The sequence below is a fragment of the Pseudomonas sp. MM211 genome (assembly GCF_020386635.1).
In the GTDB taxonomy this organism is placed as follows: domain Bacteria; phylum Pseudomonadota; class Gammaproteobacteria; order Pseudomonadales; family Pseudomonadaceae; genus Aquipseudomonas.
In genome coordinates this window covers 1,267,166-1,323,138 of record NZ_CP081942.1, presented here as the reverse complement: position 1 = coordinate 1,323,138, position 55,973 = coordinate 1,267,166, and the positions used below count along the sequence as shown (strand labels likewise).

Below are 55,973 nucleotides of genomic sequence, written 5' to 3'. Positions count from 1 at the left end.
CCTCACCCGAGGACAAAAGGAAGCGATAAAGCGGCAAGCAATAGCGGAGGGTTTGATACCAGATGTGCCTTTCAAACCTGGCACCAAGTTTCCAGATTTCGAGAAAGCAGGATTGGTCAGCCGGGTCGAACACCTCCCTGAGCATTTGTGGAAAACGGGCGACAAAGCGCAGTTCAAATGGCTGGATAGCCAGATACCCGGAGGTCGCCCTAGCGGGTTCACATGGCACCACTCAGAGCTGCCGGGTAGAATGGAACTTGTTCCGTTTGGGCCGCATAACATCATTACTCACTCTGGCGGTCGGTCTACAGGCATGTGGGCGGCAGGCAAGAGATGAACCAGGAGTTTGTTATGGAATTAAAAATAGTAGGCCAGATTTCAGCGCCCCCTATTGAAGCGACCACTTCACTCGAGCGTTACTGCAGAGTAAAACTGCCTCAGGATTTTATTGAGTTCCTCCAATACGGCAATGGTGGAATCCCCGAAAAAAATCTATTTATGCATGAGGGTACGGACAGACTGATTGAACGCTTTCTACCCGTTATGCTAGACCCTAACTCAGAGGATATAGGTGAGTACGACATATCGGTAGTGATGACAGCGTTGGACTCCCGACTCGGCGATGATCCTGACGAGATCGGCTGCAAGCTCATTCCTTTCGCAGCGCTTTTTTCTGGTGACTTTCTCTGCTTAGATTTTCGGAAAAACGCTGAATGCCCTGAGGTAGTACTTTGGGATCACAACCAATCCGATGATTTCGCTCCGCATACGGAGCCAGTTGCACCCTCCTTCGCCGACTTTAAGACCCAGCTATTCACTTGAAAACCGAAAAAGACTCGGGCATATACAACTACTATCAGTAGACTAAATAGCGTCTACAAGAACTCAAACCCGCCCCCCGAATACCTCATCACTGAGGCGAAGTACAACTCATCGCAGCTCAGCAAGAGATTGGCCGATGGCACCAATCAGATGGATGATGCCTGGGTCATGAAGCGCCTCGATAGGCCAAGACTTATCGACAGTTCTGGCAATGTGGTCAGGGGTAACGCCGAAAAGGTTCCGGGATTTTGAGACAGAGGGGCAGATCAATGCCGCGCGATACGCTAAAGAGCAAAGAGTTCTTCGACAAATGGATTTCGTATGACCTGGAGAGAATGCAACAGAAGCAGAACCGTCTCGACTCTGGAGGCATACCGCTGCCCTACGGCAAGGTGACCGCCGCTGCGGATCTCTGCAATAAGGCGCTTGAAGTCATCGTCATGAGCTATTCGCGTGGCGACCGGGTTGCCGATTTTAGCGGCCATGTAGTCAGACTGCTCGCTGAGCGTGAGCAACTCAAAGCGCTGTGCGACGCCCTGCCTAAGGACGAGCAAAAAAAACGCATCCAATATGAGCGACTGAGTTTCGACAACTACCTGGATTTCTTCTGGTGGCTCTCTCTGGCCGTCTGTCTCGGTATGGACGAAGCACACCTTGAGCGCGTAATCGCGCTGATCAACAACGCAGGCCAGGACGCGCTACTGGATCGTATCGCCGTGAAACTCGGCGCTCATCAGCGTGCCGTATCCAACGAATTGGTGTTCCCCAAGCAATATGCGCTGTTGCTGCAAGCACTGGATGCGCCTTCGCAAGAGCAATCCAATCTGGTCAAGAAATTCCTCGACGGCTGGTACAAAGGCAACAAGAACCTTGCAGCGTGGTACGACAACCATAAGGGCGAAGACACCGGCTACGTTGGTTATTGGTGTTTCGAAGCCGCACTGGTGGTGAAGCTATTTGGAATAGACGATTCGTCTTTCAGAACGCATGCGCACTATCCGGCTGACTTAGTTCACAACACCTGATTTCTATAGCATCGCTTCACCCGCAATCGCCTGCACCGATATGGGATGTGAATCAGTGATTCGTATCGGTCAGGCTCCTAATCAGGCACAGGTCTGCTTCGCCACCATCGGCAATCAGACCTAGTCTTCGCTCGACGTCAAACGTCGGCTACCTGCACAAGGGCGTCTAGGGCGATGCCGGTTCCCACGTGGTAGCCGGCACCTCGCTCGGCAGCGGCTACGTCAAGTTCCTCAGCGGCCAGAACGACGTCAAGGTCAACGGTAGTCCCGTGGTGCGCTAGGACAGCACCACCTGCCTGGTCAGTTGCAATGGCGCAGGTGTCGGTGGTGCATTGGGCAAGGTCGTCACCACCCAGCGCGGCGCAGATACCCAGCCGAAAAAACCGCCGAGGAGGCCAACTCGGAACTGCAGGCGCTGCTCGACGCAGAAGCCCACGAGCGCTCGCGGTGGGAGAAGACCAAAGACTTCGGTTCCGGCGCCTGGAGCAGCACCAAACGCATCGCCGAGGCCAGCACTGACGACCCGCTGGATACCGGCGTTGGCATACTCAAGGGCATCGGCAACCTGCCTACCGATCTCTGGAACCTCGGCGTGATGGCCAGCAAATACAGCTCGGCGGCGGGCATCCCCCCAATCGCGCTGCGCGCCCAGGCCATGGAAAAGGCCGCCCTTGCCGCCCACCAGGCCGGCGACCTGACCAAGGCCAACGAACTGGCCAGCCAGGCCAGCAAGATGATGAACGCGGGCTACGCCGGGGATTTGTTCGAGCTGACCAGCGATGCACAGACCGGTGGCTCTGTACTGTCGATGTTCATACCCGGCAGCGTGGTGGTGAAGGGGGCGAGTAGAGCGGGCAAGGCAGCACGTGGAGTGCGAGTTCTGGATGAGGCGGCCGACGCCGAGAAAGCCGCATATGTAGGCAAGAGTTCGGGCCCTGGGGTGCACGTCAAGGCGGCAACAGGCGAGAAGGCGGCACATGAGGCCATGGTAGGTAAAGGATACGAGCCTCTGGGTAAAACGGACGGCAATTACAAGCCCGGGCAGAACGGCATTGATGGTGTCTACAAGAATTCAAACCCGCCTCCCGAGTACATCATCACCGAGGCGAAGTACGGCTCATCGCAGCTCAACAAGAGATTGGCCGATGGCACAAATCAGATAGATGATGCCTGGGTAAGAAACCGATTGGATGCACAAGTTGGTAAAAGGCAGGCTGATGCCATTCGCGCGTCCATGCGCCGCGGAGATGTTCAAAAGTGGGTACTTCGTGTTGGCGAGGATGGCAAGGTAAACGCCAAGCTGGTTGACAGTGCAGGTAACGTAATCAGAGGCAATGCTGGGAAAGTTCCGAATTTTTAAAGGAAATAATTGATGACTCGTGACAACGTGAAAACGACGGCGTATTTCGATGAATGGATTGATTACGATCAAGATGTAATCCAACAAATACGCGACGAACTAGAGTCCAACTCCTTGGCGCCATATGGCAGGGTTCAGGCGGCATATGACCTTGCCAAGAAAATTCTTGATCGCATCATAATGCGCTACTCAAGAGGGGATAGCCTTACCGGTTTTCGCGATGACCTCAAAAGCCTGTTGGCTGTCCGTGAGCAACTGAAGTTATTGTGCGATGCATTGCCATCGGACGAGCAAAAGAACCGTTTCCAATATGAGCGACTGAGTTTCGACAACTATCTGGATTTCTTCTGGTGGCTCTCTCTGGCCGTCTGTCTCGATATGGACGAAGCACACCTTGAGCGCGTAATCGCGCTGATCAACAACGCAGGCCAGGACGCGCTACTGGATCGTATCGCTGTGAAACTCGGCGCTCACCAGCGTGCCGTATCCAACGAATTGGTGTTCCCCAAGCAATATGCGCTGTTGATGCAAGCACTGGATGCGCCTTCGCAAGAGCAATCCAATCTGGTCAAGAAATTCCTCGACGGCTGGTACAAAGGCAACAAGAACCTTGCCGCGTGGTACGACAACCATAAAGGCGAAGACACCGGCTACGTTGGTTATTGGTGCTTTGAAGCAGCACTGGTAGTGAAGCTATTTAGAATAGACGATTCGTCTTTCAGAACGCATGCGCACTATCCGGCTGACTTAGTTCACAACACCTGATTTCTATAGCATCGCTTCACCCGCAATCGCCTGCACCGATATGGGATGTGAATCAGTGATTCGTATCGGTCAGGCTGCTAATCAGGCACAGGTCGCAACTTCGCCAGTATCGACAATAAGACCAAGTCCTCACCGGACGTGAAAGCCCAAGGCGTGCCGGTGTATCGAGTCGGCGACCTGCACAAGGGCGTTCAGGGCGATGCCGGTTCCCACGTGGTGGCCGGTACTTCGCTCGGCGGCACTACGTCCAAGCACACGATCATAAACCCTACAGGTCAATGAAATGACACCCGAAATTCAACAGCTGCAGCAAACCATCGCACAAGGTGTGTACGAAGTGCTGCCAGAGGACGGTTGGACAGACGCTACCTATTCGTTCCAGGCCATTACCCGTTTTTTTTCGGAGACCGGCCACTATCTGCTCAATGACGTAAAAACAGTGTCGTTCGTCGCGGAAGATGAAGTAAGCGATGCGTTTCGCGAGCTACGTACCAAAATGGCAGCCCTCCATGAAAACGGGCATGCCTGGTACACCGCTACGTTCACACTTACCCCTGACGGCAACTTCAAATTCGATTTCATCTACGACGAACTACCTGCGTTCGAGATAATTCCATCTCCGGACAAATGGGCTGACGAATTCCGTACCTACCCACGACCGGAGCTGCAGGATCTTGTTCCACAGCAGCCGAAGCTCTAGGGTTGAAGCGACATAAAGTGGTCACAAACCAAAACGGACTTCATGACGTGACTCGCACAGTCGTCTTACTGGTGCAGGAAGCCTCCGATAAATCCCATTAATGGATAGTAATTGCTGACATGACTCGCTTTCAGCGTATCCAGGCCAGCGTTCCCGCAGGCGTCGAGCTCCCCGATGCGCTGCGCCGAATCTGCGACTATCTGGATGAAACCGATTACCCCATCAGCGGCTGCATGCGCCTCAGGCCCGACGACTACGGTGGCCTGCTCGCCTGGTTCGATGGCGACGCAGCCATGGCTGCCCACTTCGCCTGCTTCGGCGCCGGCCCGGATGGTTCGATGATCGCCTTCTGGCTGCTCGGCGGCACCGACGCGCGGCAGGCACCGGTGGTTCATCTGGATTCGGAAGCTTGTGACAATCGAGTGCTGGCGAAGAACTTCCAGGACTTCCTGCTCCTGTTCGGCATCGGCTACGACGAGCTGGGCTTCGCCGACCTGAACCAGCCACCCGATGATCCAGGCTCGGCAGAAAATCTGCGGGCCTGGCTGCACGTCGAGTTCGGCCTGACCTGTCCGGCAACGGGTGCCAGCATCGTCGAAGAGGCCAACCGGGCATGCCCCGACATTCAGCATGCCATCGATGCGTGGCTCAGGAATCGGTACGGCGAATAGACTTGAGCGGTGCATGCCGTCTATGAATCTGTACGCCCATTTACAAGCGGTACATGACCAGAGCAGTTTTCTGGTGTTTGTCAGGGCTCTGCTGGCAGACCGGCGCGCCGCCATTGAAATGGAGCAAGCAAGCAGAGAAAGTGACTGGGCCAACAGCAGTCTTGCAGACTTTCTAGAGCGCGCACTGGCATGGGTCGAAGATAGCGAGTTCGGTGATCGCCAGGACTTGGCTGGAGCGAACCCGTGGCAGTGGCGATCACCCTGATCGACACGTCTTTCATTGCTCACCATCGTGGCTTGGCGCGGCCCTTGACGACCCGGCAGGCTCCTCACGCCAGCCGCCGCCCAGCGCCCGTGCCAGATTGACGCTTGCCTGCAGGTGCAGCATGCGCAGTCGTGCCGCTTCATCTTCCGCGCTGTAGAGGCTGCGCTGCGTATCGAGCAGCGTGAGCAGGGTTTCGGCGCCGGCACGGTAGCGGGACTCGGCCAGGCGGAAGGCACGCTCGGCCTGCCGCAGTACCTCGTCCTGGGCCTGCTGCTGCGCAGCGCTGCCGCTCAACCCATTGAGCGCCACCTCGACCTCGGCGAAGGCGGTGATCAGCGCACCGCGATAATCGGCCAGCAGCTCCTCACGCTGCGCCATGGCCAGATCACGGTCGGCGCGCAGGCTGCCACCGTCGAAGATCGGCGCGGTCAGCGCACTGCCGAGGGAGTACAGCGGATTGGCGAATACCCGTGAGGCGCTGTCGGCACTGCCGCCGAGCGTGGCGCTAAGGCTGAGGCGCGGCAGGAGAGCGGCGCGAGCGGCCTGCAGATTGGCATTCGCAGCCGCCAGGTTGGCTTCGGCACGGGCCAGATCCGGGCGCGCCAACAGCAGCTCGCTGGGGATGCCTGCGCCGATATCGGGCATGGGCAGTTCGAACAAACGCGCCTGGCTGGCCGGCAACTGATCCACGCGCGCACCGAGCAATACGGCCAGGGTTGCCAGGCTGTCCTCACGTTGCTGGGTGACGGCTGCCAGCTCACGCCGCTGCAGGGCCACCACGCCACGTTGCTGGGCCAGCGCCAGCGACGTGGCCGCACCGGCGCTCTGCCGCGCCTCGACCGTACCCAGCACGCGCTCGGCGTTTTCCAGATTGAGGCGAGCGATGCGCTGGCGCTCCTGCAAGCCAACAGCGTCCAGCCAGGCCGATGCCACTGCGGCGCTCAGGGAGACCTGCAGGGCATCGCGGTCGAACTGGCTGGCATCGCGCGCAAAAGCGGCACTGTCGCGACTGGCGCGCAGGCGCCCCCAAAGGTCGACTTCATAACTGGCGGCGACATTGCCGCGGTAGGCATTGCCATCGACATCCGCGTTACCGCCCAGGCGTGCCTGGCGCTCGGCGGCAAGATTGCCATCAAGGCGCGGCGACAGTTCGGCACCCGCGCGGCGTGCGGTTGCATCGGCCTGGCGCAGGCGCGCCACGGCGGCGGCCAGACTCTGATTGTCGCGCAGGGCCTGCGTCATGAAGGCGTCGAGCTCGCTGCTGGCAAAGGCCCGCCACCACTGCTCACGAGGCGCCGGGGCAGGTTCGGCAGCGGCGTTACGCCAGTGTTCGGGAGCGGTGGGCAGGTCTGCCGGCGCATCGGCTGTCTGGGTACAACCGCCCAGTAGCAGCGCGGCCAGCAGGCCGGAGACCAGATAAGGCGTCATCGATAATCCTGTCATTGCACGGCCAACGCGACGACCGGGTCGAGCTGCGCCGCGGTCTTGGCGGGCAGGTAGCCGAACACCAGGCCGGTACCTACCGAGCAGGCGAATGCCAGCAGCATGGCCGACAGCGAGAACACCAGCGGCACGTTCCAGGCGATCAGCAGCGCACCGAACAGCAACCCGGTGACCACCCCGACACTGCCACCGACCAGCGTCACCAGCACCGACTCGGTGAGAAACTGGCGCAGGATGTCGCGCTGCCGGGCGCCGGTGGCCATGCGAATGCCGATCTCGCGGGTGCGCTCGCGTACCGTCATGAGCATCACGTTCATCACGCCGATACCGCCGACCAGCAGAGATACGGCGGCGATCAGGCCAAGCATCAGGGTCATGCTCTGCCGCGTCTTGGCCTCGGCCTGCAGCTTGGCGGCGGAGTTGTAGACGCGAAAATCCTGACGACCATGGCGCTGCAGCATCAGCTCTTCGAGCGCGGCCTGGGCTTGGGCGACCAGGTCGCTGCGCTTCACTTCGATGGCCCCGTAGCTCTCGTCACGCAGCTTGGGAAACACCCGCACCACACCCGTGCTGTGCGGCACCAGCACCTGCTCGTCGGGGTAGTTGCCACCCGCTTCACTGCCCTTCTCGCTCATCACCCCGATGACCTCGAAGGGTGAACTGTTGATCAGGATGATCGTGCCGAGCGGATCGCTGCCATCCGGGAACACGCTGGTGTAGACCTCATGACCAAGCACCGCCACGGGCGCGATCTCGCGGTTCTCCGCGGCGCTGAAGAAGCGCCCGCGCGCCACCGGCCAGCGGTGAATGTGCGGCAGGTTCTCGCCGACGCCGAGCACTTCGGTCTGCAGCGCCTGCTGGCCGTGGCGGATCAGTGCCGGATCACGCAGCACCGGCATCACCCGGGCCACCTCGCGCAGCTTGCCAATCGCCTCGAAATCGCTCTCGGTGAGCACCCCGATTGGGCCGCCGGTACGCGGCACGTCGCTGGACACGTACATCATGTTGGCGCCCATCACGCCCATTTCGGCGACCACTTTCTGCCGGGCACCTTCACCGACGGCAAGCATGACGATCACCGAGGCCACGCCAATGACGATGCCCAGCAAGGTCAGCGCGGTACGGAAACGGTGGATCAACAACACGCGCCAGGCGCCACGCATCATCTCGCCCAGCTCGCTGAAGAAGGAGGCGCCGCTGTCGCGCCCGGCCTGGCGCATGTCCGGGGCAGGCAGCGCGTTGCTCGGTAGCGTGGCGCCGCTGTCGCTGATGATTTCCCCATCGCGGATCTCGATCACCCGCCGCGCCTGTGCAGCGACGTCACGGTCGTGGGTGATCAGAATGATGGTGTGCCCGGCGTCTGCCAGCTCGTGCAGCAGCGCCATCACCTCCTCGCCGCTGCGGCTGTCCAGCGCGCCGGTGGGTTCGTCGGCAAGGATGATGCGCCCGCCATTCATCAGCGCCCGGGCAATCGATACGCGTTGCTGCTGGCCGCCGGACAATTGGCCTGGCCGGTGCTCCAGGCGCTCGTCCAGCCCCAGCCGACGCAATAGCGCAGATGCCCGCTCACGGCGCTGCTCGGCGGGCATGCCGGCGTAGATGGCCGGCACTTCGACGTTCTCCCGCGCTGACTCGGTGGCGATCAGGTGATAGCCCTGGAACACGAAGCCGAACGCCTCGCGCCGCAGCCAGGCCAGTTGATCGACATCAAAGGCCGCCACGTCCTCGCCGGCGAAGCGGTAAGTACCGGCACTGGGGCGATCCAGGCAGCCGAGCATGTTCATCAGCGTCGATTTGCCGGAGCCGGACGTGCCGACGATGGCGACGAACTCACCCGCCTGGATCGACAGGCTGATGCCACGCAGCACATCGACGGCTGGCGCGCCGTTCTCACCCCCGTAGGTGCGCCTGATGCCCTGCAGTTCGATCAGCGCTGCTGTTGTTGGAGCTACCACTGGAACCTCGACATGCCCGAATCGGCCGGCGCATCGCCCGTCACCAGGCGCTCGCCTTCCTGCAGACCCTCGAGGATTTCCGCCACCTGGCGATCTCGCGCACCGACTTTCACTGCACGCTGTTGCGCCTGGTTCCCGGCAAGAACACGCACCTGATAATTACCCGGTTTGCCCTGCAAGGCATCCAGCGGAGCGGTCAGCACACCCTTCGCCGAGGCGGTGACGAACACCACCTGGGCGGTCATCTGCGGCATCAGCTCGCCGTCGTTGTTATCCACTTCGAACAGCACGGTGTACTGCACCACCTTTTCCGGTTCGGCGGCACTACTGCTCGCCTCACCCTGCCCGGTGGTGGTCACCGGTGGCGCGGGCAATACCTGGCGTACCGTACTGCGCCAACGCCGCTCGTCACCGCCGAGGGTAGTGAAGTACAGCGGCAGGCCTGCCTTGACCCGGCGGATATCGGCCTCTGAGACGCGCGTCCAGCCGGTCATGCTGCGCAGATCGGCGATACGCATGACCGTGGGCGTCTGATAGGTGGCGTTGAGGGTCTGCCCTTCTTTCACGTCGACGCCCAGCACCGAGCCGGCGATGGGTGCGTAGATGCGTGTGTAGCTCAGTTGTGCCTCGTTGCGTTTGAGCAGTGCCTGGCTTTCGGCGATCTTCGCGCGCAGGTTGTCGAGCCGCGCCCTGGCCGATTTGTAGCCCGCGGCGGCGGCCTGCACGTCCTCTTCGCGGGTGGCGTCGAGCCTGGCCAGGTGGGTTTGCCGCTCGTGCTGCTGACGCGCCAGCAGCAACTGCGCCTGCTGTTCTTCCAGTTGCGCGCGCAAACCCTGCAGAGCCGCGCGGTCGGCCTCCACGGTGGCCTCATGCAGGCTGGCGTCGATTTCGGCGAGCAACTGGCCCTTTTCCACCTGATCACCGGGTTCCACATGCAAGCGCATGATCTGCCCGGAAACCTGGGCGCCGACATCCACCGAGTAGCGTGGCTGCAGGGTGCCGATGGCGACCACCGTAGCTTCCACATCGCCACGGCCAACCACAGCGGTTTCATAGGCTGGCGTCGGCTCGCCGTTGAACCAGGCCAAAGCGATGACCGGCACGAGCGCGACCGCGGCGAGCAGCCAGCGCCGGCGAATGGGGAAAGGGGAAAACGTCATGACGGGCCCGACCTCTGCCTGAGCATCCAATAACCATCCCCGACGTCAGCCGAACCTGCGCTCGCACTCAGGCAAACGAAGGCAGCGCGACACGCCAGGGTGAGGTGCAAGGTGAAAGACGCAATGCGCCTGTGCAGGCGCCTTGCAACTCATGGAGAGCGGGAAAATATCCGGCTCTTACCACCCAAGACGGATGAGCCCATGAAAACCCGGCGCCTTCAGCCCGAACAAATGAAACAAAATGTTTCACAACTGTAACAGCACCGACAGTGGGAGGTTTCGGATCAGGGAAATACAAGCCCAGGCTAGTGCGAATATCTCATGGCTGGAGAACCGTAGAGCGATCACAGCAACGCACACTGCGCCGGTATATCCTGCTGGCCCTCAAAGACGTGCCGCGAAAGGAATCCCCATGCACAGCAACCCTTACGCCATTACCCAGGTTGAATCCGGCCTGTCGGGCGAAGCCAGGCAGTCGTCGGGGCTGCCCATGCGCCTGTTGCTCACGGCGATGCTCTGCTGCGCAGCGGGCCTGACGATCCACTGGATCATCATGTGGCTGACCTTGGGGCCCGAATACCTGCAAGCCTATCTGAACGATCTGTGGCCGCTTGCGACCTCCTGGCTCACTGCGCTGGCGGTCGATGGCTGCAGTGCGCTGCTGCTGACCCGCTACTACCTGCAGCGTCACAACCTGGTGACCGTCACCCGCCCCGGGCGGCTTATTGCGCTCTTCGTAGGCTTCTACTTTGTTGCCTTCACTCTGGTTAGTCTGTTCTTCAGACTGCTGTGGATTCAGTTGATTACATGGATCTACGAAAGCGACTTTGGGATATCTCCCAGACTGCTCGTGCAGCCGGTGAACCTCCTTTTGTTCGTGTTGGCGGTGCTACTGCCGCTGTGGCTCAGCCTGCACCTGATGCGGCGCACGGCCCAGGTTGAAAGCGGGCTCGGTCGGGTCGGCCGTGGCGAGACTGCGCTGGCCTTCGGTCTGCTGTTCTGCGTGATCTATATGAAACTGCTCACGCTGCTGCCGATCGGCGTCATCAATCCCTACGGCATGGAGTGGCTGCAGGCTGTCGGCAGTGCTTCCGGGCTCATGTACGGGCTGATCGCCCTGCTCGCCGCCCGCGGGGCGCTACCGCCGCAGTTGCCGCAGCTGGCTGTCGGTCGTCTGCTGGCAAGCGTGCTGGTGTGCATGGGTATCTGGTTGGTCGTGGCGACCGTGCTTTGCGTCGTGCTGCTGGTGGTTTTGTATTCCGGTTCGGAGTTCATGGCCATGGCGCTGGTAGTGCTGTTCGGGCTCCTGCTAATGGCGCTGCTCTGGCCACTGACGCGCCTGAGCCTGCGCTGGGTCTATCGCCCGGCGCCGGCCTGAGTTGCTTGAGCGGCTTGCAGTGCGGGACAATCCGCGCCGATTCAGGCCAGCGGATATCCACAGCATGCAGCAGCGCACCGTTCTCTTCGACCTCGACGGCACCCTGACCGACCCGCGCGAGGGCATCACCCGTTCGGTGCAGTACGCCCTGGCGCAGCTGGATATCCATGAGCCCGATCTGCAGGCCCTGGAGCACTTCATCGGCCCGCCGCTGCTGCAGTGCTTCATGCACACCTACAGCCTCAGCGAGGCACGCGCCTGGGATGCGGTGAACCACTACCGGGTGCGGTTTCGCGACGTCGGGCTGTACGAAAATCAGGTGTTCGACGGCGTGGTCGAGCTACTGCAACTGCTGCGCGAGCAAGGGCGCACGCTGTATATCGCCACCAGCAAACCCACAGTGTTCGCCACGGAGATCGCCCGCCACTTCGATTTCGGTCGCTACTTCAAGACGATCTATGGCAGTGAGCTGGATGGCACACGTACCAACAAGGTGGAACTGATCGCCCACCTGCTTGAGCAGGAAGGCCTCGATCCTGCCGATACGCTGATGATCGGCGACCGCAAGCACGACCTGATCGGCGCTCACAGCAACGGCCTCGATGCCGTGGCGGTAGGTTATGGCTTCGGCAGCCTGGAAGAGTTGAGCGGCGAACGGCCGGCCCATCACTTCCAGACGCTGGCGCAGTTGCACCAGGCCTTCGCTGGCTGAGGGCTACATCATCCTCGAACCGGTGAGGTCATTGCGCTGATAGATCACCTTGCGAGTGCCGTTGTCGCACGTGCCGATCACCATGCTGTCGTCCTCGACCTCTTCGTTCGTGACGATCTCCAGCGTATAGCTGGCAACGCCCGCAGCCTGGATCTTCACTTCGATCTCCTGCCTGAGCTCCTCGCACGACTTGGGCGCGGCCCAGGCATTGCTGCCCAACAGGCCAAGCACCAGCATCACTGCCGTCCATCCTTTCATCACGACCTTCCTCTGCGTGTTGTTCACTTCTCTCGGACAGCATCTAGCGCTTGCAGTTGTATAAGCCGTTGCTCATCAGACAAAGCACCCAGCTCTGCCACCCGGCGATAGAACGTCGGCCAGTCGCCCTGCGCCTCGCGGAACAGGCCGGCAAAGGCCTCCACCCAGCGATCGTAAAGACCGAAGGGCAGCAACTTGGCGTTGTTCAGCGGCCCGTTGATCCAGCCATCGTAATAGCCGACGCCTTTCCATTGCGTGGCCTGCAGCTGCCGGTACTCGTCGCGCAGACGGTCGAATTCGGCTTGCTTGCCAGCACGCATCGCGTCGGCATCGAGGCCGCTGGCGTAGAGGGCTTCCAGGCGCGCGCGACTGGCCAGCACCAGTTCGCTGAACTGCTCGCGCGGCTGAACCGGCAACGCCTGCGCAGCCGGCAAGCCCCGTGCAGCACGCCACTGGCGCAACCCCTCCCTCTCGACGAAGGTGGCATAGGACTCGTTGAAAGCGGTGTCGCCGGCCAGGTAATACTGCTGGTGCGCCAGTTCGTGGAAAATCACCGCGACCAGACGTTCGTCGCTCCAGCGCAGCATGGTGTTGAGGATCGGATCATCGAACCAACCCAGGGTCGAATAGGCCTCCACCCCGCCCAAATAAGTGTCGAGCCCCTGTGCATCGAGCAGTGCCGCCGCGCCGCGAGCACGGTTCTGCTCATAAAAACCGCGGTAAGCCACGCAGCCGGCGATTGGAAAGCAGTGCAGTTGCGGCTGCAGGGAAAACTCCGGGGTGGCGAACAGGTTCCACACCACGAACGGCCGTTGTAGATCGGCATACAGGCGATAGCTGCGATTGTCCGGCAGGCCCAGATGCTCGCTGGCGAAGCTGCGCGCCTCCTGGGACAGCGCCAGGCGCTGGCGCAGTTGCGGCTTGGTCGATGGATCGTCGATCAGCGCCTGCACCGGTTGCCGCGCGTGCAGCAACTGCAGTTGCCCGCGGGCCAGCTGGCCGTAGTAATCGACCGTGCTGCAGCCTGCCAGCAACAGCGCGAACAGGGGAACCGCCACACGGCGCGGCAGGTCGACAAGATAGGAGGTGCAATGTGCGAGCATGGCGGTCGTCATGGCAGATAAGCACCTCATCCTACCGCGAAGTCGCGGCGGCTTTGCGCGATACTGCAGCATCTTCATTTCGCGCCCACGGGAGACACCACGATGCGCCAGCCTGTTCTGCTTGCTAGTTTGTTGTTGCTCGGAGCCTGCGCCTCGCCCCTGCCGGCAGCCAATCCAGATATGGCATGGATCGACCTCAAAAGCGAAGGCATCGATTTGCTGATGGCCGAACGCCTGGATCGTCAGCGCGTCGATGACGGGCGCTACTTTCAGGTCACGCCGGGAGCACACGAACTGGACATGCGTTTCCGCTTTGAGGTCAGTAGCGGAGGAGGCGGATCGATAATGTCCGAGCCGCAGGAACTGACGTGCGATATCCGCATTCGCTACGACGACTTCAAGGCCGGTCAGCGCTACCGCGTCGAAGCACGCTCGATAGTGATGCGTGGCCAGGCAATTCTCTATGACGCCGAGCGCAACGTGCTGGCGCGCGGCAAGAATCTGCGCTGTGGGAGTTTCTAACGGGATTTTGCGAGGGGAAACGGCCTCAGCCGCGACGGGCGTCGCGACTGGGCTGCGGTACTGAGCAGGCGATTACGCCTCCAGTACGACTTCCAGGGTGATTTCCGCGTTCAGAACCTTGGAGACCGGGCAGCCGGTCTTGGCGGCTTCTACCGCCTTCTCGAATGCGGCACGGTCAGCGCCTGGCACCTTGGCCTTCAGCGACAGGTGCACTGCGGTGATGGCAAAACCACCATCCTGCTTGTCGAGGGTGACTTCAGCCTTGGTGTCGATGCTCTCGGCGGTCATGCCCGCCTCGCCCAGCTCCTTGGACAGCGCCATGGAGAAGCAGCCGGCATGTGCAGCGCCGATCAGCTCTTCCGGGTTGGTGCCGGGCTTGTCTTCGAAACGGGTGTTGAAGCCGTAAGGCTGCTCGGAGAGCACACCGCTCTGGGTGGAAATGGTGCCTTTGCCGTCTTTGATGCCGCCCTGCCAATGGGCCGATGCTGTCTTCTTCATCTCTATGCTCCTGTTGATGAGGGGTACAGAGTTCAGAGAGACAGCAGCCCGGCAAGTTCGAGTTTTTTGACCCCGCTGTCAATCAGGCGATCAGCGCAGCCCGGCGAGAATATCGAAGGCGTGCAGGCGGTCGGCGAAGTCATAGTGGTCGCAGGTGAAGATCAGCTCGTCGGCCTGGGTCTGCTCCAGCAACACCTCCAGGCGCGCGCGGATCTTCTGCGGGCCGCCGATCACCGCCATGCCCAGGAAGCTGCCCACCGCATCACGCTCATGAGGCAGCCACAACCCTTCCATCGACTCCACCGGCGGACGCTGCACCAGGCTCTGGCCGCGAATCAGCGAGAGGATACGCTGGTAGGCGGACGTGGCCAGGTGCTGGGCCTGCTCGTCGGTATCGGCTGCCATCAACGGCACGCCGAGCATCACATAGGGTTTGTCGAGCGTCTCGGATGGCTTGAAGGCATTGCGGTAAACCCGAATGGCCTCGTGCACGTAGCGTGGCGCGAAGTGCGAAGCGAAGGCGTAAGGCAAACCGCGCTCGCCGGCCAACTGGGCACTGAACAGGCTGGAACCGAGCAGCCAGATCGGTACGTTGGTGCCGGTACCCGGTACGGCGAGGACTCGTTGATCCGGCGTACGTGGGCCCAGGTAACGCTGCAGTTCGGCAACGTCCTGAGGAAAATCGTCGGCACTTCCGGAGCGCTCGCGGCGCAAGGCCTGAGCGGTGAACTGGTCGGCGCCCGGCGCACGCCCAAGGCCCAGTTCGATGCGCCCCGGATAGAGGGTCGCCAGAGTGCCGAACTGTTCGGCGATCACCAGCGGCGCGTGGTTGGGCAGCATCACGCCACCGGAGCCCAGGCGGATACGCGAGGTTCCGGCGGCCAGATAGCCAAGCAGTACAGCAGTCGCGGAGCTGGCGATACCGTCCATGTTGTGGTGTTCGGCGACCCAGAAGCGATTGAAATCCAGGGATTCGACGTGCCTGGCCAGCGCCAGGGAGTTGTGCAGCGCCTGCTCTGGGCTGCCGGTATCGCGGATCGGCGCCAGGTCGAGAACGGAGAAGGGAAGTTTCGCGAGTGCAGTCATGAGAAAAAACCTTGGCTGTGGATAAAGCCAGGGCTTTATCCGAGTAAAACAGTAGGTCTTATCCTACGCCTCCAGATGGGTTGAGACCACCTCATGGCAAAAATTGCAGGCAGTAAAAAGCCGGCATCGCAGAGGCTGCGAGCCGGCTTTCGACCATCATCATCAGTTGCGCTGGTAGACGATTTCCTTGGTGTCGCCACCGCAGGTGCCGACCACTTGACGGTCAGTCACGCTGCCTTTGTCGACCACTTCCAGGGTGTAGGACGCCACGCCATTGGCTTGGATCTTGGCGTCGATCTCACCTTTCAGCTCTTCGCAATCTTTAGCTGCGAACGCCGAACCAGCGAGGGCCATCAGGCCTACTGCAAATAACACTTTTCTCATCACAAACGCTCCCTCGTTACCAGTGAACTACTCCGGGCGCCAAAAAGTGGCCCGTTTCAATAAAGCCGCAGATTGCCGTTATGACAAGTAAGCGCGACTGCAGATGCCCGTGGTCAGCTGTTGGCGACGCGGAAGCCGACCTTCAGGGTGACCTGGTAATGGGCCACCGCGCCATCGGCGATGTGACCACGGGTTTCGGTGATTTCGAACCACTCCAGATGACGAATGCTTTTGCTGGCTTCGGCCAGGGCATTGCTGATGGCATCTTCGATGCTGGTCGACGACGAGCCAACCAGCTCGACCTTCTTGTAGGTGTGATGATCTGACATATCCGCCTCCAGGGCTGGTAAAGAAAAGTGGGCTGAGTGCCCTTAATCAATCAGTCCTCGGAGAGCGCAGCTAAGTTCAGGTTTTCGATTGCCATGCCACTGACGATTGCTCGCCTGGAGCGCCGCACAATAGAATGAGAAGTATTCATATCAACTCGTGGAACGACCCTGCCGTGTCCAGCCCGTCCACCGCACTGGGATTCTTTTTCAGTGATCACCATCGCTGGCTGCTGCAGCATGTGCAGCGCCGTCTGCGCAACCAGGCCGACGCCGAGGACACGGCTGCAGAGACCTTTTGCCAACTGCTCGCCGCCAGGGTCGATCCCGATAGCATCGAGCAGCCACGGGCCTATCTCTCTACCATCGCCCGACGCCTGATCTATGACCGCCATCGGCGTCGCCAGTTGGAGCTGGCTTACCTGGCGCGCCTCGCCGCCCTGCCGGAAGAACTCGCACCCTCGCCGGAAGAGCGCCACCTGCTGCTCGAAGCGCTGGCTGCCATCGACCGTGCTCTCGACGGCCTGCCGTTGGTGGTCAAGCGCGCCTTCCTGTACAGCCAGCTGGATGGCCTAACCTACGTCGACATTGCCGCACGCCTGAACGTTTCCGAGCGCACCGTTGGCCGCTATATGACCCAGGCCCTGCGCCAATGCTACCTGGCACAGCTGACCCCATGAGACAGACACGCTTAGACCCGGCCGCCGAACAGGCCATCGACTGGATGGTCAAGCTGCGTGCCGGGCGCACCAGCCAGGCGCAACAGGCGCGTTTCGAGCAGTGGCTGCACAGCGACGCAGCTCACGCCAACGCCTGGACCACGCTGCAGCACAGCCTGGGCCAGCCCTACGACACCCTCCGTAAATTGAACAAACAGCTCCCCAGCGGCACGGCGCAGGAGCTGCTGCTTCAACCGAGCTCGTCACGACGCAACCTATTGCGCGGCCTTGCCGCATTCGGCCTGCTTGGCGGCGCAACCTGGTTAGGCGCGCGTAGCCAGCCTGGCCAGGCGCTGCTGGCAGACTTCAGTACCGGTACTGGCGAACGCCGCCATCTGCAACTAAGTGACGGCAGCAGCCTCGACCTGAATGCCTCCAGCGCTGTCGATCTGCACTTCAACAGCCGGCAGCGCCTATTGCTGCTGCGTCACGGCGAGCTGGTGGTGCAAGTTGCGGCGGATGCCGGCCGCCCCTTCATCGTGCGCAGCGCCCAGGGTGATGTGCAGGCGCTGGGCACCCGTTTTCTGGTACGCCAGGAGGCGGATGCGACGCGTGTGGTGGTGCTCGAACACAGCGTGCGGCTAAGCCTGGTAAACGGTGGCAACCTGGTGCTGCAACAGGGCCAGGCCGCCCTGCTGCGTGGTAACCGTATCGATCTGCTGACCGGCGAGCAGACCTATCAGGCGGATTGGCTGGACGGCCGCCTCAGTGTTCTCGATGCACCGTTGAGCGACGTGATCGAGGCCCTGCGCCCCTATCGACGAGGTCTGATTCGCGTCAGCCCGCAGATCCGCCAACTGCGCGTACAAGGTGTATTTCCACTCGATGACACGCAACGCAGCCTCGCAGCGCTGGCGGAAACCCTGCCGATCAGCGTCGACCATTACGGCCCCTGGCTCACCCTGCTCGGCCCGAAAAATCAGTAAGCGCACGACGATGAGCATTTATTCATGAAAATCGTTCGCATCGCTGTCCGGTTTTTCCGTTTCGCTCCACCTATCTCCTGACAGCCAACATAATCAGGAGTGTTTTCGTGTTCAGACCCTGGCCCCTCGCCGTTGCCATCGCCTTCGCTGGCCTCCCCTACACGGTCGTCATGGCCGATCCGGCGGCCCAGCAGCAAACCCTGCAGTTCAACCTGCCAGCCGCCAGCCTGGCCAACACCCTCAACGCCATCGCCAGGCAGAGCGGGCGGGTCATTTCTCTCAACCCTGCACTGGTCAGTGGCAAACAGGCGCCTGCCGTGCATGGCGAGCTGAGCGCCGAACAAGCGCTGCATCAGGCATTGGCGGGCAGCGGCCTGCAACTGGTGGTCACGGGAAGCGGCAGCTTCAGCGTCATGCCTGAAGTGAGCGCTAGCGGCGCACTGGAGCTTTCTTCGTTGAGCATTTCCGGCAAGGCGCCTGGGTCGATCACCGAAGGCACGGGCCCTACACCACCGGCTCGACGAGCAGTTCCACGCGACTCAACCTGTCGCTGCAGGAAACGCCTCAATCAATCACCGTACTGACCCGTCAGCGCCTCGATGATCAGCGGCTCGATAATCTGCCCGACGCGCTGAGCGCGACTACGGGCGTTATCGTCAAACCCTTCTCTGTTGGTGGCGACGGCCCACAGATCTGGGCACGCGGCTCGACGATCCGGAACTACCAGATCGATGGCGTGCCCAGCTCGTCTTCTCTGTCGAACTATGTGCAGAGCACTGCCCTGTACGACCGGGTGGAGATCGTCAAAGGCGCCACCGGCATGATGAGCGGCCTGGGCAACCCCTCCGCTACCGTCAACATGATACGTAAGCGCCCGACCTACGAGCCTCAGGCCAAGATCAGCGTGGAGGCAGGCAACTGGGATCGCTATGGTTCGATGGTGGACGTAGCCGGGCCACTGACCGAGAGCGGCAACCTGCGCGGCCGCTTCGTCGCGGACTACAAGCATCAGCATGGCTGGACAGACAACTTCGAGCAGGACTACCAGACGCTCTATGGCATCGTCGAAGCGGATCTGAGCGAGTCGACATTACTCACCCTGGGCTTCAGCCAGATAAACCGCGATACCAATTCGCAAACCACCATCTACCCAGCGCTCTACAGCAATGGCCAACCGACTGGTGCCGACGCCTCCGACAACGACTCTCCGGCGTGGGGCTATTACAACCATGAGCTGAAGAACGTCTTCGCCTCCATCGAGCATCAGTTCGACTCGGGCTGGAGCGTGAAGAGCGATCTCAGCCACGCCGTATACAACCACGATGCGACAGGCGCGGGGCTAAATGGCACGTTCAGCACGGGAACAGCCAGCGGAGGTAGTGTGCTGTTTCAGCGCTACAACGGGCACAGTGAGCAAGACAGCCTGGACACCTACGTAACCGGACCCTTTTCACTATTTGGCCGCGAGCATGAGTTGATTGGCGGCATCACCCTCTCACGGCTCGACAGTTACAGCCCGAGCGAGACAAGAACTTCGGGCTTGTTTACCAACCCGAATTTGGGAACCTGGATCGACGACGTGTCCAAACCGACCTACATCAAGACAGGCAAATCGAATACTACCGAGGATCAACGCAGTGCCTACCTCAGTACCCGACTGCATCTGACCGAAGACACCAAGCTGCTGATTGGCAGCCGCGTAATGGACTGGAAAACAGATCGCGAGGCCGTCACTTATGCGACGGGTGCACGGAGCAAGAGCAGCGATAGCCGAAACGGAATCTTCATCCCCTACGCTGGCGTCGTGCATGACCTGGACGAAACCTGGGCGCTCTACGCGAGCTACACCAAAATCTTCCAGCCCCACGACTACCTGACCAACCTCTACTCGAACTCGACCATCGCGCCAACGGAAGGAACGAGCTACGAAACGGGTATCAAAGCCAACTTCAATGAAGGCCGGCTCAACGCCAGTCTTTCCCTGTTCAAGACCGATCAGGAAAACCTGGCCGTCTGGAGTGGCGTTCTTTATTCCTACGTCGGGGAAACGGCAACCACCGAAGGCGTCGAACTCGAGCTCAGCGGCGAGCTGGCGGAGGGCTGGCAGTTCAGCAGTGGCTACGCCTACAGCGTGAGTCGCAACGACGACAACCAACGCATTCTGACGCGGGCGCCGTTGCACAGCCTGAAAACCTTCACCACCTATCGACTGCCAGGCACGCTGGACAAGTTCACGGTCGGCGGTGGCTTCAACTGGGAGAGTCGAACCCACGACGGCGCACAAACAGAACAGGGCAGTTATGCGCTGTTCAACCTACTGGGCCGTTATGACATCAATGAAAACCTGTCTGCGTCGGTCAACGTCAACAACCTGTTCAACAAGGAGTACTACCTGTCCATCGCCGGAAACAACGTGAGCTACGGTGCGCCGCGCAATGTCATGACGTCGTTGACGTACAGCTACTAATCGCGCTGGCCGCCATGTAATGCGTGGCGGCCATTGGCGGATGCCTCGCACACGCCAGCATGGCAGTCAGACGCAGGAGCGCCGTTGCGCATGCGGGCAGGCCACGGCGTCAAAGAAAGGCAAGAGATCCAGCAGAACAGCGCATCGACCATCGGCAGCTTACGCAGCCTCAATCAGTGCACTTAACTATAAAGACGGATGAGCGCGGCAAAACCCGCACGGCTTTTACCAACTTTACAAACCTCTCACCCGCGCCTGGCCCAGGCATTTTCCATCCCCCTGTTCCCAAACCTTCAACGCCCTCCTACAATCGCGATCAATTCTTATCCGCACTGGCGCACGCCAAGGGAGTTTCGGTGTCCAGCGCTCCGCCCCCATCAACGCTGCAAAGCGTCGATACGCTCTACCGTGATCATCACGGCTGGCTGCACGGCTGGCTACGCAAACGCCTGGGCGACCGCGAACAGGCGGCGGATATCGCTCAGGACACCTTCCTGCGCCTGCTGCTCAGCGGCCGCCTGCCGAGCATCGACGAAGGCCGCAGCTACCTGACCCAGATCGCACGCAACCTGATCATCGACCAGTGGCGTCGGCAGCGGATCGAGCGGGCCTACCTCGAGAGCATCGCTCACCTTGCAGAACCCGAGTCGCCGTCGCTGGAGACCCGCGCCATGGTCATCGAGACTCTGCTGCAGATCGATGCGATGCTCGACGCCATGCCCACCAAGGTACGCGAAGCCTTCCTGCTGTCGCAGTTCGAAGGCCTGACTTATCCACAGATCGCGGAACGCCTGCAGGTCAGCGTCAGCTCGGTGCAGAAGTACATGCTGCGTGCCATCTCGGCCTGCTATCAGGTGCTGTACGCAGAATGAAACGCCCCAGCGATGCGCCCATCCCGCCAGCCATCGTCGAACAGGCCAGCCACTGGTTGATGCTGCACTGGGGCGGCGAACTGGATGCCGAGCAACGCCAGCGCTTCGCTGACTGGCAGGCCTGCGACCCCGAACACCAGCGCGCCTGGCAACGCCTGGAGCGCTTGCAGGGTACCTTGGCTGGCGTCCCCGCCCACACCGCTGGCGCCGTGCTGCGCGAGCAGCCTGACGCACGTCGTCGCCAGACCCTCAAGATGCTCGGCCTGGCGCTGCTGGCCGGCGGTAGCGGATACCTGGCCCAGTCGCAGCTACCTTGGCGCGAAGCCATGGCAGACCTGCGCAGCGGCACCGGCGAACGCTTGCAGCACACCCTCGCCGATGGCAGCCGGCTGGCGCTGAACAGCGACAGCGCGGTGAATGTCCGCTTTAGCGAAACGGAACGACGCATCCGGCTGCTCAAGGGCGAACTGCTGCTGGAGAGCGGCCGTGATGCCGCTCGCCGCCCACTGATCGTCGAGACCGCCGCCGGTGAAATCCAGGCACTCGGCACGCGCTTCTCGGTGTATGAAATCGACGGCGGCAGCCGCGTCGAACTCTACGAAGGCGAACTGGAGCTGCGACCGCGTAACACACCGCCCTCACGCCTGCAGGCGGGCCAGCAGCGCTGGTTCAACAGCGAACGGGCCACGGCCATCGGCCAGGCAGACCGCAATGCCATCGCCTGGAACGAGGGCCGGCTGATCGCCGAACGCATGCCGCTGGGCCAGTTCCTCAATGAACTGGCACGTCACCGTCCCGGCGTGCTGCGCTGCGACCCGGCCGTCGCCGAGCTGCCGCTGACCGGCGTATTTCCGCTGGCCGACACTGACCGCGTACTCGCCGCCTTGCAGCAATCGCTGCCTGTGCAAGTACAGCGCGTCACCCGCTACTGGGTCACCGTGCGGCCGACAGGCTGACCACTGATCGTTCCTCACGCTCCGCGTGGGAATGCCACGTGTAGCGCTCCGAGCCTCGAACCATCGGCGGCAGCTGAACCTGACGGACGCGGAGCGTCCTGACATGCGTTCCCACGCAGAGCGTGGGAACGATCATCAGAGCAATCAGCAAATAATTTCCAGAACCCATTGTCGGTTTCACCCGCTCGCTCGGGATACCTCTTGAACCCAATGAAGACGCATTCTCAGAGGATATCCAGAATGCCGCACCAGCCCACTTGCCAACGCTCACCGCTGAGCCAGTCGATTACCCGCGCTCTGTTCGCCAGCCTGCTCGCCGCCAGCCCATTGCTGATCGTAGCCAGCGCACAGGCGCAATCATCTGCCACCGAACAGACCCGCACCTATACCATCCCCGCGGGCGATCTCGACCAGGCGCTGAATCGTTTCGCCAGCGAAGCCGACATTCTGCTTTCGGTGGATTCGCGGCTGACCACGGGAAAACGCAGCCCTGGGCTAAACGGCAGCTATTCGGTGGATGCAGGTCTGGCCCGGTTGCTGGCCGGTACCGGTTTGCGACCGCTCAAGGCCGGAGACAATTACGCACTGGAAGCGTCGCAGGAAGGCGATGGTTCACTGGAACTGGGCGCGACCAGTATCAACGCCAGCGGTCTGGGCGAAACCACCGAGGGCAGCGGCTCCTACACCACGGGTGCGGTGACCATCGGCAAGGGTCAGCATTCGCTGCGGGAAACGCCGCAATCGGTCACGGTGATAACCCGCAAGATGCTCGACGACCAGAACCTCAACACCATCGAACAGGTCATGGAAAAGACCCCGGGCATCACCGTGTACGACTCGCCCATGGGCGGCAAGTACTTCTACTCCCGCGGCTTCCGCATGACCGGACAGTATCAATACGACGGCGTGCCACTGGATATTGGCAGCAGCTACGCACAGGCCGACAGTTTTGCCAGCGACATGGCCATTTATGACCGCGTCGAAGTACTTCGCGGTGCGGCAGGCATGATGAAAGGCGCTGGCGGTACAGCGGGAGGCGTCAATTTCGTGCGCAAGCGCGGCCAGTACACGCCACATACCCAACTGTCTCTCGCGGCGGGCACCTGGGACAACTACCGCGCCCAGGTCGACACCGGAGGCCCGCTCAATGAAGCCGGCACCATCCGCGGGCGGGCCGTGGCAACCCAGCAAAGTCGCCACTACTTCTATGACGTCGCCGAGCGGCGGGATCAGATCTACTACGGTGCCGTGGATTTCGACCTGAGTGCCGACACCACCTTCGGCTTGGGCCTCGCCTATGAAGACCTCGATGCGACACCCTGCTGGGCCGGCGTGCCGCGCTACGCCGATGGCAAAGACCTGAAGCTCAGCCGTTCTACTTGCCAGAACCCATCCTGGAACAACCAACGCAGCAAACGCACCACACTGTTCGGTGATGTGAAGCACCAGCTCAACGACAACTGGGCGCTGAAGGTAGCGGGCGTCTGGTCGCGAAACACCCAGGAGATGGAGTACGCCTTTCCCAGTGGTTCGGTGCCGGTTGGCGCCAGCAGCTCCAGCACGTTGGTACTTGGCAGCATCTATGACTATGACCAAGTGGACTACGGCCTCGACGCCTACGTGGATGGCAAGTTCGACGCCTTTGGCCAGCAGCACGAGCTGATCGTTGGTGCCAACACCAGTCGCTCCCACAAGGACGATTTCTTCGCAGTGGCGGCCCTGCCGCAACGCCAGAACGTGCTCGATCCTGACCATCATCTACCGCAACCGGACGAGAGCTACTACCTGGCCAATGCCTCGCGCGGCGGCCCGCTGGACATCCGCATCAAGCAGTACGGCGTCTACTCCACCGCGCGTCTGAAACTGGCCGAGCCGCTGACATTCGTAATCGGCAGCCGCGTCAGCTGGTACAAATCCGAAACCGACTCCGTCGCCTACTTTCGCGGCGTCGGCACCCCGGCCAATTCCGAGACCACCGAAACCGGACAGGTCACGCCATTCGCCGGCCTGCTGCTCGATCTCAACGACAACCTGACGGCCTACGCCAGCTACACCGATATCTTCACGCCCCAGGGCAACCTCAAGACCATCGATGGCAGCACTCTGAAACCGCTCATCGGCACAAGCTATGAGCTGGGCATCAAGGGCGAGTGGTTCGAGGGTCGTCTGAACAGTTCCTTCAACCTGTTCCGCACCATTCAGGAGGATGCGGCCCAGACCGACCCGAATTGTGCCGACGGCAGCTGTTCGCAGAACTCCGGCAAGGTGCGCGCCCAGGGCTTCGAGGCGGAGCTGAGCGGTGAAGTCATCGACCGCCTGCAACTGCTGGCCGGCTACACCTACACCCAGACCAAGGTGCTGGAGGATGCCAACCCCAACCAGAACGGTGTGTCCTACAACTCGTACGTGCCGCGGCACCTGCTGCGCGTCTGGGGTGATTACAGCCTCAGCGGGCCCCTGGAGCGCTTCACGGTCGGCGCCGGTTTCAACGCCCAGAGCGACAACTACCGCACCTCACCGATCAGCGGCAACAACATTTCCCAGGCGGGCTACACCGTGTGGAACGGCCGCATCGGCTACCGCGTCGATGACACCTGGTCGCTGGCCCTCAACGGCAACAACCTTTTCGACAAGCGCTACTACGCCACCGTGGGCACCGAAGGTTTCGGCAACTTCTATGGCGAGCCGCGCAACTTCATGCTGTCGGTAAAAGCGGACTTCTAGGTCTATTAAGAAACAGCAACGCCCCGCCATGCAGGGGCGTTGCTGCACTCGTCGCGTGTGTTTCCATGACGCTCGCTACGTGATGGAAGCTCCCCGGATCACCGCCAGTCGCCTAGCAGCTCCTTTGACTGTCAGCCATTCCAATCTGCCATCCCCCACCGTAGAATCGCGACGAATTCTTATTCGCAATATCTCCCAGGAGGCGGGATGTCTACGGTGCATACCGATACGGCGCCCCACGCAGGGCTAGATGTACTCTATCGCGAGCACAGCGGCTGGCTGCGTGGCTGGTTGCGCCAGCGCCTGAACAATTCAGCCGATGCAGCTGATCTCGCCCAGGACACCTTCGTCCGTGTGCTGCTCGCACGCAGCGCAAATAGCCTGCGCGAACCGCGGCACTACCTGACGACCATCGCCCGTGGGCTGGTGGTCGACCTGTACCGCCGTCGCTCGTTGGAGCAGGCCTATCAGGAAGCACTGGCCAACCTGCCGGAGGCGTCGCACCCATCGCTGGAAGAACAGGCGATTCTGTTCGAGGCGCTGGTGGAGATCGACCGCCTGCTCGACGGCTTGGGCAGCAAGGCCAAGCAGACCTTTATCCTCTCCCAGTGCGAGGGGCTGACTTATCCACAGATCGCCGAACGCCTGGGCATTTCCCTGCGCACGGTGAACAACCATATGGCCAGGGCCATGGAACATTGCTGCCTGATCATGGCCGGCCTGTGAGCGGGCTGAACCAGGGCGCCAGCGAGCGCGAAGCGATTCGTACGGCGTCACAGTGGTACGTGCGCCTGACTGGCGAAACCGTCAGCGAGCAGGAGCGCCTCGCCTGGCAACACTGGCTGAGCGCCGACCCGCTCAATAATCAGGCCTGGCAGCGTATAGAGGCAGTGCGCCAGCAGATGGCACAGGTGCCCGGGCAACTCGCCGCCAGCACACTGCGTACAGCAGGCCACTCTCGGCGTCAGGTGTTGCGCGGCGTGGTGCTGCTGGCATCGGCAGGCAGCCTTGCCGCCCTGGGCTGGCGTAGCGATATGGGCCAGCGGGTGCTGGCGGATTATCGAACCGGTATTGGCGAACGGCGTACCTTCACCCTCGCCGACGGCAGCCAGCTGCAGCTCAACACCAACAGCGCCGTGCAGCTGCATTTCGACGACCAGCAGCGCGTTCTGCAACTACTCGCTGGCGAGCTGATGGTCAGCACCGCGTCCGATCCTCAGGGCCGGCCTTTCAGCGTCACCACTGCCCATGGCGGTGTGCGCGCCCTGGGTACGCGCTTCACCGTGCGCACCGACAGCCAGCATAGTGAAGTGGCCGTGCTGGAAAAGGCCGTGGAAGTCAGCCTACCCGGCATGGCCCAGCCGCTGCGCCTGGAGGCAGGCCAGCGCAGCCGTTTTACCGGCAACAGCATCGACGCACCACGCGCCACCGACGCCAGTACCGCTGCCTGGCAACGGGGCAGCCTGATCGCCATCGACCAGCCACTCGGCGAACTGCTCGACGAGCTGAGCCGTTACCGCGCAGGCTGGCTGAATTGCGACCCGCGCCTCGCCAACCTGAAAGTCTCCGGCGCCTTCCCCATCGACGACACCGACCGCGCACTCAGCGCATTGGAACGAAGCTTCCCCGTACAGGTACAACGCCGCACTCGCTATTGGGTAACGGTGAGGCCGCGCAGCTAGGCAAGTGACACGCTTTTCGTAGGGAGGGTTAGGCGCCTGTTACCAATAGCCAAAGCAACACCGAACCGATAGCGCCGTAACCCACCCTAGGTGTGGCCGACACGCGGCGCGTGGGATCGATCAATTGAGAATATTTTTGCGTCCTTTGCACTTTTTCCATTCCCCATTCGGCTTTCGCTGCATCAGTGGCCCGATTGGCCACACCAATCGGGGAGACACCATGCTGCATCCATTGATCCGCAACCGCCTGGCGGTGCATCTGCAGGCTGCCCTGCTGAGCAGCGCCGCCTTTGCCGTACCTGTTGCCTATGCCGCTGAGCCGGCTCAAGCGAGCAGCAGCGCCAGCGTCCGGCAGTACAACATCGGCGCCGGCTCGCTCACCGAAGTGCTCAGCCGCTTCGCCAGCCAGGCCGGTGTAGCCCTGTCGTTCGATGCCGCGCAAACCAATGGCCGTCAGTCCAAGGGGCTGCAGGGTGCCTATTCGGTGGAGGCGGGATTTGCCACGTTGCTTGCAGACAGCGGCTTGCAAGCAAGCAATGCCGGCGGCAGTTATATATTGGGAAAAACAGTCGATAACAGCGATGCACTGGAGCTGGGCGCGACCAGTATCAACGCCAGCGGCCTGGGCGAAACCACCGAGAGTAGCGGCTCCTACACCACGGGTGCCATGCGCACGGCGACCAAGCTGGCGCTGACCACCCGAGAAACCCCGCAGTCGGTCACCGTGGTCACTCGCCAGCGTATGGACGATCAGAACATGATCACCCTCGAGGATGCGCTGAAATCCACCCCGGGCGTGACGGTGCAGAAGTTCAGTGCCGTGCGCCCACTGATCTACTCACGTGGCTTTCAGGTCGAGAACCTGATGTACGACGGCCTGCCCACGTCCTATGACGGCGACTTCGTGCCATCGCCGGACCTGGCCATGTACGACCGGGTGGAAATCGTGCGCGGCGCCACTGGCCTGATGCAGGGCGCCGGCACGCCCTCGGCGGCGATCAACATGGTGCGTAAAAGGCCGACCCGCGACACCAAAGTCAGCGTATCCGGCAGCGCCGGAAGCTGGGATAACTACCGCAGCGAGCTGGACGCCTCCAGCGCGCTAAACGATAGCGGCTCGGTTCGCGGGCGTATGGTCGCCAGCTACAACGACAAGGACAGCTTCCGTGACGTCGAGTCCAGCGAACTGGGCCTGCTCTACGGCATTACCGAGATCGACCTCGGCGAGCGCACGATGCTGACCCTGGGCGGCTCGTTCCAGAACGACAATAACAACACCACCTGGGGCGGCATACCGGTCGGCCCGGATGGCAGTGACCTGGGGCTGTCCCGATCCACCTACTTCGGCAACGACTGGGAGTACTGGGACAAGGACACCAAAGGTGTTTTCGCCGAAATCGAGCATCACTTCGATAATGATTGGAACCTGCGCCTGGCTGCGGTGAAGAACTGGACGACGTCGGATATCCTCGCCTCCTTCGTACGGCCCACCGGCAATACCTGGCAGCAGCGCACCGTCCAGCAGAACTCCACCTACGATCAGACCAGCTATGACGGTTACCTGAGCGGCCCGTTCCAGGCGCTGGGACGCGAGCATGAACTGGTTCTCGGCGGCAGCTATCGCGAGTCGAGCAAGGAAACCAGCGGCGGTTACGCGCCCAACTTCGGCATTGCCGACCTCGGCAACTGGGATTCAGGCGCGAGACCCAAGCCGGAGAACGTCACTCATACCTACGGCACGCTTACCGAAACCACGCAGAAGAGCCTGTACGCGACCACCCGGCTCAGTCTGACCGATCCACTCAAGCTGATCCTGGGTGGGCGTCTGGATTGGTACGCCTACGATCAGGATATTCGCAACAACCCCAGCGTCCACTACAACACTGCACGCGAAGTGACTCGCTATGGGGGACTGGTCTATGAGCTGAATCCGCAGCACTCGGTATACATCAGCTACACGGACATCTTTCAACCGCAGACGTCGATCACCATCGACCAGAGCCTGCTCGAACCCATCACCGGCAAGAACTACGAAATGGGCGTCAAGGGGGAATACTTCGGTGGCGCGCTGAATGCCAGCGCAGCACTGTTTCAGATCGATCAGGAAAACCGGGGCCGTCTGGTCAGCGATACCGGCTGTAACGGCATGCCCTGCTATGAAGCATCGGGCAAGGTTCGCAGCCAGGGTATCGACCTGGAGCTCAACGGTACTCTCATGCCCAATTGGGAGGTGGCGGCCGGTTACACCTATACGCAGGCCAAATACAAACAGGACAGCGACCCGAGCAATGTCGGGCGTCTGTTCGATACGGATGTGCCCCGACACCTGTTCAAACTCAGCACCTACTACCGACTCCCTGGTGACCTGAGCCGGTGGAAAATCGGTGGTTCGGTATACCGGCAGAACCGCACTTACAACGTCGGAACCTATACCAATACGGCCACTGGCATCACCCAGCCGTCACTGGTCGAGCAGGATGCCTATACCTTGGTGGATCTGATGGCCAGCTATCAGGTCAACAAGCATTTACTGACCCAACTGAGCGTCAACAATGTGCTCGACAAGACCTACTACGAAGGCCTGGCCAGCCAGCCTTTCGGTGGTCGAAGCGTCTATGGGGCACCTCGCAATTTCACGGTTTCAGCCAAGTACAGCTTCTAAGCCTGGATCGCCCCTACACCGTTATCTGTGGGAGTGCGCCATGCGCACGAATCGCGGTCATGGCCCGCTCCCACGGCTCGAGCTGCCGCCTGAAGCTTATGGCCTGCAGATACTTCAAGGCCCGAACGGCCGATCCCCCAGAATCGTCGCGCGGTGCATGATGCGCCGCTGCGGGCGATAGTCGTCGCAGGCGTAGTGCTGGGTCAGGCGGTTGTCCCAGAACGCCAGGTCGCCCTGGCGCCATTGCCAGCGCACGCTGAATTCCGGTTTGGCGATCTGTGCGAAGAGCATCTTCAGCAGTGCATCGCTTTCGCCCGGCTCCAACTCGACGATCCGGGTGGTGAAGGACTCGCTGACGAAAATCCCCTTGCGGCCGGTTTCCGGGTGCACGCGTACCACCGGGTGTGTGACCGGCGGATTCGCCGCCCGAGCGGCGTTCCATTTTTCCAGTGCATCGGGCGTAGTACCAAAACGTTCCAGGGGAAACGACAGGGTCAGGTCATGCACGGCGGTCAGGCCGTCGAGCAGTTGCCGGATCGGTGCGGACAATCCCTCGTAGGCGGCCGAGCAACTGGCCCACAGCGTGTCGCCGCCATGAGCCGGGACGTGCCGTGCACTGAGCAGCGAGCCCAGCGGCGGCGACTGGATGAAGGACACATCGGAGTGCCACAGGGCATTGTCGCGCAGGTCATTGAGCTCGGTATCAAGGACGAGGACTTCTGGCTGGTCTTCGATCTTCGGATAGATCGGGTGGATATGCAGATCACCGAACATGGCTGCCGCATCACGCTGTTGGCGCGGCGTCAGCAATTGATCACGCAGAAACAACACCTGATGTTCAAGCAGCCCCTGGCGCAAGCTGGCGTAGCTTTCAGCATCCAGCGGGCGGCTCAGGTCGACACCGGTAACGCGCGCGCCGAGGGCCTGGCCGATACGTTCGAATAAGATGGTCATAGGTCTTTCTCTATTCAGTCCCGTTCAGCAGTCAGTTCCAGGAGGCGAAGCGCTTTTGCAGCGCGCGCAAACCGAGTTCGATGGTCAAGGCGATGCTGGCGATCAACAGGATGCCGACCACCACCACGTCGGTGGCAAGAAACTGCGCGGCAGACTGAACCATGAAGCCCAGGCCCTGATTGGCTGCGATCAGCTCCGCAGCGACCAGCGTCGACCAACCGACACCCAGGGCGATGCGCAGGCCGGTGAGGATGTCCGGTAGCGCGCTGGGCAGGATCACGTGGCGCACCACCTGCAAGCGGCTGGCACCCAGGCAGCGCACCGCCTGGATACGTGCCTTGTCGACCCTGCGCACGCCGCCCACGGTGGCGATCAGCAGCGGCGCGAACAGCGCCATGTAGATGAGCAGCACCTTGGACAGCTCGCCAATGCCGAACCAGATCACCATCAACGGCAGGTAGGCCAGCGGCGGGATCGGTCGATAGAACTCCACCAGCGGGTCGAGCGCGGCGTTGAGCGTCGGGTTCAAGCCCATGGCGACTCCCAGCGGAATGGCCGTGACGACCGCAGCCAACAGCGCCACCAGCACGCGCCCCAGGCTGGTACTCAGGTGCTGCCAAAGCGTGGCATCCAGATAACCGTCCTGCAGCAGCCCCTTGAGGGCCACCAGCAGTTGTTCGGGGGCAGGCAGGAAGATGGTGTCGACCCAGCCGAGGTGCGTTGCCAGCCACCACAGGCTCGCCAACGCCGCCAAGGTACCGAAAGCGGCCACCCGGCGACGGTCGAAGCGGATCACGAAACGGCGGTTGCGGTCATTCAGGGTGTTTTTCAGCGCATCAGAAGGCATGGTCGGCGGACTCCTGAAGGAAGAGATCGAGCAGTTCCTGGCGCAGCTCGGCGAAGGCCGGATCGCTCTTGATCGAACGCACCGGCTCACCGGCGATGTAACGCCGAGCGAACGGCAGTTGCCGGCGAATCACCGCACGGGCAGGCGGGCCGTCCAGCACGATCAGTTCGGTAGCGAGAAACAGTGCCTCGTCGACACTGTGGGTGATCAGGAACAGGCCCTTGCCGGTGCGCTTCCAGACGTCGAGCAGCAGCAACTGCATGCGCTCGCGGGTCAGCGCATCGAGGGCACCGAAGGGTTCGTCGAGCAGCAGAAAGTCCGGATCGACCGCCAGCGCCCTCGCCAGCCCAAGGCGCTGACGCTGACCGCCCGACAGTTCGGAAATCTGATGATGAGCATGGCTGGCCAGACCGACCAGCTCGAGCACCTCACGTGCCCGGGCGTGACGTTGCTCTTTGCTCAGGCCACGCAGGCGCAGCCCCAGGGCAACGTTGTCGAGGGCATCGAGCCAGGGCATCAGCGCGTCATCCTGAAACACCACACCGCGATCGCCGCCCGGGCCTTCGAGGGTGCGGCCATCGATATGCACGCGGCCGCTGCCAGGTGGCTGAAAGCCTGCCAGCACGTTGAGCAGGCTGGACTTGCCGCAGCCCGACGGGCCGAGCACCACCACGGACTCGCCCTTTTCGATCTGCAGATCGAAATTATCCAAGATGACCTGCGAATGACCGCGACGCTTGAAGCTCAAGCTGACCCGCTCGGCGCTCAGTCGGCTCATGGTCGACTCCTCAAAGTAAAAAAGCCCCTCCGGAGAGGGGCGAAAAGTGGCTTGAACGTAGCTCTGGTTTCACTGCGCCTGGCGGACGTACTCAGCACTTACGTAGGGCGAGTAGTCAGGCAGCACAGCGGGAATGCGTTTCTGTTCCTTGAGGAACTCAGCGGTGCGGGCAATGGCCTTGGCAGTACCGCCACCCAGCAGGTCGGTACTGACTTGCTGCTGAGCAGTCGGGTAGGCGGAGCCGGCGAGCAGTTCGGGGATGTCGGCGGCGTTGGCACCGATCAGCTTGGCGATCTTGCCCGCCTGTTCGGAGTCGGCCGTCCACGTGGCGACGTTGGCCTGGTAGTCGGCGAAGGCATCGAGGGTCACGCCAGCGAACTTGGCCAGCACTTCAGGGTGCTTGTCGGCGAAATCCTTGCGAGCGACCCAGACCTCGAACGTCGGCGCGCCCCATTTACCGACCTCAGCCGCATCGGTCAGCACCTTGCCGCTGCGTTTGATTTCACCCAGTGCTGGCGACCAGACGAAGGCACCGTCGATGTCACCACGCTTCCACGCCGCATTGATTTCGGCCGGATTGAGGTTGACGATCTTCACCTTGGTGGTGTCGATGTTCCAGTGCTTCAGAGCGCCAAGCAGGCTGTAGTGGGAGGTGGAAACGAAGGGGGTGGCGATGGTCTTCCCGACCAGTTGCTCGGGGCTGTCGATGCCACTGCCGTTGCGTACGACCAGCGCCTCGGCAGCATTGATTTCGGCAGCGACCAGAAAGGTCACCAGTGGCAGTTTGCGCGACGTGGCGGCGGCCAGCGGGCTGGAACCGAGGTTGCCGATCTGTACGTCACCGGAAGCCAAGGCCGTTACCACGTCGGCACCGGAGTTGAAACGACGCCAATCGAGCTTCTCGCCGATGGCTTTTTCGTAGGCACCGTCAGCCTGGGCGACCTTGGATGGATCCACGCCAGTCTGATAGCCGATCACGATGTCGGCGGCATGGGCCTGAACGGCGGTGGCTGCAGCGACAGCGAGCAGCAGGGCTTTGATGGTTCGTTTCACGTTCGACTCCTCGCAAGTGGCACCGCTGCGGTTGATCCCAGCTGCCGAAGCGCCACCACGGCGCTGATGGAGGAGAATTTATGGTTATAAGAAATATAAAACCAATAACATTTAACGCTTAGCTTAGCGCTGTCCGTAACACCCGCGAGCCAGAGCGGCGGCGAGGGTGAGTTCACCCCGAAGGTGCACAGAAACCATCCGCCAGCCCCGCAAGCATGGCCACTCCCACTTCACGCCTTGGGCAATATAGGCGGTACTCCCTCCGATATCGCTCAGCGCTTGAACAATGCCAGCAACGCAGACCGATCCTCACCAGGGTGCTCTGCGCTCAGGTGCCCGACCAGCGCCAGGGCATCACGCCCCTGACTGTCTCGCACACTAGCGTCGGCGCCGTGTCGCAACAGAAACTCGATGCGCTGTCTGTCGTTGTAATAAATAGCGGCCTGCAGTGGCGTGAGGTGCTCGCCACCCTCGACACCGTAGTGATTGACGCCGTCGACATCGAGGCCGTTCTGCAGCAACAGCTCGGCGACCTGATAGCGATTGTCTCCCTGGCTGTTGAGCACGCCATCGAGCCCCGCACCAGCCTGCAATTCACTGATGGAAACAGCATCCAGCCGGAGCAGTTTCAAGTAGCTCACGCACAACGACGGCACCAGCGCATCGCTGTCCTCGGTGCCGCATTGCACCAGTTGCTCCATCGACTGGGTGGCGAGCAGGTAGCTGCCGCCGGCAGCCGCGACGATCACCAGCGCAGAAAGTCCGTAAAGTACGCTACGTGCTTTTTTCATGCGTTATCCCCAGACCCTGTCGCTGGGCTGCCGCGCCTGGTACGCCAGTATGGCGCCATGGGGGCGCTCGGTTCTAGTCTTGGCCAACTCCGTGCGCAGTATCGAGCGAAAATTGCGCGCGATAGTCGACACCACCGATTCGTAGACCTTCACATTCATCAGGTCGTTGCTCGACGCATGCTTGAACCAGTGCCTGGCCGCTTTTTTGCCAAAGGCCTTGATGACCTTCACCGGCCCCTGATTCGGATTGGCGGCACTTCTGAACAGTGCCTCCACGTAGCCCATCGCATAGCTGGCATCGATAGCTTCGACCAGTAACCCCTGTGCAAAACCACGCGCGTTGTCACTCATGGTTAAACCATCGATTAAGGTGTGCTCAGCCTTGAAGAAGAACTTGAGCACCTGTCGCGTTTCTTCCTCGCCCAGCAAGAGCTCTTCCGCTGAAAATGTACGCAGTGTGATGTAACTACTCATAGGGCCTCCTTGGCATCTCGTGGGACGGCGTTCAGTCGGCCAATATTAAGCGACTGCCTGGAAAACCTGCAGCACTGCATGACCAAATCGCGACACACTTCCGCTGGCTATGCAGAGCCTCGCGAGGCTGCGGCTTTATCGAACAGAACCCCATGGCCAGGGCTTTCAAAAAGGCCGCCGACTTAGGCTAGCCCTCTACGAGAAATCCCAGTAACTGCTCGGTCACCAGCAAGGTGTGCGCTTCGCTGAATACGATGCCATGCCGACTCTCGATCAGCTCGCGGGCGTTGAAACGCGCCTTGAACCAGTCCTCGACGAAACCCGGTGCATAGCCGCAGGTGCTGAAGCCACGTCCGTCGAAGGCGATCATTGGCGAGTAGGCGTCCAGGTATTGCTGGCGGCTCTCGACGCGCTGGCGGTGCTGGTAAACCCAGAACTGCACGTCATACAGCAGGTATGACAGCGGGTCGGCATGCAGGGCGAAATAGCGTTTTTCCTCGAGCAGTTGCAGGGCGATCGCGCGGACTGCTTCGTCGATGCGCGGAAACGGCGGAAAGTCGTCCAGCAGTGGCGCGAGCATCTCGGAGAACTCGCCCTCGGTCACCCGGTGCAGGTCTGCCTGGAAGTCCTCCTCGGCGGTATCGAACGCTTCCTCGCTGACCAACCCGCGCACAAACGTCTCGAAATCCTTGGCCAGAACGGTGATGTGGTAGTCGCTTTCCTGATCAACATGCACCACTTGGGGCTCGCCCTGAGGACCGCAGGCGCGGTAGTCGAGAGCGACCATGTCGTGGCCGGCGGACGGGCAGTCGCAGATGTACACGCCGATATCCGGGTAGCCCCACTCTTGCATCATGAAACGGCTGCCAAGTTCGCCGCACAGGGAATACCGCTTGTGGCGCCCGATGCTGAGGAACCCGGTGATAGCGGCGTAGTCCTCGGCCCATGAGGTCGGCTCGTCGGTGGGGAAGCAGCACATGTGCGGCGTACCACCGTTGTGCCGCCGCATGAAGGCGACATAAGAAGGCGGCAAACGGTAGCCCAGCTCCGCTTCGAGCTCGGCGATCAGCGCGTCGCCGGGTGGCGCATCGGTGAATTCCTTACGTGCGTAGGCGCTATCATCCCAGAACGCCTGGAGGTCGATATCGTCCGGAAAATCGCTCATGCTCCGACCGCCTGTGCTTCGCTGGCACACGGGCCAGCGGCTTTCAATATCCTGTTCATGCGTACGCCTTTTCTACCGGTCGAAAGTCATGTTCGGGCGTCAGACTCTCCTCCGCGGGGGAAGGTTCGCAACCCCGGCGCCCGCGGTGTTTCATTCGGCCTTGTGAATGCCACTTGGGCTTGCCCCGGCCAACCCGTAGAATCCGCCGTTTTTCCAGGCAGTGACCACCATGCAACCAGCCGACCCGAAGCGTGACGAACTGATCTACGGCCTCGAAGACCGCCCGCGTCCGCTGGTGGCGATCCTCGCCGCACTGCAGCATCTACTGGCGATCATCGTGCCGATCGTCACCCCCGGCCTGCTGATCTGCCAGGCGCTGGGCGTGTCGGCCCGCGACACCAACCTGATCGTTTCCATGAGCCTGGTGATCTCCGGTATCGCCACCTACGTGCAGTGCCGTCGCTTTGGCCCGCTGGGTGCCGGGCTGCTGGTGGTGCAGGGCACCAGCTTCAACTTTGTCGGCCCGCTGATTGCCGGCGGCGCGCTGATGGTCAAACAGGGCACGCCGGTCGAAGCGGTGATGGCGGCGATCTTCGGCGTGGTGATCGCTGGCTCGTTCGTCGAGATCGGTATCTCGCGCATCCTGCCGTTCGTGAAAAAACTGATTACCCCGCTGGTCACCGGCATCGTGGTGCTGATGATCGGCCTGACGCTGATCAAGGTCGGCCTGATCAGCATGGGCGGTGGTTACGGCGCCATGTCCAACGGCACCTTCGCCAATGGCGAGAACCTGATGCTGTCCGGCGTGGTGCTGGCTGTGATCGTGGTGCTCAACCGCATTCCCGTAGTGTGGATGCGCAGCTGCGCAATCGTCATTGCCCTGCTGGTCGGCTATGCGCTGGCCGGTTACCTGGGCCGCCTGGACTTCACCGGCATGCACCAGGCCGAGCTGTTCCAGGTGCCAATGCCCCTGCACTTCGGCCTCGGTTTTTCCTGGAGCCTGTTCATCCCGATGCTGGTGATCTATCTGGTGACCTCCCTGGAGGCCATCGGTGACGTGACCGCCACCAGCAAGGTGTCCAAGCAGCCCGTCGAAGGCCCGCTGTGGATGCAGCGGATCAAGGGCGGCGTGCTGGTCAACGGCGTCAATTCGCTGCTGGCGGGCGTGTTCAACACTTTCCCCAGCTCGATCTTCGCCCAGAACAACGGCGTGATTCAGCTGACCGGCATCGCCAGCCGCCACATCGGCGTGTGGATCGCCCTGATGCTGGTGATTCTCGGCCTGTTCCCGGCAGTGGCCGGGGTCATCCAGGCGGTACCGGAGCCGGTACTCGGCGGTGCGGCCATGGTGATGTTCGGCGCCGTGGCTGCCTCGGGCATCAACATCCTGGCGGGCATCGATCTGGATCGCCGCGCGCTGCTGATCATCGCCGTGTCCCTGGCCCTCGGCCTTGGCGTGTCGCAGGTACCGGAGTTCCTCGCCCATATGCCGGCGGCGCTGCGCAACGTACTGGAATCCGGCGTGGCCACCGGAGGCATCTGCGCCCTGCTGCTCAACTGGTTCCTGCCGGAAAGCCCGGCGAAGGGCGAGCAGAGCGATCGCTGATCCAGGCACCGGGCACGTGCACCCGCCATATCTGTAGGAGCCCGCTTGCGGGCGATACGATCGCGGGCCGCCCCGCGATGCGTGCTATGGCCGCTAATCGCCGGCAAGCCGGCTCCTACGGAATGGCGTGATTATCCATTCCGGTCATCGGGGGGAGGAACGATAGCGGCCCTTGTGAAGGGCGGTATCGAGAGCAGCATTCGCGACGGGTCGAGGGCATAGTGATCGTGCATCGGCCAACCCCCAATGAAAAGGGCCGCATAAGCGGCCCTCTTCGTACCTGGCAGGCGACCTAGAAGTCGTAGCGGGTGGTCAGCATCACGTTGCGCGGTTCGCCCCAGGAGTAAACGCTGTAGAAGTCCATGATGGTCAGGTACTTCTTGTCCAGCAGGTTGTTGACGTTCAGGGTCGCGGACAGGTTGTCCGTCACCTGGTACTTGGCCATTGCGTCCACCAACCAGTAGGCGCTCTGACCGAAGTCCTCGTTGCCACCACGTGGCGCGTTCCACACCGAGCCCCAGCTTCTGCTCTGCCAGCGCGCACCGCCGCCGATGGTCAAGGGTTCGAGCTGCCCTTTGAAGTTGTAGCTGGTGTACACGCTGAACTGGTCTTCCGGCTCGACGGTGGATAGCTTGTCGCCATCCTGCCTGGCGATCTTGTGCGTGTAGCCGAGCTGGGCCTGCCAGCCGGGCATCAGCTCACCGGAAAGCTCTGCTTCATAGCCCTTGGTGATTACGCCATCTGCGGCCTTGTAAGCGACTTCGTTGGAGTTCTGCACGTTGCCAACCTGAACGCCGAAATTGTCCTGGTGGACCTCAAAGTAGGCGAGGCTGGTATTGAGGCGGCCGTCGTAGAACTCCCCCTTGATACCCAGCTCGTAGTTATCACCCTCGAGCGGATCAAGCGCCGAACCGGTAACGGTACGGATGGATTGCGGTTTGAAAATACTGGTGTAACTGCCATAAACGGAGAAGTTGTCGTTCAGGTCGTAGATCAGCCCGGCATAGGGAACCACCACGCCAGTCTCGGTCTGGGTTTGATGCGTGACAGGCGGGTTGTAGATGCTTCTGCCTTTGTTGACGCTTCGGTAGTTGGCGAAGCGAGCACCCAGTATCAATTTCAGGTCATCACGCAAATTGAAGCGTGAGGCCGTGTAAAGGCCATTCTCCCAGGTCACCCGGTCGTCTTCACCGGTGTACTCCCAGGCCGGCTCGGGGATATCGCCACGCCATTCGTAGAAGTTGCCCACGGAGCCTGTGTAATCCGCCGGAGCGCCTTTGCCATCATTTTCCCAGTGGCTGCGCTTCACGCTTCCACCAACGACCAACTCATGTTCACGCCCGAACAGCTGGAAAGGGCCGCTGCCGTATACATCCACGGCATCGCTGGTGGTTTTACCCACATACTTGCCCAACCACAGGCCAACCCCCGCGCCGGTAACCGGATCCGGGTTACCGGCGGCGGCGGCCCCAAGCGCGGCGTCATAACCATTGATCTGGTGATTGAGCTGCATCTTGCCCACCCAACCGCTGTCGAACTGGCGCTCCAGGGTCGCGAAAACCGTGCGGGTGTATTGATCCCAATGGCTCCAGTCAGCGGCATTGCTGAACGAGCGCGAGACCTTATTGAAATCGCCATCACCGTTGAAGATCGGGTTACCACCCCAGGTCGACCCCTCGGGGTTGCTGTCCTGATAATCCGCCCCCACCGACAGCAGGGTGCTCTCGTCCAGGTCGAACTCGAGAATTCCATAGAAGACCTGGGTTTCGCGCTCGTAGCGATCCTGGGCCGAATGCTTGTTCTGATAGGCAGCGACCGCACGACCACGCACATTACCGGTTTCGGTGAGTGGCCCGGCGACGTCCAGCTCGCTGCGATAGGTATCCCATGAACCGGCACCCAGTGTGACGTGGCCGCTGAATTCGTGTGTCGGCTTCTTGCGGATCAGGTTGATGGTCGCGCCCGGATCACCACTACCGGTCAGCAGGCCAGTCGCACCTTTCAACACTTCGATGCGGTCATAGATCGCCATGTCACTGAGCGTGTTGCCCGACGAGTACCCCGCGTCGCGGGTCATCGGAATGCCGTCGTACTGGAAGTTATTGATCGCGAAACCACGGGAGTAGTACTCGTTACGCTCGGTGTCGTACGTAACAATGCTGACCCCCGGCGTGTGGCGCATCACATCGTCGATGCTGTTCAGTGCGAAGTCATCCATGTGCTTGCGGGTGATCACGCTGATCGACTGCGGCGTTTCGCGCGGTGTCAGTACCAGGCGAGTCGCAGTGGCGATGGAGCCCGGCGTGTAGGACTGGGATTCCTCGGTGATGGTACCGAGCTGGTTGCTGGTCACCGAGGTGGCATCCAGTTCGAGGACTCCGCTCTGAGGTTCCAGTACCACGGTATTTGCACTATCGCTCTGCGCGGCCTGCTGCGCGTCGGCCATCAGCGGCATTGCGATGCCGGCCAGGGTGATAGCGACAGCCAGCAGGCTAGGGGCCCCGGGAGCCGGACGCCGGGCACAGCCAAAGGCCGCCGTGGTATGGGGATTCATGGGAGTCTCCTGTTGTTTTCGAGTTAAGTGATACGCAGAGCCATTAACGATATCACTTCTCATTAGCGCCTTAAATCTTATTACAGAATTTTGCGCGTAACGTCTCCCTGCGGACAAACCTCCGGGCACGAGGATTCGGTGACGAAGAGGGGGAAGGCGAACGGCGCCATACCACACGATCGATGGCAGCTCGACGAGAGAAATTGCGCGATTCTTATCAAGCGTGGGCGATGCCCGAGTCGTCTGTTAGCTCACGCCCATGTAACGGCCGGCGCGGTGATTGATGGCCAGCACCATGTTCAATGCCACGGCACCGAGAACCGACAGCGCGACCTTTTCCGGGGCGACGACGAAGATCGACGCCAGCACGATGGCAGCGTCCACGCCCATTTGCACGGCGCCGGCGCGCAACCCGAAGCGCTCCTGCAGATACAGCGCGAGGATGTTCACACCGCCCAGGCTGGCACGGTGACGGAACAGCATCAGCAAGCCCAGGCCCATGGCAAAGCCACCGAACAGTGCGGCATACAGTTCGTTTAGCGCCGCGAAAGTGATCCAGTGCGGCGTTAGTTCGGCCAGCACCGACACCAGGCCGACCGCACAGACAGTACGCAGAGTGAATGCCCAGCCCATGCGCCAGATCGCCAGTACGTAAAATGGCACGTTGAGCAGGAAGAACACCGCGCCAAACGGCCAGCCGGCCAGGTACTTGATCAGAAAGGCCAGCCCCACCGTGCCACCAGTCAACAGGCCCGCGTGGCTGTAAAGGGTGATGCCCAGGGCGACCATGGCGGTGCCGAGGATCAGCGCCAGCGCATCTTCCCAGAGTGGATGACGGACGAAGAAGTCGGCAATCGTCTCTCGCTCGCCAGCGTCCGGGGTGTCGTTCATGGTGTATCTCTCACTGGGCGCACAAGGTAAAACGCCACCGGGTCAGGGTGGCGAATCAGAATATATAAGGGGGCGGACTACAGGCGAGTCCAGGTCTCGTAGCTGTGCGCGGGCGCCGTATCGGTAGCCGGCTGGTGGTCACGCTCCGTGCACTGCCACTGCTCCTCGTCGAACGCCGGGAACCAGGCGTCGCCCTCGGGCTGCAACGCCACGCGGGTCAGGTACAGGCGGTCGGCAATGGTCAGCGCCTGTTCGTACAGCTGGGCGCCGCCGATCAGCATCACTTCGTCGACGCCCTGCTCGCGGGCCCAGGCCTCGGCCCGTTGATGAGCGGCCGCGACGGTCGCGAACACCTCGGCGCCTTCCAGCTTGAGGCCGGACTGGCGGCTGACCACCAGATTGAGCCGCCCTGGCAGCGGACGGCCGAGAGAATCCCAGGTCTTGCGACCCATGATGATCGGCTTGCCAAGAGTCTTGGCCTTGAAGTGCTTGAGGTCGGCCGGCAGGTGCCAGGGCAATTGGTTGTCGCGGCCGATCACGCGGTTTTCCGCGAGGGCGGCGATCAGGCAGAGAGGGAGTCGAGTCGTCATGGCGGCGAGCATAGCAGAGGGCCGCATCACGCCGCATGACTTGCTGCACTGTCATCGCCACGCCATCTTTTTCAGTGCAGGCTGTTGGCAAACCACCGGCCAATGCCGCTCAGGAGAGATGCCCGATGCCCCTACGCCAGCCCCGCCTGTTACTGCTCAGCGCCCTGCTCGCCCTGCCCTTCACGGCGAATGCCGAAACTCCGGCGGCGCCCACCGCCAAACGCGCCGACGACGGCAAACCGCTGATCATCGCGCACCGTGGCGCCAGCGGTTACCTGCCCGAACACACCCTCGCCGCCTACGCGATCGCCGTGCTGCAGGGTGCTGACTACGTCGAACCGGATCTGGTGATGAGCAAGGACGGCCAACTGTTCGCCCGCCACGACAACGAGCTGGGCCTGACTACCGACGTCGCCAGGCACCCGGAGTTCGCCGACCGCAAACGCAAGGCCAGTATCGATGGCGTCGAGCTCGACGGCTGGTTCAGCGAAGACTTCACCGCGGCCGAACTCAAGCGCCTGCGTGCCATTGAGCGCATCCCCGATATCCGCCCGGGCAATACCCGCCTCGATGGTCAGTTCGAAATCCCGACCCTGCAGGAAATCATCGACCTGGTGAAGGCACTGCAGGTCAGCCAGGGGCGTGAGATCGGCCTGTACATCGAGACCAAGCATCCCCAACACTTCAGCCAACTGGGCCTGAGTATGGACAAACCGCTGGTCGAGACCCTCGCCCGCAATGGCTATCGCGACGCCGCCGCGCCGGTGTACGTCCAATCCTTCGAGGTGAGTAACCTGAAAGCACTGCGTCAGTTGAGCTCGCTGCGCCTGGTGCAGCTGTACGGCAAGGGCCAGCCCCATGACCAGGTCGTGCAGGGCAACCCGCTGACCTATGCACAGATGGCCACGCGTGCCGGGCTGCAAGCAGTCGCCGAATACGCCAATGGCGTGGGCCCGGACAAGAGCTACGTCATCCCTCGCCAGCCGGACGGCAGCCTAGGCGAGCCGACAAGATTCGTCGCCGATGCCCATGCCGCCGGGCTGCTGGTGCACCCCTATACCTTCCGCGCCGAGAACCAGTTCCTACCCACAGAGCTGAAGCGGGGCAGCAGCCCGGCAGAGCGCGGCGATATTGAAGCGGAGGTGCGTGCCTTCCTGGCCACTGGCATCGACGGCCTGTTCATCGACCAGCCGGATATTGCCGTGCGACTACGCCAGCAACAGGCCCGTTAAACGCGAGTTTTTGCCAATCGCCTCACAGCGGTTATGCTCCCCGTGGATTCCAACTGCCGGGAGATCGCGTGGCCTTACCCAAGCTGCAACGCCTATGGCTCTGCGAGGCCGTGCGCCTGCGAGAAGAACATGCCGGGCTGCTCGAGGACAGCGAAGCCAACCGCCGTGCTCAGGTGGCAGGCGGTGACCTGGCTACCCGTATCGAAAACCGTGCCCTGCTGCTCGCCGAACGCGATGGCCAGCAGCAGGCGCAACGCCATTGGCTGCAAGGCGCACGCCTGGCGTTGCTGCTCCTCGGCCTGCTCGCCCTGGCCAGCGGCGCGGGCCTGGCGGTAGCGGCACTGGGCGACGGGCAAACGCCGGTCAACGTATTCTGGGCACTGGGTAGCCTGCTCGGTTTGCACCTGCTGATGCTACTCGGTTGGCTGATCGGCTTGCTGTTTGGCGGCGGCCATGGCGCGGTGCTCGGGCGCCTCTGGCTATGGCTCAGCGAAAAGCTCGCTCGCGACTCCAGCGCGCTGCACACCGGCCCTGCCCTGGTTCTGCTGCTGCGCCGCCAGCGTCTCAATCGCTGGTTGATCGGCATGGCCGTGCACGGGCTCTGGCTGGTGGCGCTGACCACCGCGCTGCTGATGCTGCTGGCGCTACTGTCCACCCGCCGTTACGGCTTCGTCTGGGAAACCACCCTGTTGGGCGGCGATACCTTCGTCGCCCTGACCCAGGCCCTCGGCGCCCTACCCGGCCTGCTGGGCTTTCCAGTGCCAGATGCCGCCACCGTGCGCGCCAGCGGCGACAGCCCGCTGCCGCTGGAGTCGGCCCGGCATGCCTGGGCCGGCTGGCTGATCGGCGTGGTCGTGCTCTACGGCCTGCTACCACGCCTGCTGCTTGGGCTGATCTGCCTGTGGCGCTGGCGTAGCGGCGTGGCACACCTGCAACTGGACGTCGACCTGCCTGGTTACGGCCTGCTACGCGAGCGCCTGCAACCCAACAGCGAACGCCTGGGCGTGTGCGATGCCGAGCCGGCGCAGCTCTATCAGGTGCAGTCCGGCGCCGGCGTCGATGCCAGCCAGGGCGCGCTGCTGGTGGCCATCGAACTGGATGACCGGCGTCCCTGGCCACCGGTGCTGCCCAAGTCGGTGGCCGACGCCGGGATCATCGACAGCCGCGAGCAGCGCCGCCAGTTGCTCGACCAGCTCACGCGCTTTCCGCCTGCTCGCCTGGCGATTGCCTGCGACCCTCGGCGTTCGCCGGATCGCGGCAGCCTGGCACTGCTCGCCGAACTGGCACGCTGCGCCGGCACCACGCGCATCTGGCTGCTGCAACCGCCGCCGGGCGAAACCCTCGACAGCGAGCGCCTCGGCGACTGGCACAAGGCACTCGATCAACTGCACTTGGCCCACCAAGACAGCTCGCCGTTGACCTGGCTGGAGACTGGCCATGACTGATCACCTCCCTGCAGGAGCCGGCTTGCCGGCGATCAGGAACACAACCGATACCGGTTTTGCTTCAACGTTCGCATCGCCCGCAAGCGGGCTCCTACGCAACCCGCACCAAGGGCTACGCTCATGAGCCAGGCGCTAAAGCTCGCCGTGGTCGGCCACACCAACGTCGGCAAGACCTCGCTGTTGCGTACCCTGACCCGCGACATCGGTTTCGGCGAGGTGTCGCATCGCCCCAGCACCACCCGCCACGTCGAGGGCGCACGGCTGTCGGTGGATGGCGAAGCGCTGCTGGAGCTGTACGACACGCCCGGCCTTGAAGACGCTATCGCCCTGCTCGACTACCTCGACCAGCTGGATCGTCCGGGCGAACGCCTCGACGGCCCGGCCCGCCTGGCGCGCTTCATGGAAGGCAGCGAGGCGCGCCAGCGTTTCGAACAGGAAGCCAAGGTGCTGCGCCAGCTACAGGCATCGGACGCCGGCCTTTACGTGATCGACGCTCGTGAACCGGTACTGGCCAAGTACCGGGACGAGCTGAACGTGCTGGCCATGTGCGGGCGGCCACTGCTGCCCGTCCTGAATTTCGTGGCCAGCGCCAACCATCGCGAAGACGACTGGCGCGAAGCACTGGCACGTCTGGGGCTGCATGCCCTGGTTCGTTTCGACAGCGTGGCGCCACCGCTCGATGGCGAGCGACGGCTCTACGAAAGCTTGGCGCTGATGCACGAGAAGTCACGCCCGCAGCTGCAACGCCTGATCGACGACCACGAGGCCCAGCGAGTGGCCCGTCACCGCAGCGCCAAGCGCCTGATCGCCGAACTGCTGATCGACTGCGCCGCCTGCCGACGCAGCGTGGCCAACGAAAGCGAACTGGAAAAGACTGCCATCGGCGAACTGCGCAAAGAGGTTCGCCAGCGCGAACAACGCTGCGTGGAAGCCTTACTGCGCCTGTATGCCTTCCGCCGCGAAGATGCCCGCGCCGACGACCTACCGTTGCTGGACGGCCGCTGGGGCGACGATCTGTTCAACCCGGAAACCATCAAGCAGTTGGGCATTCGCCTGGGCAGCGGCGCTGCCGCGGGTGCCGCAGCCGGTGCCGGCGTGGACCTGCTGGTCGGCGGCCTGACCCTGGGAACCGCTGCCCTGGCCGGCGCGTTGCTCGGCGGTGGCGCCCAGACCCTGCGTAATTATGGTTCGCGTCTCAAGGGCAAGCTCCAGGGCCAGCGTGAGCTGACCGTCGACGATGCCGTGCTGCGCCTGCTCGCGCTGCGCCAGCAGCACCTGCTGCAGGCCCTCGATAATCGCGGCCACGCGGCGGTGGAAGCGGTACGCCTCGACGCCCTGCAGGACAGCCAGTGGCGCGAGGGCAAACTGCCGACAGCGCTGCGTATCGCCCGGGCACGCCCGGAGTGGTCGTCCCTGAACCCCGGCGCCCGTGTCGATCAGGTCGAGCGACTGGAACAGGTCGAGCGCCTGGCCAAGGAAATCGACGCGGCGCCGACTGCGAAATGAGCCTGTGTCGAGAATTGGCCGCCATCCTCGAGCGCGAGCTGAGTTTGGGCAACAGCCTCGGCCAGGCGCCCCATCGCGCCGGCTGGCCGCAGCCGGAGTCGCTGTTCGCCGCCCTGCACCAGGACTTCAAGAGCGACCTGAGCCAGCTGCCGCCGGCGGTGCAACATGGCCATTGCAACGACCCGCATTACGGCTGGTACGAAGAGCTCTATTGCCGTGAACACCACCATCTACTGGTCGCCGGCACGCCCAAACCCGGTCGCCGCTGATCCCTGACTGCGAGCCTCGAACATGCCTGTTGCCAACCTGTTCCACGACAGCCAGCCACCCGCTCAGGGCGAGCGCTTCGAAACCCTGCTGAGCCATCGCGACTTGGTGATCGAACGCATCGTCAGCTCGTCACGTATCGAGTCGGTGGACTATGTGCAGGAGCAGGATGAATGGGTGCTGCTGGCCCGCGGCGAAGCGCGCATGACGGTTGCCGGAGAAGCTATCGAGCTGACTCCCGGCGATCACCTGTTCCTGGCAGCCGGCACGCCGCACCGGGTGGAACGTACCAGCGAAGGCGCGCTATGGCTGGCGATTCATTTGCACCCCAGCAACCCGTAGCCCGGGCTGAGCACAGCGATACCCGGGATTTGTGAAAACCCTTGCCACCGTCCCGGGTTACGCCTTCGGCTAACCCAGGCTACGAAACTGGCAATTGCAGTTAACCGTGGGAGCGCGCCATGCGCGCGAAAATTCGCGGGCATGGCCCGCTCCCACATACACGCACGACTTTAGCCGTAGGGTGGAAGACGCTTCACCCTTCCACCATGGCATCGCCACGATGCCCTTCAACGCCTGAGCAAGCTCGTCCACAGCGTTGCCGCCACGATCAGCAAGCCACCGATCCAGGCCTGCACACTCAGCTCCTCACTGAGCCACAGCACGGCGAACAGCGCCCCGAACAACGGCTCGCTGCCCATCAACAGCGACACCCGCGTTGGGCTGCTGCGGCGCAGTGCGTAGTTCTGCACGAAGAACGCGAACAGCGTGGCGAACAGCACCAGATACAAGGTGCCGATCCAGAACGCCGGCTCCACCGGCAGCGCGGGCAACCCGCCTGGCAGGAAGATCGCTCCCAGTAACAAACAGCCGAGACCAATCACCCCGGTCTGCACCGCCGTCAGCGCCAGTGCGGGAACCTGAGTGTGGGCGGTGAGCTTGCCGGTCAGGCAGACCAGTACGGCGCGCAGCAGCGCCGCCACCAGCATCAGGCCGTCACCCAGGTTGAATTGCAGATCGACGCCGCCGCTTAGCAGCCAGGTGCCGAACAGCGACAACGCAACCGCTGGCAGCAGGCGCGAGTCTGGCCGGCGGTCGAACATCAGCCACTCGACGAACGGGGTGATGACCACGCACAGGCTGATCAGAAACGCCGCATTGCTGGCAGAGGTGTGCAGCACGCCATAGGTTTCGCACAGGAAGATGGCCAGCATCACACCGCCGAGCGGAATGCCCGGCGCCCAGGCCTGGCGTCCCTCGCCGCGCAACTGCGGCAGCAGAATCAGAAAGGTCAGGCAGAAACGCACGGCGAGAAAACCGAGCACGGGATAGAAGACCAGCGCCTGCTTGGCCACGCCGTAGCTGGTACCCCAGACGAGCGCGACCAGCAGGAGCAGCAGATCGCTGGCCTGCAACAGGCGGGAAGGGGAACGGCTTATCAGCGTGGACATGGCGGTGTTTCCTGGAAATCGGCGGGAAGCACATTGTCCATTGCGTCTCTCAGCGTGATAATCCACCCATCCCGAACAAGACCTGTTCCCCATGCGCACGAATCTCACACCACAGCTACTTCCCTATCTGGCCATCTTCGTGCGCGTCGTCGAGGCGGGGAGCTTCTCTGCCGCTGCCCGCCAGCAAGGCAGCACGGCGTCAGCGGTGAGCCGACAGATCGCCCACCTCGAACAGACCCTCGGTGTGCGCTTGCTGGAGCGCACCACCCGCCGTCTGCGCCTGAGTGAAGCGGGCAGCGAAGTGTTCGAACGCTGCAAGGACATGCTCTACGCCGCCCAGGCAGCCCTGGATGTGGGCGAGCGACTGATGAGCCAACCGCGCGGACGGGTTCGCCTGAGCGTGCCCAAGGCCTTTGGGCGCTTTCTGGTCATGCCGCTGATCAACGACTTCTTGCAGCGCTACCCGGAGGTGGATATCAGCCTCAACCTCAGCGACCGCAGCCCGGACTTGATCAGCGATCAGTTCGACCTGCTGGTGAGCATCACCGACCAGCCGCCGCCCACCCTGGCAGGACGGCCGCTGTGCAATGTCCAACAGTTGCTGTGTGCGAGCCCCACCTATCTGCAACGCCACGGCATGCCCCAGCACCCCAGCGAGCTGGTACGTCATGACTGCCTGTATCTGGACGAAACGCCGGACGACCACCGCTGGCATTTCAGCAACGGTCCGGAACAATGCGTGGTGGCGGTGAGCAGCCGCTTCGCCAGCAACCACAGCGAAGTACGCCTGAACGCTGCGCTCCAGCATCTGGGCATCACTTGCCTGCCGCACTTCACGGCCGCGGCGTCACTGGCCAGTGGAGAGCTGGTGCGCGTGCTGCCCCAGTGGCGCTACACCGGCCCTACCAGGGCACCGCGTGGATTCTCTACCACCCGACCCGCCACCTGCCGCCCAAGCTGCGGGTGCTGATCGACCACCTCGCCGAGGGGCTGGGCAAGGGGCCGTCGATATGACGGAGGCGATAAAAAGGCTTCGCCAGTGGCTGGAAAGGCGCTGGCTCGAGCGTCAGCCGGTGTGCACGGCCGATCACGTCACCCTGGAGAATATCGAAACCGAAGTCGGCAACCGGATGCTAGAAAGCCTCAAGGCCGAGGGCTGGCGGCAGGTCGCGCAGTACAGCCCAATGGCGTTCGACAAGGGTATCGATTACGACAGCTACCGACTGCGCCGCGGCCTGGATGAGCTGAGGCTGGAGTGGGACAACTGGTTCGAGTGGAAACTCAGCGGCCCGAGTGAGCTCGTCGAAGAGATCGCCGAGCGTTTTTCGTTACGCAAGTGAGCGTGCCATCTGCCGGGCATCGCTTCGCTCAGCGCCGTGCTACTTAGCCGTAGGGTGGGCTTCAGCCCACCGCAGACCAGCCAAGCCACCCTATCCCGAGCTGCTCCGGAAGCGATCGTTCTAGACCGGCGCTCCTTGAATGCATCGTTGGATGGGCGGGCATTGGTGGGCTGAAGCGGATCGCCGCCCGGCCCACCCTACGAGTGACCGCCTGGGTCAGACCGCGACCGGCGCCTTGATGTGCGGGTGTGCTTCGTAGCCGACCAATTCGAAATCCTCGAAACGGAAGGCGAACAGGTCCCTTCACCTCGGGGTTGAGCTTCATGGTCGGCAGCGGCAGGGGCTCGCGGGTCAGTTGCAGGTCGGTCTGCTCCAGGTGGTTGGCGTACAAGTGGCAGTCGCCGCCCGTCCAGATGAACTCGCCCGGTTGCAGGCCGCAGACCTGGGCCACCATCAACGTCAGCAGCGCATAGCTGGCGATGTTGAAGGGAACGCCCAGGAAAATGTCTGCCGAGCGCTGGTACAGCTGGCAGCTGAGCTTGCCGTCGGCGACGTAGAACTGGAAGAGCGCATGGCACGGCGGCAGGGCCATCTGCTCGACCAGCGCCGGGTTCCAGGCGGAGACAATCAGGCGGCGCGAGTCCGGGTTCTTTTTGATCATCTCGATCAGCTTGCTGATCTGGTCGATCGACTCGCCGTTCGGCGCCGGCCAATTGCGCCACTGGTAGCCGTATACCGGGCCGAGGTCGCCGTTTTCGTCAGCCCACTCGTCCCAGATGCGTACGCCGTTGTCCTTCAGGTACTTGATGTTGGTGTCGCCCTGCAGAAACCACAGCAACTCGTGAATGATCGAGCGCAGGTGGCACTTCTTGGTGGTCACCAGGGGAAAGCCGTCGGCCAGGTCGAAACGCATCTGGTGGGCGAACACGCTGTAGGTGCCGGTGCCGGTGCGGTCTGCCTTGAAAGTGCCGTTCTCACGCACGTGACGCATCAGGTCGAGGTACTGTTTCATTGCGCGACCTCCTGGGCAGCCTGGCGTTTGTAGGCGTAGGCCATCACGCCCAGGCCGGCGAGGATCATCGGGATGCACAGCACCTGGCCCATGGTCAGCCAGCCCCATGCGAGGTAGCCGAGCTGAGCGTCCGGTACGCGGACGAGTTCGACGATGAAGCGGAAGATGCCGTAGCACACCGCGAACAGACCGGAGACCGCCATGGTCGGCCGCGGTTTGCGCGAGTAGAACCAGAGGATCACGAACAGCGCCACACCCTCCAGCGCGAACTGGTAGAGCTGCGACGGATGACGCGGCTCCGGCCCGCCAGTCGGGAAGACCATGGCCCAAGGCACGTCGGTGACCTTGCCCCACAGCTCGCCGTTGATAAAGTTGCCGATACGCCCGGCGCCCAGGCCGATCGGCACCAGCGGGGCGATGAAGTCCATCAGTTCGAAGAAGCTCTTGCCGTTGCGCTTGGCGAACCACAGGGTGGCCAGCATCACGCCGATCAGGCCACCGTGGAACGACATGCCGCCCTTCCACACTTCGAGGATCAGCAGCGGGTTGGCGATATAGGCCGGCAGATCGTAGAACAGCACATAGCCAAGACGGCCACCGAGAATCACGCCCATGGCCACCCAGAACACCAGGTCGGAGAGTTTCTCCTTGCTCCAGGTCGGATCGAAGGCGTTCAGGCGCCGCGAGGCAAGGAACCAGGCACCGCCAATGCCAACCAGGTACATCAGGCCGTACCAGTGGATCTGCAGAAAGCCCAGGTCGAGGGCGACCGGATCAATATTCGGGTAGGGCAGCATCAGGATTCCTCACAACAGAAAATTCAGGCCGACGATGAACAACAGCAAGGCGAACAGGCGCTTGAGCACCCGCGGCGATAAACGATGGGCCAGGCGTGCACCGGTGCGCGCGAAAAACACGCTGGTCAACGCGATGCCCAGCAGCGCAGGCAAATAAACATAACCCAGGCTCCAGCCAGGCAGACGCGCGTCGCCCCAGCCCAGCCACAGATAACTGAGGGCACCGGCAGCCGCGATGGGCCAGCCGCATGCCGAAGACGTCGCCACCGCCTGCTGCACGGACACGCCGCGCCAGGTCAGGAACGGCACGGTCAGCGATCCACCACCGATACCGATGATCGCCGAAGCCCAGCCGATCACGCCACCGGCAACGCCCAGGCCAGCCTTGCCGGGCACATCACGGCTGGCCTTGGGTTTGAGATCCAGAGCGAGTTGCAGGGCGACGCACAGGGCGAATACGCCGATGATCTTCTGCAATACCTGGCCGTCGATGGAATCGGCGGTCAACGCACCAAGCGCCGAGCCCAGCACGATACCCACGGTCAGCCAGACGAACAGCCGCCAGCGTACGGCACCACGGCTGTGATGCTCGCGCACGGCATTGATCGAGGTGAACAGGATGGTAGCCAGCGAAGTACCTACTGCCATGTGGGTCAACACGGACGTATCGAAGCCCTGAGCAGTGAAGCTGAAGATCAGCACCGGCACGATGATCATGCCGCCACCCACGCCAAACAGCCCAGCCAACAGGCCTGCCGCGGCACCGAGCAGTATGTAGAGTAGGAAGACCATGATGTCACCGCAAAGCAATGCGGCATGGTAACGGAAGCCAGCGATGCACTCTACTTCACGACGATTGGTGGCGTTGCGTACAGTGGTGCTTTATTCGATGAGATAGCCGCTGTGCCCAACGTCCTCGTCCAGCCTATCACCTGCAATATGACGCATGAGGGGCGCCTATGTGCCTGATCGTCCTCGCCTGGCGCCCCGGTCACGCCCTGCCGCTGCTGGTCGCCGCCAATCGCGATGAGTTCTATGCCCGCCCTACCGCAGCCCTGGCCGAGTGGCCGGAGACACCGGGGCTGATCGCCGGGCGTGACCTGCAGGCCGGCGGCACCTGGCTGGGGATTGGCCCTGGGGGGCGCTTCGCAGCACTCACCAACATTCGTGATCCGCGTGCGGTTCAGGGCTCACGCTCGCGAGGCGAGCTACCACTACGTTTTCTGCAGGGATATCTGGGGCCAGAAGCCTTTCTGGACAAGCTTCGCAGCGAGGCGGATGACTACAGCGGCTTCAACCTGCTGGTTGGTGACCGTCAGCAGCTGTGGCACTTCAACTCCCAGAACAGGCGGGCTAAAGCTTTGCCATCCGGCATCCACGGCATTTCCAATGCCGACCTGGATACGCCATGGCCAAAGCTGCAGCGCGCCAAGGCCGCACTTGTCGATGCCCTCGAGACGCTCGATGAGGAAGCGCTGTTCGCTCTTTTGGCCAATACCGCGAAGCCTGAAGACGCGGCACTGCCAGATACGGGCGTCGGCCTCGATACCGAACGACTGCTCGCCAGCGTATTCATCGCCAGCGCCAATTATGGCACCCGTGCCAGCACCCTGCTGTTCAGCCATGCAGATGGAGCACGGCAGTTGATCGAACGCAGCTTCGGGGCAGAAGGGGTGGCTATCGGTGAAGTGAGGTTTGAGACAGGAAACCAATGGGTGGGCTGAAGCGCAGCGCCGCCCGACCCACCCTGCCGCTGGATGTTGGCATTCAACACCGGACGCGGAGCGTCCGAGAGGCATTCCCACGCGGAGCGTGAGGAACGATCTCGGGGGAACTCGAAGGTCCGCTATGCCTTGCTAGGAGCGTTAAGCCTGAATATCCGACGCCGGGTTGATCATCCGGCCCAGGCCGAGGTTGCGCAGGGCCAGTTGCAGGGTGCTGTGGATAACCTGCGGGTTGTCGATGCGCATCACCTGGCCGAGCAGATCCTTGGCCTTGGCCATGCTGATCTGGCGCAGCAGCCATTTCACTTTGGGCAGGTTGGTGGCGTTCATCGACAGGCTGTCGAAGCCCATGGCCATCAGCAATACCGCAGCAGTCGGGTCACCGGCCATTTCGCCGCAAATGCTCACCGGTTTGCCTTCGGCATGGGCGTCTTCGACCACCTTGGTCAACGCCTGCAAAACCGCCGGGTGAAGGAAGTCGTAAAGGTCAGCGACCCGTGGGTTGTTGCGATCCACGGCCAGCAGGTACTGAGTCAGGTCATTGGAGCCGACCGACAGGAAGTCCACCTGGCGAGCAAGGTCGCGGGTCTGGTAGACGGCGGCGGGAATCTCGATCATCACGCCGATCGGTGGCAGTGGCACATCGGTGCCTTCGTCGCGCACTTCGCCCCAGGCGCGGTGAATCAGGTGTAGCGACTCCTCCAGCTCCTGGATACCGGAAATCATCGGCAGCAGGATGCGCAGGTTGTCCAGACCCTCGCTGGCCTTGAGCATGGCGCGCACCTGCACCAGGAAGATTTCCGGGTGGTCGAGGGTTACACGGATACCGCGCCAGCCGAGGAAGGGATTCTCTTCCTTGATCGGAAAATAGCTCAGTGCTTTATCGCCACCGACATCCAGCGTGCGCATGGTCACGGGTAACGGATGGAAAGCGGCCAGTTGTTCACGGTAGATCGCCAGCTGTTCTTTCTCGCTGGGAAAACGATCCTTCATCATGAACGGCACTTCGGTGCGATACAGGCCAACGCCTTCGGCGCCACGCTCCTGAGCCCGTACCACATCGGCAAGCAGGCCAGTGTTGACCCACAACGGCATGTGGTGGCCGTCCAGGGTCTCGCAGGGCAGTGCACGCAGGGCGTCGAGGCCCTTGGTGAGCTGGCGGTCTTCCTCAACCACATCGACATACTGCTTGCGCAGGATCTCGCTGGGGTTGGTGAACACCTCGCCGTGATAACCGTCGACGATCAGCTGAATGCCATCGATCTTCGAATACGGCAGCTCGACCGCGCCCATGACCGTGGGAATGCCCATGGCACGGGCGAAGATCGCCACATGGGAGTTGCCCGAGCCCTGTACCGACACCAGGCCGACCAGCTTGCCTTCCGGTACTTCGCCAAGCATGGCGGGCGACAGTTCTTCGGCGACCAGAATGCAGTTGTCCGGGTACACCAGCGTCTGTTGCCGCGCCTGCTGCAGATAGGCGAGCAAGCGCCGACCAAGGTCACGTACGTCCGATGCACGCTCGCGCAGGTAGGCGTCGTCCATCAGCTCGAAGCGGTTGATGTGCTCGCTGACCACTTGGCGCAACGCACCCTGGGCCCACTGGCCGGTCTTGATGATCTTAACCACTTCGTTACCGAGAGCGGCGTCTTCGAGCATCATCAGGTATACGTCAAACAGCGCGCGTTCTTCCGGACGCAACTGGGTAGCCATGCGCTCCGAGAGGCTGCGCATGTCGCCACGCACGCCTTCGAGCGCATTATTGAACAGCTTCAGCTCGGCATCGATATCGGTGACGACCCTGTCGGGTACCACCTCCAGATCGGCCGGCGGCAGTACCACCACCGCAGTACCGACAGCAGCACCGGGCGAGCCCGGCACACCGACGAACTTGGCTTCCTGAATGCCCTTGCCCTGCTTGCCAAGGCCGCGGATCGAGCCGGTCGCCTCGGCGTGGGCGATAACCCCGGCGAGCTGCGCGCTCATGGTCACCAGGAAGGCTTCCTCACCCTCGTCGAACTGGCGGCGCTCCTTCTGCTGCACAACCAGCACGCCCATCACTCGACGGTGGTGGATGATCGGTGAGCCGAGGAAAGAGGCATAGCGCTCCTCACCCGTCTCGGCGAAGTAGCGGTAACGAGGGTGTTCGGAGGCGTTTTCGAGGTTCAGCGGCTCTTCACGGGTACCAACCAGGCCGACCAGGCCTTCGTTGGGCGCCATGCTGACCTTGCCGATCGAGCGCTTGTTGAGGCCATCGGTGGCCATCAGCACGAAGCGCTTGCTCTCCGGGTCGAGCAGGTAAACCGAGCACACCTGGGTGCCCATGGCTTCTTTGACACGCTGCACGATAATGCCCAGCGCCGCCTTGAGATCCTTGGCAGCGTTGACTTCCTGGACAATCCTGCGCAGCGTGTTGAGCATGCCTGACCCTGCCTAGTCCCGTGCCAGCAGGCGCGGTGCGAGTTCCTTGAGCGCGCGACGGTAAACCTCGCGCTTGAATGTAACCACCTGCCCCAACGGATACCAGTAACTGACCCAGCGCCAGCCATCGAACTCGGGCTTGCCGGTCAGATCCATGCGCACCCGCTGCTCATCGGCGGTCAGGCGCAACAGGAACCACTTTTGCTTCTGGCCGATACACAGCGGTTGGCTGTGCGTGCGCACCAGGCGCTGCGGCAGACGATACCTCAACCAGCCCCGGGTACAGGCGAGAATTTTCACATCCTGCTGCTCGAGACCGACTTCTTCGTTCAGTTCGCGGTACAACGCCTCTTCCGGCGACTCGTGGTCATTGATGCCACCTTGCGGGAACTGCCAGGCATCCTGGTTAATTCGACGCGCCCAGAGCACCTGGCCAACATCATTGGTGAGAATGATGCCGACGTTGGGGCGAAAACCATCAGGATCGATCACGGCACACAACCTCGTAAACGCATATTCCAGCATTGTTCCACAAAGCTCGGGACAGCGGCAACGCGCCCGCACGGGACTTCGCAATAGGCCGGTCGCGACACCCGATCAGGTTTTCCCCAGCCAGGCAAAGCCGCTATTCTGGCGCCTTCCATGGCTCTGTATAAAAGAGGTGGCTCTGTGCGTTTGGCTTTATTCGATCTCGACAACACCCTGCTCGGCGGCGACAGCGACCACGCCTGGGGCGACTGGCTGTGCGAGCGCGGCATTCTCGATGGCGCGACCTACAAGGCCCGCAACGATGCCTTCTACCAGGATTACCTGGCCGGGCGCCTGAACATCACCGACTACCTGAACTTCACCCTGGATATCTTCGGCCGTACCGAAATGGCGCAGCTCAATGCCTGGCATGAGCAGTTCATGGCCGAATGCATCGAGCCGATCATTCTGCCCAAGGGCCTGGCACTGCTCGACGAGCACCGTGCGGCTGGCGACAAGCTGGTGATCATCACCGCCACCAACCGCTTCGTCACCGCGCCGATCGCCGCCCGCCTGGGCGTCGACACGCTGCTGGCGACCGAGTGCGAGATGATCGACGGCCGCTACACCGGACGTACCACCGATGTGCCCTGCTTCAAGGAAGGCAAAGTCACCCGACTCAATCGCTGGATGCAGGAAAACGGCTTTACCCTGGACGGTGCCAGCTTCTACAGCGACTCGATGAACGACCTGCCATTGCTGGAGTGCGTCAGCCGCCCAGTGGCCGTCGACCCGGATCCGAACCTGCTGGCCGAAGCGCAGAAGCGTGGCTGGCCGGTACTGTCGCTGCGCTAGAACGCATTTGGCATGCAATGAAAAAACCGGCGCTCCACAGGCCGTGCGAAAACGTAGCGAGCGAAGGTCAGGCAAGGCAAAAACCAGCGAAAAAGCGCAGTTTACGAGTTGTAAATGAGCATTTTGACTGGGCTGGCATTCCAGCTGGTTTTTAACGCCGCATGACCGAGCGCAGTAGTTTTCACACAGCCTGTCCAGGCGCCGGTTTTGGGTGAAGCGATACCCCGTTACAGCTGCTTGGCCACTTCGCTCGGCACCTTTTCCGGCATCGCCGAAGAGTGGTGGTTGAGGATCTTCCATTGGCCGTCGAC

55 protein-coding genes and 2 pseudogenes (2 of these 57 running past the window's edge) are annotated in these 55,973 nt (G+C 62.1%); 31 read left to right on the top strand and 26 right to left on the bottom strand.

The features are described 5' to 3' along the window. The 8 genes from K5Q02_RS05925 to K5Q02_RS05890 form a co-directional block, all read left to right on the top strand. A protein-coding gene (locus K5Q02_RS05925) for an HNH endonuclease (RefSeq protein WP_225837330.1) crosses the window boundary here: on the top strand, positions 1-337 show its 3' end. 1,385 nt of this gene lie to the left of the window's left edge; 337 of the gene's 1,722 nt are visible here — the last part of the coding sequence; its start codon lies beyond the left edge, outside the window; it ends in the stop codon at positions 335-337. Between the two features lie 14 nt (positions 338-351). After that, positions 352-822: an SMI1/KNR4 family protein gene (locus K5Q02_RS05920; RefSeq protein WP_179539611.1), complete on the top strand. Its 471-nt coding sequence runs from the start codon at positions 352-354 to the stop codon at positions 820-822. A gap of 269 nt (positions 823-1,091) precedes the next feature. Beyond that, positions 1,092-1,847, top strand: coding sequence for a PoNi-like cognate immunity protein (locus K5Q02_RS05915; RefSeq protein WP_179539610.1), 756 nt, complete (start codon positions 1,092-1,094; stop codon positions 1,845-1,847). Between the two features lie 304 nt (positions 1,848-2,151). Further along, positions 2,152-3,207 (top strand): hypothetical protein, encoded by a 1,056-nt coding sequence (locus K5Q02_RS05910; protein ID WP_225837329.1) that lies wholly within the window; start codon positions 2,152-2,154, stop codon positions 3,205-3,207. Between the two features lie 12 nt (positions 3,208-3,219). Further along, a complete protein-coding gene (locus K5Q02_RS05905; RefSeq protein ID WP_225837327.1) occupies positions 3,220-3,972 on the top strand; it encodes a PoNe immunity protein domain-containing protein in 753 nt (250 codons plus the stop codon). A gap of 283 nt (positions 3,973-4,255) precedes the next feature. Beyond that, positions 4,256-4,672 (top strand): immunity protein YezG family protein, encoded by a 417-nt coding sequence (locus K5Q02_RS05900; protein WP_225837325.1) that lies wholly within the window; start codon positions 4,256-4,258, stop codon positions 4,670-4,672. 119 nt (positions 4,673-4,791) lie between these two features. Then, positions 4,792-5,343, top strand: a complete 552-nt coding sequence (locus K5Q02_RS05895) for a hypothetical protein (protein ID WP_225837323.1) — start codon at positions 4,792-4,794, stop codon at positions 5,341-5,343. Positions 5,344-5,365: 22 nt separating this feature from the next. Further along, complete coding sequence (locus K5Q02_RS05890; RefSeq protein ID WP_225837321.1) at positions 5,366-5,608, top strand: hypothetical protein; 243 nt, start codon at positions 5,366-5,368, stop codon at positions 5,606-5,608. A gap of 12 nt (positions 5,609-5,620) precedes the next feature. On the opposite strand, the gene K5Q02_RS05885 is transcribed toward K5Q02_RS05890, so the two are convergent. Genes K5Q02_RS05885 through K5Q02_RS05875 form a run of 3 tightly spaced genes read right to left on the bottom strand, consistent with a single transcriptional unit; the run spans position 5,621 to position 10,166 of the window. Beyond that, positions 5,621-7,036, bottom strand: coding sequence for an efflux transporter outer membrane subunit (locus tag K5Q02_RS05885; protein WP_225837319.1), 1,416 nt, complete (start codon positions 7,034-7,036; stop codon positions 5,621-5,623). An 11-nt stretch (positions 7,037-7,047) separates the two neighbouring features. Continuing rightward, on the bottom strand, positions 7,048-9,006 hold the full coding sequence (locus K5Q02_RS05880) for a MacB family efflux pump subunit (protein ID WP_225837317.1): 1,959 nt from the start codon (positions 9,004-9,006) through the stop codon (positions 7,048-7,050). Further along, on the bottom strand, positions 9,000-10,166 hold the full coding sequence (locus tag K5Q02_RS05875; protein WP_225837315.1) for an efflux RND transporter periplasmic adaptor subunit: 1,167 nt from the start codon (positions 10,164-10,166) through the stop codon (positions 9,000-9,002). Before K5Q02_RS05875 ends, K5Q02_RS05880 begins: the two co-directional genes overlap by 7 nt. A 412-nt stretch (positions 10,167-10,578) precedes the next feature. On the opposite strand from K5Q02_RS05875, the gene K5Q02_RS05870 reads away from it, so the two are divergent. Both K5Q02_RS05870 and K5Q02_RS05865 read left to right on the top strand, forming a co-directional pair. After that, positions 10,579-11,544, top strand: a complete 966-nt coding sequence (locus tag K5Q02_RS05870; RefSeq protein ID WP_225837313.1) for a hypothetical protein — start codon at positions 10,579-10,581, stop codon at positions 11,542-11,544. Between the two features lie 64 nt (positions 11,545-11,608). Further along, positions 11,609-12,256, top strand: coding sequence for an HAD family hydrolase (locus K5Q02_RS05865; protein ID WP_225837312.1), 648 nt, complete (start codon positions 11,609-11,611; stop codon positions 12,254-12,256). A 3-nt stretch (positions 12,257-12,259) separates the two neighbouring features. On the opposite strand, the gene K5Q02_RS05860 is transcribed toward K5Q02_RS05865, so the two are convergent. Continuing rightward, the gene (locus tag K5Q02_RS05860; RefSeq protein ID WP_225837310.1) at positions 12,260-12,514 is read right to left on the bottom strand and encodes a DUF1161 domain-containing protein; all 255 of its coding nucleotides are present in this window, start codon (positions 12,512-12,514) and stop codon (positions 12,260-12,262) included. A 23-nt stretch (positions 12,515-12,537) separates the two neighbouring features. Continuing rightward, positions 12,538-13,629, bottom strand: coding sequence for an aminopeptidase (locus K5Q02_RS05855; RefSeq protein WP_225837309.1), 1,092 nt, complete (start codon positions 13,627-13,629; stop codon positions 12,538-12,540). A 90-nt stretch (positions 13,630-13,719) separates the two neighbouring features. Here K5Q02_RS05855 and K5Q02_RS05850 point away from each other — a divergent pair, with 90 nt between their 5' ends. After that, a complete protein-coding gene (locus K5Q02_RS05850; protein ID WP_225837307.1) occupies positions 13,720-14,139 on the top strand; it encodes a PA0061/PA0062 family lipoprotein in 420 nt (139 codons plus the stop codon). A 72-nt stretch (positions 14,140-14,211) separates the two neighbouring features. Here K5Q02_RS05850 and K5Q02_RS05845 read toward each other — a convergent pair whose 3' ends face one another. The 4 genes from K5Q02_RS05845 to K5Q02_RS05830 all read right to left on the bottom strand — a co-directional run bounded on the left by K5Q02_RS05845 (position 14,212) and on the right by K5Q02_RS05830 (position 16,436). Further along, positions 14,212-14,637: an OsmC family protein gene (locus tag K5Q02_RS05845; protein ID WP_225837305.1), complete on the bottom strand. Its 426-nt coding sequence runs from the start codon at positions 14,635-14,637 to the stop codon at positions 14,212-14,214. A 90-nt stretch (positions 14,638-14,727) separates the two neighbouring features. Further along, positions 14,728-15,723, bottom strand: a complete 996-nt coding sequence (locus K5Q02_RS05840) for an LLM class flavin-dependent oxidoreductase (RefSeq protein ID WP_225837303.1) — start codon at positions 15,721-15,723, stop codon at positions 14,728-14,730. 162 nt (positions 15,724-15,885) lie between these two features. Beyond that, complete coding sequence (locus K5Q02_RS05835) at positions 15,886-16,107, bottom strand: DUF1161 domain-containing protein (RefSeq protein ID WP_225837301.1); 222 nt, start codon at positions 16,105-16,107, stop codon at positions 15,886-15,888. Positions 16,108-16,220: 113 nt separating this feature from the next. Beyond that, on the bottom strand, positions 16,221-16,436 hold the full coding sequence (locus K5Q02_RS05830; RefSeq protein ID WP_042553536.1) for a dodecin: 216 nt from the start codon (positions 16,434-16,436) through the stop codon (positions 16,221-16,223). Between the two features lie 134 nt (positions 16,437-16,570). Between K5Q02_RS05830 and K5Q02_RS05825 the strand changes: the two genes are divergently transcribed. From K5Q02_RS05825 to K5Q02_RS05780, 10 genes are all read left to right on the top strand, one after another. Beyond that, positions 16,571-17,113: a sigma-70 family RNA polymerase sigma factor gene (locus K5Q02_RS05825; protein ID WP_225837300.1), complete on the top strand. Its 543-nt coding sequence runs from the start codon at positions 16,571-16,573 to the stop codon at positions 17,111-17,113. Further along, positions 17,110-18,078, top strand: coding sequence for a FecR family protein (locus K5Q02_RS05820; RefSeq protein ID WP_225837298.1), 969 nt, complete (start codon positions 17,110-17,112; stop codon positions 18,076-18,078). Before K5Q02_RS05825 ends, K5Q02_RS05820 begins: the two co-directional genes overlap by 4 nt. 107 nt (positions 18,079-18,185) lie before the next feature. Beyond that, positions 18,186-18,662, top strand: a complete 477-nt coding sequence (locus K5Q02_RS05815; RefSeq protein ID WP_225837296.1) for an STN domain-containing protein — start codon at positions 18,186-18,188, stop codon at positions 18,660-18,662. After that, positions 18,623-20,545 carry a TonB-dependent siderophore receptor gene (locus K5Q02_RS05810; protein ID WP_329959560.1) on the top strand — a complete coding sequence of 641 codons (1,923 nt, stop codon included), beginning with the start codon at positions 18,623-18,625 and terminating at the stop codon, positions 20,543-20,545. The genes K5Q02_RS05815 and K5Q02_RS05810 overlap by 40 nt, the downstream gene beginning before the upstream one ends. A gap of 356 nt (positions 20,546-20,901) precedes the next feature. Next, positions 20,902-21,417 (top strand): sigma-70 family RNA polymerase sigma factor, encoded by a 516-nt coding sequence (locus tag K5Q02_RS05805; RefSeq protein ID WP_042553647.1) that lies wholly within the window; start codon positions 20,902-20,904, stop codon positions 21,415-21,417. Continuing rightward, positions 21,414-22,373, top strand: a complete 960-nt coding sequence (locus K5Q02_RS05800) for a FecR domain-containing protein (protein WP_225837294.1) — start codon at positions 21,414-21,416, stop codon at positions 22,371-22,373. The genes K5Q02_RS05805 and K5Q02_RS05800 overlap by 4 nt, the downstream gene beginning before the upstream one ends. Before the next feature lie 240 nt (positions 22,374-22,613). After that, positions 22,614-25,097 (top strand): TonB-dependent siderophore receptor, encoded by a 2,484-nt coding sequence (locus K5Q02_RS05795; RefSeq protein ID WP_225837292.1) that lies wholly within the window; start codon positions 22,614-22,616, stop codon positions 25,095-25,097. A 207-nt stretch (positions 25,098-25,304) separates the two neighbouring features. Then, the gene (locus K5Q02_RS05790) at positions 25,305-25,823 is read left to right on the top strand and encodes a sigma-70 family RNA polymerase sigma factor (RefSeq protein ID WP_225837291.1); all 519 of its coding nucleotides are present in this window, start codon (positions 25,305-25,307) and stop codon (positions 25,821-25,823) included. Between the two features lie 5 nt (positions 25,824-25,828). Next, positions 25,829-26,779, top strand: a complete 951-nt coding sequence (locus K5Q02_RS05785; protein ID WP_225839589.1) for a FecR domain-containing protein — start codon at positions 25,829-25,831, stop codon at positions 26,777-26,779. 220 nt (positions 26,780-26,999) lie between these two features. After that, positions 27,000-29,441 carry a TonB-dependent siderophore receptor gene (locus K5Q02_RS05780; protein WP_225837289.1) on the top strand — a complete coding sequence of 814 codons (2,442 nt, stop codon included), beginning with the start codon at positions 27,000-27,002 and terminating at the stop codon, positions 29,439-29,441. Between the two features lie 114 nt (positions 29,442-29,555). On the opposite strand, the gene tauD is transcribed toward K5Q02_RS05780, so the two are convergent. From tauD to K5Q02_RS05745, 7 genes are all read right to left on the bottom strand, one after another. Next, a complete protein-coding gene (tauD, locus tag K5Q02_RS05775) occupies positions 29,556-30,395 on the bottom strand; it encodes a taurine dioxygenase (RefSeq protein ID WP_225837287.1) in 840 nt (279 codons plus the stop codon). Positions 30,396-30,426: 31 nt separating this feature from the next. Then, positions 30,427-31,242, bottom strand: a complete 816-nt coding sequence (gene tauC / locus K5Q02_RS05770) for a taurine ABC transporter permease TauC (RefSeq protein WP_225837285.1) — start codon at positions 31,240-31,242, stop codon at positions 30,427-30,429. Next, a complete protein-coding gene (locus K5Q02_RS05765) occupies positions 31,232-32,020 on the bottom strand; it encodes a taurine ABC transporter ATP-binding protein (RefSeq protein WP_225837283.1) in 789 nt (262 codons plus the stop codon). Before K5Q02_RS05765 ends, tauC begins: the two co-directional genes overlap by 11 nt. Positions 32,021-32,089: 69 nt before the next feature. Continuing rightward, complete coding sequence (tauA, locus tag K5Q02_RS05760) at positions 32,090-33,073, bottom strand: taurine ABC transporter substrate-binding protein (protein WP_225837281.1); 984 nt, start codon at positions 33,071-33,073, stop codon at positions 32,090-32,092. Positions 33,074-33,345: 272 nt separating this feature from the next. Then, positions 33,346-33,864, bottom strand: coding sequence for an ankyrin repeat domain-containing protein (locus K5Q02_RS05755; RefSeq protein WP_225837279.1), 519 nt, complete (start codon positions 33,862-33,864; stop codon positions 33,346-33,348). Positions 33,865-33,867: 3 nt separating this feature from the next. Then, positions 33,868-34,338: a hypothetical protein gene (locus tag K5Q02_RS05750; RefSeq protein WP_225837277.1), complete on the bottom strand. Its 471-nt coding sequence runs from the start codon at positions 34,336-34,338 to the stop codon at positions 33,868-33,870. 187 nt (positions 34,339-34,525) lie between these two features. Next, the gene (locus tag K5Q02_RS05745) at positions 34,526-35,503 is read right to left on the bottom strand and encodes an SMI1/KNR4 family protein (protein ID WP_225837274.1); all 978 of its coding nucleotides are present in this window, start codon (positions 35,501-35,503) and stop codon (positions 34,526-34,528) included. Positions 35,504-35,732: 229 nt separating this feature from the next. On the opposite strand from K5Q02_RS05745, the gene K5Q02_RS05740 reads away from it, so the two are divergent. Further along, positions 35,733-37,109, top strand: a complete 1,377-nt coding sequence (locus K5Q02_RS05740) for a uracil-xanthine permease family protein (protein WP_442963967.1) — start codon at positions 35,733-35,735, stop codon at positions 37,107-37,109. A 292-nt stretch (positions 37,110-37,401) separates the two neighbouring features. Here the strand turns inward: K5Q02_RS05740 and K5Q02_RS05735 are convergent, their stop codons facing one another. From K5Q02_RS05735 to K5Q02_RS05725, 3 genes are all read right to left on the bottom strand, one after another. Continuing rightward, entirely contained in the window at positions 37,402-39,663 is a 2,262-nt protein-coding gene (locus K5Q02_RS05735) for a TonB-dependent siderophore receptor (protein ID WP_225837270.1), read from the bottom strand. Positions 39,664-39,909: 246 nt separating this feature from the next. Next, on the bottom strand, positions 39,910-40,554 hold the full coding sequence (locus K5Q02_RS05730) for a YitT family protein (RefSeq protein WP_225837268.1): 645 nt from the start codon (positions 40,552-40,554) through the stop codon (positions 39,910-39,912). A gap of 77 nt (positions 40,555-40,631) precedes the next feature. Then, a complete protein-coding gene (locus K5Q02_RS05725; RefSeq protein ID WP_225839587.1) occupies positions 40,632-41,156 on the bottom strand; it encodes a dihydrofolate reductase in 525 nt (174 codons plus the stop codon). Between the two features lie 113 nt (positions 41,157-41,269). Between K5Q02_RS05725 and K5Q02_RS05720 the strand changes: the two genes are divergently transcribed. The 5 genes from K5Q02_RS05720 (at position 41,270) to K5Q02_RS05700 (ending at position 45,936) form a co-directional block, all read left to right on the top strand. Further along, positions 41,270-42,376: a glycerophosphodiester phosphodiesterase gene (locus tag K5Q02_RS05720; protein WP_225837266.1), complete on the top strand. Its 1,107-nt coding sequence runs from the start codon at positions 41,270-41,272 to the stop codon at positions 42,374-42,376. 68 nt (positions 42,377-42,444) lie between these two features. Continuing rightward, positions 42,445-43,821, top strand: a complete 1,377-nt coding sequence (locus K5Q02_RS05715; RefSeq protein ID WP_225837264.1) for a DUF2868 domain-containing protein — start codon at positions 42,445-42,447, stop codon at positions 43,819-43,821. Positions 43,822-43,941: 120 nt separating this feature from the next. Further along, positions 43,942-45,327 carry a GTPase/DUF3482 domain-containing protein gene (locus K5Q02_RS05710; protein ID WP_225837263.1) on the top strand — a complete coding sequence of 462 codons (1,386 nt, stop codon included), beginning with the start codon at positions 43,942-43,944 and terminating at the stop codon, positions 45,325-45,327. Then, on the top strand, positions 45,324-45,596 hold the full coding sequence (locus K5Q02_RS05705) for a hypothetical protein (RefSeq protein WP_225837262.1): 273 nt from the start codon (positions 45,324-45,326) through the stop codon (positions 45,594-45,596). Before K5Q02_RS05710 ends, K5Q02_RS05705 begins: the two co-directional genes overlap by 4 nt. A 22-nt stretch (positions 45,597-45,618) precedes the next feature. Then, positions 45,619-45,936, top strand: a complete 318-nt coding sequence (locus K5Q02_RS05700) for a cupin domain-containing protein (RefSeq protein WP_225837260.1) — start codon at positions 45,619-45,621, stop codon at positions 45,934-45,936. A 227-nt stretch (positions 45,937-46,163) separates the two neighbouring features. On the opposite strand, the gene K5Q02_RS05695 is transcribed toward K5Q02_RS05700, so the two are convergent. Further along, positions 46,164-47,045, bottom strand: a complete 882-nt coding sequence (locus K5Q02_RS05695) for a DMT family transporter (protein ID WP_225837258.1) — start codon at positions 47,043-47,045, stop codon at positions 46,164-46,166. Between the two features lie 91 nt (positions 47,046-47,136). On the opposite strand from K5Q02_RS05695, the pseudogene K5Q02_RS05690 reads away from it, so the two are divergent. Further along, positions 47,137-48,059 (top strand): annotated as a pseudogene (locus tag K5Q02_RS05690) (LysR family transcriptional regulator). Beyond that, positions 48,056-48,385, top strand: a complete 330-nt coding sequence (locus K5Q02_RS05685) for a hypothetical protein (protein ID WP_225837256.1) — start codon at positions 48,056-48,058, stop codon at positions 48,383-48,385. Before K5Q02_RS05690 ends, K5Q02_RS05685 begins: the two are co-directional and overlap by 4 nt. A gap of 216 nt (positions 48,386-48,601) precedes the next feature. On the opposite strand, the pseudogene K5Q02_RS05680 reads toward K5Q02_RS05685, so the two are convergent. From K5Q02_RS05680 to K5Q02_RS05670, 3 genes and pseudogenes are all read right to left on the bottom strand, one after another. Beyond that, positions 48,602-49,397, bottom strand: a pseudogene (locus K5Q02_RS05680) (thymidylate synthase). After that, positions 49,394-50,194, bottom strand: coding sequence for a prolipoprotein diacylglyceryl transferase (gene lgt / locus K5Q02_RS05675; protein WP_225837254.1), 801 nt, complete (start codon positions 50,192-50,194; stop codon positions 49,394-49,396). The pseudogene K5Q02_RS05680 and the gene lgt overlap by 4 nt, the downstream one beginning before the upstream one ends. 9 nt (positions 50,195-50,203) lie before the next feature. Further along, entirely contained in the window at positions 50,204-50,986 is a 783-nt protein-coding gene (locus K5Q02_RS05670; RefSeq protein WP_225837252.1) for a sulfite exporter TauE/SafE family protein, read from the bottom strand. 167 nt (positions 50,987-51,153) lie between these two features. Here K5Q02_RS05670 and K5Q02_RS05665 point away from each other — a divergent pair, with 167 nt between their 5' ends. Next, complete coding sequence (locus K5Q02_RS05665; protein WP_225837250.1) at positions 51,154-51,918, top strand: NRDE family protein; 765 nt, start codon at positions 51,154-51,156, stop codon at positions 51,916-51,918. Positions 51,919-52,059: 141 nt separating this feature from the next. Here K5Q02_RS05665 and ptsP read toward each other — a convergent pair whose 3' ends face one another. Together ptsP and K5Q02_RS05655 are read right to left on the bottom strand one after the other, a co-directional pair. Beyond that, positions 52,060-54,339: a phosphoenolpyruvate--protein phosphotransferase gene (gene ptsP, locus K5Q02_RS05660; RefSeq protein ID WP_225837248.1), complete on the bottom strand. Its 2,280-nt coding sequence runs from the start codon at positions 54,337-54,339 to the stop codon at positions 52,060-52,062. A gap of 12 nt (positions 54,340-54,351) precedes the next feature. Next, positions 54,352-54,831 carry an RNA pyrophosphohydrolase gene (locus tag K5Q02_RS05655; RefSeq protein ID WP_225837237.1) on the bottom strand — a complete coding sequence of 160 codons (480 nt, stop codon included), beginning with the start codon at positions 54,829-54,831 and terminating at the stop codon, positions 54,352-54,354. Positions 54,832-55,008: 177 nt separating this feature from the next. Here K5Q02_RS05655 and K5Q02_RS05650 point away from each other — a divergent pair, with 177 nt between their 5' ends. Further along, positions 55,009-55,662, top strand: coding sequence for an HAD family hydrolase (locus tag K5Q02_RS05650; protein WP_225837236.1), 654 nt, complete (start codon positions 55,009-55,011; stop codon positions 55,660-55,662). A gap of 227 nt (positions 55,663-55,889) precedes the next feature. On the opposite strand, the gene K5Q02_RS05645 is transcribed toward K5Q02_RS05650, so the two are convergent. Continuing rightward, positions 55,890-55,973 carry the end of an SgcJ/EcaC family oxidoreductase gene (locus K5Q02_RS05645; RefSeq protein WP_225837235.1) on the bottom strand. 441 nt of this gene lie beyond the right edge of the window, so the window shows 84 of its 525 coding nt (coding positions 442-525); its start codon lies off the right edge, out of view; the stop codon is at positions 55,890-55,892.

What these genes read in the sequence shown, in the direction of transcription:
- K5Q02_RS05850 (WP_225837307.1), top strand. Translation starts at nt 13,720, where the DNA reads ATGCGCCAGCCTGTTCTGCTTGCTAGTTTGTTGTTGCTCGGAGCCTGC.
- K5Q02_RS05765 (WP_225837283.1), bottom strand. Translation starts at nt 32,020, where the DNA reads ATGAGCCGACTGAGCGCCGAGCGGGTCAGCTTGAGCTTCAAGCGTCGC.
- K5Q02_RS05745 (WP_225837274.1), bottom strand. Translation starts at nt 35,503, where the DNA reads ATGAGCGATTTTCCGGACGATATCGACCTCCAGGCGTTCTGGGATGAT.
- K5Q02_RS05685 (WP_225837256.1), top strand. Translation starts at nt 48,056, where the DNA reads ATGACGGAGGCGATAAAAAGGCTTCGCCAGTGGCTGGAAAGGCGCTGG.
- tauD (WP_225837287.1), bottom strand. Translation starts at nt 30,395, where the DNA reads ATGACCATCTTATTCGAACGTATCGGCCAGGCCCTCGGCGCGCGCGTT.
- K5Q02_RS05870 (WP_225837313.1), top strand. Translation starts at nt 10,579, where the DNA reads ATGCACAGCAACCCTTACGCCATTACCCAGGTTGAATCCGGCCTGTCG.
- K5Q02_RS05895 (WP_225837323.1), top strand. Translation starts at nt 4,792, where the DNA reads ATGACTCGCTTTCAGCGTATCCAGGCCAGCGTTCCCGCAGGCGTCGAG.
- K5Q02_RS05710 (WP_225837263.1), top strand. Translation starts at nt 43,942, where the DNA reads ATGAGCCAGGCGCTAAAGCTCGCCGTGGTCGGCCACACCAACGTCGGC.
- K5Q02_RS05735 (WP_225837270.1), bottom strand. Translation starts at nt 39,663, where the DNA reads ATGAATCCCCATACCACGGCGGCCTTTGGCTGTGCCCGGCGTCCGGCT.
- ptsP (WP_225837248.1), bottom strand. Translation starts at nt 54,339, where the DNA reads ATGCTCAACACGCTGCGCAGGATTGTCCAGGAAGTCAACGCTGCCAAG.
- K5Q02_RS05740 (WP_442963967.1), top strand. Translation starts at nt 35,733, where the DNA reads ATGCAACCAGCCGACCCGAAGCGTGACGAACTGATCTACGGCCTCGAA.
- K5Q02_RS05840 (WP_225837303.1), bottom strand. Translation starts at nt 15,723, where the DNA reads ATGACTGCACTCGCGAAACTTCCCTTCTCCGTTCTCGACCTGGCGCCG.
- K5Q02_RS05795 (WP_225837292.1), top strand. Translation starts at nt 22,614, where the DNA reads ATGCCGCACCAGCCCACTTGCCAACGCTCACCGCTGAGCCAGTCGATT.
- K5Q02_RS05755 (WP_225837279.1), bottom strand. Translation starts at nt 33,864, where the DNA reads ATGAAAAAAGCACGTAGCGTACTTTACGGACTTTCTGCGCTGGTGATC.
- K5Q02_RS05790 (WP_225837291.1), top strand. Translation starts at nt 25,305, where the DNA reads ATGTCTACGGTGCATACCGATACGGCGCCCCACGCAGGGCTAGATGTA.
- K5Q02_RS05900 (WP_225837325.1), top strand. Translation starts at nt 4,256, where the DNA reads ATGACACCCGAAATTCAACAGCTGCAGCAAACCATCGCACAAGGTGTG.
- K5Q02_RS05825 (WP_225837300.1), top strand. Translation starts at nt 16,571, where the DNA reads ATGAGAAGTATTCATATCAACTCGTGGAACGACCCTGCCGTGTCCAGC.
- K5Q02_RS05835 (WP_225837301.1), bottom strand. Translation starts at nt 16,107, where the DNA reads ATGAGAAAAGTGTTATTTGCAGTAGGCCTGATGGCCCTCGCTGGTTCG.
- K5Q02_RS05885 (WP_225837319.1), bottom strand. Translation starts at nt 7,036, where the DNA reads ATGACGCCTTATCTGGTCTCCGGCCTGCTGGCCGCGCTGCTACTGGGC.
- K5Q02_RS05890 (WP_225837321.1), top strand. Translation starts at nt 5,366, where the DNA reads ATGAATCTGTACGCCCATTTACAAGCGGTACATGACCAGAGCAGTTTT.
- K5Q02_RS05905 (WP_225837327.1), top strand. Translation starts at nt 3,220, where the DNA reads ATGACTCGTGACAACGTGAAAACGACGGCGTATTTCGATGAATGGATT.
- K5Q02_RS05705 (WP_225837262.1), top strand. Translation starts at nt 45,324, where the DNA reads ATGAGCCTGTGTCGAGAATTGGCCGCCATCCTCGAGCGCGAGCTGAGT.
- K5Q02_RS05725 (WP_225839587.1), bottom strand. Translation starts at nt 41,156, where the DNA reads ATGCTCGCCGCCATGACGACTCGACTCCCTCTCTGCCTGATCGCCGCC.
- K5Q02_RS05830 (WP_042553536.1), bottom strand. Translation starts at nt 16,436, where the DNA reads ATGTCAGATCATCACACCTACAAGAAGGTCGAGCTGGTTGGCTCGTCG.
- K5Q02_RS05780 (WP_225837289.1), top strand. Translation starts at nt 27,000, where the DNA reads ATGCTGCATCCATTGATCCGCAACCGCCTGGCGGTGCATCTGCAGGCT.
- K5Q02_RS05915 (WP_179539610.1), top strand. Translation starts at nt 1,092, where the DNA reads ATGCCGCGCGATACGCTAAAGAGCAAAGAGTTCTTCGACAAATGGATT.
- K5Q02_RS05750 (WP_225837277.1), bottom strand. Translation starts at nt 34,338, where the DNA reads ATGAGTAGTTACATCACACTGCGTACATTTTCAGCGGAAGAGCTCTTG.
- K5Q02_RS05845 (WP_225837305.1), bottom strand. Translation starts at nt 14,637, where the DNA reads ATGAAGAAGACAGCATCGGCCCATTGGCAGGGCGGCATCAAAGACGGC.
- K5Q02_RS05695 (WP_225837258.1), bottom strand. Translation starts at nt 47,045, where the DNA reads ATGTCCACGCTGATAAGCCGTTCCCCTTCCCGCCTGTTGCAGGCCAGC.
- K5Q02_RS05855 (WP_225837309.1), bottom strand. Translation starts at nt 13,629, where the DNA reads ATGACGACCGCCATGCTCGCACATTGCACCTCCTATCTTGTCGACCTG.
- K5Q02_RS05875 (WP_225837315.1), bottom strand. Translation starts at nt 10,166, where the DNA reads ATGACGTTTTCCCCTTTCCCCATTCGCCGGCGCTGGCTGCTCGCCGCG.
- K5Q02_RS05860 (WP_225837310.1), bottom strand. Translation starts at nt 12,514, where the DNA reads ATGAAAGGATGGACGGCAGTGATGCTGGTGCTTGGCCTGTTGGGCAGC.
- K5Q02_RS05800 (WP_225837294.1), top strand. Translation starts at nt 21,414, where the DNA reads ATGAAACGCCCCAGCGATGCGCCCATCCCGCCAGCCATCGTCGAACAG.
- K5Q02_RS05670 (WP_225837252.1), bottom strand. Translation starts at nt 50,986, where the DNA reads ATGGTCTTCCTACTCTACATACTGCTCGGTGCCGCGGCAGGCCTGTTG.
- tauC (WP_225837285.1), bottom strand. Translation starts at nt 31,242, where the DNA reads ATGCCTTCTGATGCGCTGAAAAACACCCTGAATGACCGCAACCGCCGT.
- K5Q02_RS05700 (WP_225837260.1), top strand. Translation starts at nt 45,619, where the DNA reads ATGCCTGTTGCCAACCTGTTCCACGACAGCCAGCCACCCGCTCAGGGC.
- K5Q02_RS05865 (WP_225837312.1), top strand. Translation starts at nt 11,609, where the DNA reads ATGCAGCAGCGCACCGTTCTCTTCGACCTCGACGGCACCCTGACCGAC.
- K5Q02_RS05730 (WP_225837268.1), bottom strand. Translation starts at nt 40,554, where the DNA reads ATGAACGACACCCCGGACGCTGGCGAGCGAGAGACGATTGCCGACTTC.
- lgt (WP_225837254.1), bottom strand. Translation starts at nt 50,194, where the DNA reads ATGCTGCCCTACCCGAATATTGATCCGGTCGCCCTCGACCTGGGCTTT.
- K5Q02_RS05920 (WP_179539611.1), top strand. Translation starts at nt 352, where the DNA reads ATGGAATTAAAAATAGTAGGCCAGATTTCAGCGCCCCCTATTGAAGCG.
- K5Q02_RS05665 (WP_225837250.1), top strand. Translation starts at nt 51,154, where the DNA reads ATGTGCCTGATCGTCCTCGCCTGGCGCCCCGGTCACGCCCTGCCGCTG.
- K5Q02_RS05820 (WP_225837298.1), top strand. Translation starts at nt 17,110, where the DNA reads ATGAGACAGACACGCTTAGACCCGGCCGCCGAACAGGCCATCGACTGG.
- K5Q02_RS05720 (WP_225837266.1), top strand. Translation starts at nt 41,270, where the DNA reads ATGCCCCTACGCCAGCCCCGCCTGTTACTGCTCAGCGCCCTGCTCGCC.